Genomic DNA, 57,671 nt, shown 5'->3' with positions numbered 1-57,671 from the left:
AGTGCTTCTTGAGATCAGCCGTTCCTTGGAGACTCGCGCTAAAGAACTCGAAGTGATATCGGTTTCCCAGCTTTGATCTGATGATTTCTCCGATAGTTGTCTTTCCGGTTCCAGGTGGGCCGTAAAGTATCATTGAAAAGAGTTTGCCGCTCTCGACGGCACCTCGAATTATTCCCTTCTTTCCTGTAAGATGTTCCTGTCCTACTACATCGTCGAACTCTCGCGGTCGTAATCTCTCACTAAGAGGAGACCAGTTCATTTCTGAAATACTCAATTGTACTCTCAAGCCCCTTTTCAAGCTTCACTTCAGGCTCCCATCCTAGTAGGTATTTAGCCTTATTCACATCTAGAATCGATTTCTTCAGGTCGCCCGGTCGCGGTTCTTTGTGAATGGCTTCTCTTGCATAGCCAGTGATTCTCTTCATTTGTGTGAATAGCTCGTTGACTGAGGTTCCCTTTCCGGTTCCTATGTTCATTATGCAATCTTCACTTTTTTCGAGTGCCAGAAGATTCGCCTTTGCAACATCAGAGACGAAAACGTAGTCCCTTACACATTGTCCGTCACCGAAAATGACGACCTCCTGATTTCGGAGCATTCTCTCGGAGAAAATCGCGACGACTCCAGCTTCTCCGTATGGGTCCTGCCTGGGCCCATAAACATTCGCGTATCTCAGAACCACATACTTCATGCCAAGCTCATTGGAGAAGAACCTCAGATAGTTCTCGGTTGAGAACTTCGCAATGCCATATGGAGAAAGCGGTTTCGGAAGCTCTTCCTCATCTGTAGGTATCTTCTTGACCTCATCACCATAGATCGCTCCTCCCGTCGATGAGAAGACGACTTTCTTAACTCCGTATTTTGCAGCGATCTTCAGAAGTCGCAGGGTTCCTATTATGTTGATCATCGCGTCTTCTTCGGGTTCTCTTACCGATCTAGAAACGCTTATTTGGGCTGCAAGATGGAAGAGAGCGACAGGTCTGTGAAGCATGAAGACCTTTTCCATCATCTCTTGATCTCTGATGTCTTGCTCATAGAACAGTGCTCTTGGATCCAGGTTCTCAATCTTCCCACTCGAAAGATTGTCAACAACGATTGGAATCTTACCGGCGGCTATAAGCTCATCCACAACATGTGAACCTATGAATCCCGCTCCTCCTGTCACCAAATAGTTTTCGGCCATGCTTTCCTCCTATATGTCAATTTCCTCTCCAGCCAGTAGTTGATCGTACATCTTTCTGACTTTCTGGATATCCTCCCAAGTAAGACTCTTTGGTGAACCTGGGGCTCTTGATGCGTTTCTAAGCAGATAACTTGGATGGAACATGACGAATACTTTTATACCTCCAATCCAATCGAAGAGCTGCCCCCTCACCTTCGTTATCTGGAGTCCATCTCTTTCAACGAAATACGAAAGTGCAGTGGCACCCAGAGCAACAATCAGTTTAGGTTTTATTATAGCCAGTTGTGAGAGGAGATATGGGGAGCACGCTCTCTGTTCTTCTGCAGACGGAACTCTATTCTTTGGGGGTCTGCACTTAACGATATTTGTGATGAAGACGTCCTGCCTTGAAAGCCTCACTGAGTCCAGTATTTTAGTGAGAAGCTCTCCTGCCTTGCCCACGAATGGTCTACCCGAAGCATCTTCATCGGCACCTGGCCCTTCACCGACAAATACAACGGGTGTCTCGATTGAGCCTTCACCGGGTACTGTGTTTGTCCTCGAAGAGCTAAGCGGGCAAAGAGAGCAATCACTTATACTTGAATTGAGCTCCAGAAGCAATTCCTTTCTTTTGACGTAATCGGTCAACAATTCTCACCTCAGAATCTGAACCTGAAGTATGGAGCACCCTTGTGAAGTCCAATCACAAGATACCTATCCTTCAGTTCCTTTATATAGAATTTTAGTGCTATTGTCTCAAGGGCGTCCTGGAACGTGTTGATCTCGCTCCCGAAGCCCAACCTCAATACAAGCTCCAGAGCCATACAGTGGAGATCGAAGTACATCGGCGAAATCTTCGTTATCGATTCATCCCAGAGTGAGACATCTCCTGCATAGGTTCCAATCTCTACGAAGCTTCTCTTACCGCTTCCGTCTATTCCCAGAGAGAGCCTGTTGAGAACTCCTGGAGCATCAGAGAGCGCGCCCATAGGGAAGAAAAGCTCGTTGATGTGCATAGTGAAGTAGTAATCCTCTGCTTTACGGAGCTCCATCGAGAGTCCAAACTCCTCGAATTTGGCCGTTCCTCCCCCCAGGATAGTCTTGTTGTCGAGTTTGACATTGGAGACTCCAAACGAGTATGCTGAATACCCTGTTTCAGACGCTGTAGAGGTCGCGATAAAATACTCGCTGACCGAGAGAGTTGAAATAGTCAGCCTTGTTGACTGCCATATCAGGAATCTAGCCTGAGACTCTGATTTAGTGAAATACTTTTCGGGATACTTGTACTTTGAATCGAACTTCGTGAAATCCGTCGTGAAGTCCAGTGAAGCGGCCCTCCAGGAGACTTCTCCCACCGAGAGGTCATTCACCTCAAACTTCAATCTGTCGTACATCTTTCTTGAGCCTGAGAGATAAGGATATCTGAACTTCACTCCAAATGAGGCGAAATCTTTGATCTTGATAGAGGAACCAAAGACCAGATCCTTCAGCATTCTTTCATCTTCAGCAACATTGGGCGAGGCATCGAACGTCCAGTCGAGAGTGAATTCAAGTTTTGTTTCGGTAGCGATTTCGAGGGTCAATTTCTCCTTGTTGACGAAGTCGTCAAACATGTCTTCACTCTGCCAGAATACTTTGCTCTCGGTCTTATGTGAGAAGACCTTCGAATCGAAAGTGAAGGAGTAGGCAGTCTCTGAGGCTTTGGAAGTAACGGGCATGAAAATTGTTTCTGTCTTCTGACCGAACTTCAGACCCCAGAACTCAACTTCTCCTTCGGTCTTAAGAAGGCCCTTTCCCAGCCAATTCATTTCGGTAGGACTGGCCACCAGTTCTTCATAGTCCAATTCAAGAACATAATCGGCCTTGAGGACCTCCGTCTCAATTCCAGTCAGCAGCTTTCCCGGGTGGTCGAGGCGCCATTCCTCTTTCAGGAAGTCATAGGTTAGCACTGGATTGTACTGCACACTGACGTAGTACCAGTCAAATGGTCTATAGGTAAGCTCGTTCTTGAGCGTTACAGGTATCTCGTTCTTAGTGAGTTTCCATCCTTCATCTGAATCATAGTAGAATCCAACTTCATACGCAGGCTCCAGGACCACTCCAACCGAAAGCGGTCCCCATTCACCTTTGTACAGTTCAATGTCTTTGTAGACACGTAACTTCTTCCCTTCAAACTTGAAAGAGCCGTCGTATCGCGATTCAAAATAGAACTTCAGTTCAAGAGAGATGAAGCCATCATATACAATGTCAAAGGGATCTATCCAGAACAATCTATCCTTATTCTTTTCATGCATAGAATTGTAGTCCAAGGCGTATCTTCCGTTGATTTTCAATTTGCCGTCTTCTGATGCAAAGGTCAGATAGTTGCGGCCGATACCCTTGTTATCTGCGGGCATAGTAATGTTAAGCTCAGTAGTAGAAGCGTCGAAAGTGCTCTTCACATCGCCGCCGATCTTTAGATTCCCAGCAACGAAGAGATACTTATTTACCTCTAACACGAAATCTTCCATATTGGAGGGAATGAAAAGTTCTGTAAGGGTAGCGGCGTTTGATGCTAGTTTAAAATTCAGTGACTGAACGGACAAATCTGCGCCGAACAGCGCCCCCTCAGTCTTGACTGCGGAAGCGTTGGCTCTCAGAGAATACAGGATATTCTTGCTTATGTATCGCTGGCCGAAAAGACCGCTGATTCTAAACTCCGAGGTACTCAGCTTAACGAAACCAGCATCGATACTCTCATCCGAAGGAATCGTTAGATTCTGAAGGTTGACCATCCAGAGATTCTTATCGTCATATCTTGCGAAAGCTCCGATAACATCTAGCTTCAACTCCCAATCCTCGGGGGAGAGTATTTGAACATATGCGAGCTGCATTTCGGTCGCGCCCATCGTTTCTTTCACGGCGAAAGGATCAAGCTGAGTTACTTTGTTCTTGACAATGCTCTCTCCCAAGTTAATGCCTGTGAAGGGGGTCTGAAGTTCCTTTAACGGTGGCCCGCTAAGGTATAGAGCGCCTCCCTGCATTCTTATTTGATCAAAAGAAGGTTTTAGCAAGACATAAGCGCCGTAGCTTGTCTCTTTCTGCTGGCCGAATTGACCAAACAACTCTATGTCACCTAGAGGTGTATAGAGTACAGACTTTGCTGTGAAGGCGTCTTCGGTAGACATCCAATCTCTGTACCACGTTCCTTGAAGAAGAAGCCAGTCGACTTCCAGGTAACGAACGGTTATCCGTGTCTGGGCATCCGCAATTCCACTAAGATCGACATCGAAGGGACGTCTGTCCGGGTCGTCTAGCGGGAAGTAGTAGTACGGCAGATAGAATACCGGGATATTGCCGATGTACAGCAGCATGTTCTGCACCGACATCCCCTTTCCAGGCGTCACAACTGCCGATGAGACCCTGAATCTGTAATGGGGGTGAGATTTATCGCAAGTGGTTATGTAGCCGTCCGTTATGTTCAGGGTAGGTGATGCTTCCATGGTCGATTGAACATAATCGCCGTAAACATAGAACGGGACTTTCGAAGCTGTCTTGGATGTATCGCCTCTGGACGCAGGCACTTCAATCTCAGAGCGCGAGAACACCTGCATACTTTCGACTCTCTCGTTCGTTAGATCAAGAATCAATCTATCTGAGACTATAGTTGTCTCGTCACTTACCATCTTCACGTTACCCCAGAATGAAATCGATTCCGGTGTGGAGTCGATATTCAGTATAGAGGCATTCGACGCATCTATAGTTGCCGTCATAGTCTCACTGAAGTACTCTACTCTCACACCGTCTCCAATGAGTATCTCTCTGCCGTCTTTCGTTCCAGCGATCGTTCCCCCCACGATCCTCACATTTGATCCTTCGAGTAAGCCTGGAACAAGCAGGATAATAACAATGGCGGAACCCTTCAGGATTCTCGTGAAGAATTCCGAAAGCCGGTAACTGGCTTTCGTATCTATGAGCGAGTAGATTACGACGCCAAGGATAGAAAAGACGATATTCGGAATCCACGGGGCAAGAGAGGGGTTAATCAGATTCTCCTTCCCCATACCGCTAAGCCATGCACCCGATCCTTGATATATGACAACGAGCAAGAAGGTCAGAATAACCGACCAAGACTTCGATTGAAGATTGAACATAAGCGAAACCGGAACACCGAGCAAGACAATAACGAGAGGAGCGATCGACATCGAATACTTTTCCTGCAGAGCGACTTCGAGCGAAGAAGTATTTATGCCGGTGTTCTTGAACGCTTTTATGTCTTCTCTCAGCTCGGCACTAGTTTTCTCCTTCGGAGATTTGAAGCTCGCCAGGTATCGTTCAATGTCGTCATCAATTTCAAATTCTGCAGTACCGAAATGCATCTCAACTCCCAGAAAGCCTGACGCATCTGTCTGGTAAATCTTGGCATCGCTCAATATCCACTTATTTGGAACAATGACGGCACTCTCAGCAGTCGTCAACGTAACCTGACCTCTGTAGACCTCATAAATTGAGACATTCTTAAGCTCTTTTGTTTTCTGATCTATTCTTCTTACGTATATCATTCTCCCCTGACCGTCCTGCATGAAAACATTTTCTCTCAGCGTGACTTCAGGTTGTCTGTAAACAAATCTTGCCATTGCCTCACTTGCCTTTGTAGAAGCCGTGGGGACAAGATAGTCGTTAAGCAGATAAGCAAAGCCGCTGAAAAGAACCCCAATAAGCAGGAAGGGAATTACGAGCCGTTTGAGAGATATTCCGTGCGTCTGCAGGGCAATCAGTTCGTTGTCCGATCTCATTCTCGAGAGTACCCAGAAGATAGCCAGGAGTATTCCCACCGGTATTCCAAGAACAATGAACTCGGGAAGATTGTAATAAATGAGCAAGAAGAGCTTGTCCATGCCCACCTTGTATCTTATTATCATGTCAGACAAGTAGTAGAGTAACTCTAAGCTCACGAAAATTATGAACCCTACCAGACCAATAAAAATCGAACCAAATGCTTGAGCTCCTATGTACTTTATAAGAGTCTTCAAGAAGAATCACCCCTTGTTGTTCTGGGCATTGAAATCAATGGGTTGGAAACTGTCATTAACACATCTATAGTATTTGCCGGTTTCAATATACACTGCTGCTTCCATAAGTTCAGTCGAAAGATCGGCTATCTCTTCCAGAGCTCCGAAAACCATCATTAAGTCTAGTGCTCTGCTGATTATTGATGGCGATTCTTCACAGCCGCGAACGAGGTCGGTCTTCACCTCTTCCTGAATTCGATCGACGAAATCGTCATTCTTACACAATCTTACAGCTTCAGAAAGAGAGGGGTCAACCAAATTGTCTATTGCGCCTTTTGTCATTATGGAGACCGATTCGAACATCGTCTTCAGTTTTTCATGATAGCCTATCGGCGGACGCTTTGAAAGTGACAATCCCCTCTCACATATAAACACACACTTGTCGCCTATCCTTTCAAGAGCGTTGACGATATTCATCGAGAGAGTCAAGAGTCTTAATTCTTTTCCTGTTGGCGTCAGTATTCCGGTTAGGCCGATTATCATTGCTTGTAGTTCCACCTGATGATAATCTATCACAGAGTCGGAATAAATCACATCTCTTGCCTGGTGTTCATTTCTCTCTAGAACTGCAACAGATGTCTTGTTAAATATGCTCTGGACATATCGCGCCATTCTGAGAATCTCAATTCTCAAGTTTCCTATTCTTTCGAGACCAACTTTAGATATCATCTTTCAGTCGACCTCCAAAGGCCAGCTTCTTCTTGAGAAGAGCAACAAAATCGAAGCTTCCTTCTCTGAGGAGAGACACTATCTTTTCTGAAAGACCGACGTTGATCTTGTCTCCCGTCCTGATATTCGAAACAAATGTTCCGTCAACGTAGACCTCAATAGGATAGCCCTTGTCTTGCCTCACTTCCATTAGAACTCTTCTCGAAGCGGCGAGAACGACCGATCCGACGAAGGGGTTATGAGGACATATGGGAGTAACCTGAAAGCAACCGGCATCTGGATCTACCAGAGCACCCCCTGCGGCCATCGAGTATGCAGTTGAACCAGTGTTTGTCGCGAAGACAATACCGTCACCAACAACGGGATAACTGCTCTGCCCACACACATTCACACTGAAAGAAACGGTCCTGCTTGGTGAAGAACGTTCTACAACGCAGTCGTTAAGAGCATATCTGATAGAGTCTCCGATTTCTATCTCCATTACATGTCTTGTGACGCTCTCAAGTTTTCCGAGGAGAAGTAGATCAAGCGCAGTGTGGAGCATACTGAGTTCAAAGGCTGCGAGAAAGCCTACACTACCAACTCTGAAGCACATTATCGGCAGATCGTTCATTACTGCCAGCGGTACTGCCTTGAGAACAGTCCCGTCGCCACCGAAGGTAAGAATTACTTCTGTTCTTGCCGGTAAGCACGAAGTACCATCCTCACAAAACGAAGTAGCGATTCCGTGAGATTCAATTTCTTTTGAAAGCCAGTTCAGTGTTTCAGAGGAGATTCTCGTTCTGTTATAGAACACCGCTGCCTTCACAACTCTCACCCCACAACAAAGAAAAACGACTAACAGATTCGTAAAACGACTACAAAGAATACATTGAATTGGAAAACTGTGATCAGCCCGAAGAGAAATCTAAATCTGCACAACAGATTTAGCGATCAAGCCCGAATGTCATATTAGTCTTCATCCTCTTCTTTCTGATCAATGTAGTTCCAAAGAGGTGAATTACGTGATTCAAATGGGAGTCCCAAATGGCGATAAGCCTTTTCCGTAACCATTCTTCCTCGGTTTGTCCTTACCAGGAAGCCGTTCTGCAGCAAGAACGGCTCGTAGACTTCGCTGATTGTCTCCGGTTCTATCCCGATTGATGCCGCGATTGCCTTGACGCCCGCAGGCCCACCATTATAACTCTCAATCAAGACAGATAAGAGGCGCTTGTCCATCGAATCTAGTCCCTCCTCGTCAATAGAAAGGAGCGTCATCGCCGACTGAACAGTATCAACTGTAATCTCCTTTCCCCCTTCAACTGTGGAGATATCCCTGACTCTTCTCAGGAGCCTGTTTGCAATTCTAGGCGTTCCACGCGACCTTCGGGCAAGAAGGATTGCCGCGTCTTCTCTTATCGATGTTCCGAGAAGCGCTGCCGATCTAATAATGATCTGTTTCAAATCCTTATCGGGATAGAACTCCATCTCTAGAATCATTCCAAATCTGTTTCTCAAAGGCGCACCTATGAAACCACTGCGCGTCGTAGCTCCGACAAGGGTGAACGGGTTCAGATCAAGACGAATCGATCGGGCACTGGGACCCTTGCCGATCATAATATCTAGCTGGAAATCCTCCATAGCAGAGTAAAGAATCTCTTCAACGGTTCTATTCAGCCGGTGAATCTCGTCTATGAAAAGAACATCGTCCCGCTCCAGCCCGGTCAAGATAGCGGCCAAATCGCCCTGTTTCTCAATAACCGGTCCAGATGTGACATAGATCTCCGAGCCCAGCTCGTTCGCAATGATATGTGCGAGGGTGGTCTTGCCCAAACCCGGAGGGCCTGCAAGCAGAACATGGTCAAGGGCCTCTTGACGTACCTTGGCTGCTTCAATTGCTATGCTAAGTCTTCGCCTGATTTTCGATTGGCCAATATACTCCCCAAGATTTTTCGGCCTGAGGCTCTTTATTGAACTATCCTCTTGGACCTTGCCTGGAGTAAGAAAACGTTCTTCTTCCATAGCGCCTCCTACGGATGAATTCTGTAAAGGGTTCTGGCGAAGGGTATCGCTTCTCTGATGTGCTCAAGTCCTGCTATCCAGGCAACGATACGCTCTATACCCATCCCAAAACCGCTGTGAGGGACCGTTCCATAATCGCGCAAATCAAGATACCAGTCATAAGAAGAAACGTCTAGACCATACTCGTTAATCCTCTCAATAAGCAAGTCTCGGTCATATATTCTCTCAGAGGCCCCAATTATCTCTCCATAGCCCTCAGGAGCGAGCATGTCATCGCAGAGTACCACTTCAGGTCTCTCCGGATCAGGCTGCATATAGAATGCTTTCATCATGCGGGGATAACGCTCAACGACTACAGGCCTGTCGAACTCATTGGCAATGGCAGTCTCTTCATCACCCCCAATATCGTCGCCCCACTTTACTTCGAATCCTCGTTTTTCAAGAAGCTTTATAGCCTCATCGTAGGTTATTCTAGGAAAAGGGGTTTCAATCTTCTCAAGCCTCGAAGTATCTCTTCCGATTGATTTAAGATCTTCTCCGGCGCGTTCCAGAGTGCTCTTCACTACATAAGTTACTAGCTCTTCCTGCAGCTTAATATTGTCATCGTGACCATAATAGGCGACTTCAGCTTCGTTCATCCAGAACTCGATGAGATGCCTGCGTGTCTTGGATTTCTCTGCTCTGAATGTCGGTCCAAGATTGTAAACTTTTCCTAGAGCCATGGCTGCTGCTTCAAGATAAAGTTGCCCCGTCTGAGCGAGGTAAGCCTTCCCGTAATCGAAGTAGTCTATCTCGAATGTATTGCCTGCGCTCTCGCCAATCGAGCCGGTGAAGATAGGTGTGTCGATGAGGATGAAGCCGCGGTCATTGTAAAACTCTCTGACTGCTCTAATAATCTCGTGGCGGATCCTCAGGACATGAGTCTGCCGCTGCGTTCTTAGCCAAAGATGCCTGTTGTCCATCAGAAAATCGATTGAATGATCCGGTTTGTTTATCGGGAAGTCTTTCTCGGGGATCTGAACAATCTGGAGATCCTCCACGAAAAGTTCGACTCCGCCTGGAGCTCTTTCTTCTGCCTTCACAAGTCCCGAAACAATCACGCTTGACTCCATCTTAAGTGAAGCCGCTACCTGGAATACGCTTTCTGGGACGCTTGACTTCTCGACGATGCCCTGAATGAAGCCTGAGCCGTCCCTCAAGAAAAGGAACTGAATCTTCCCGCTCGATCTCCTTCTTCTAAGCCAGCCCCTTATCTGTACGTGTTCGTTTATATGTTTACTAAGTGAAGAAATCTCTGCGACTTTCATCAAGCACCTCCAGCAACAACTCGTCAGCTTCAATTATAGCAAAAACCCGGGGCTAAACCCCGGGTCAATCATTACGATAGCTCTTCTGCTATATTGTGCCTGAGTCAATAAGAACCCAGATGGATATTCCAAGAGCTGCCAGAGAACTCACAGTAGAAAGAATCAACCAGGGAGAAGTCTTCTTCTGAAGAGCCTCTACATCCTGCTTTGTGGCTGCATCAATCGTTGCGCTGTTGATTTCGGCTACTCTCTCAGAGAGGTTTACGATTACTGGCTGAGTCTCCAGATCGCTTATTTTCACATATCTCTCGAGGTTCACCACGGTTGTATTCAGTCTTGATTCCAATGAGTCTGTTCTGGTCTTGAGAGCCTTGATTTCGCTCTCATTCTTTCCAAGCTGAGTATTGATAGTATCCATGCTGAGAGAAATCTTTGACAGGTTTGCATCTACCGAGACGTTCAGCATATCCATTGCTTCATTCATCCTTGCCTCTAGTTCAGCAACACTCGCCTGACTTGCAGCGAAGTTCTTGGACTGTTGATCGGTAAGGGCGTTGAACTTCGTATTCAGTGCATTCAAGTCGCTTCTCAGAGAGGATACTGTGCTGATAGAAGACTTCAGTCCAGCCAGTTCATTCTCGTGAATAGTGACGATTTCATTTATCGCGTTTATGCTTCTCTGAAGATTGCCGATATCGCCTTTGATGATTCCGGTTTCCGAAGTGAAGTCCTTCCTCAAAGTCTCGATATCCTTGGTAAGCAATTCGTTCGAATTCTTTACCTTGGCAAGCTCGTCAACACCTGCGTAGAGATTCAAATTCGCCTTTAGGTCGGTCCTCGTCACATAGTTCTGCAAATCACCGATCTTCGCGTAGTCAGAGGAAATCGCATTGATTCTCGCAGAAAGCTCATCGAGTTTGCTTACAGCATCGGCGGGAAGCCTCACATTTGCGATCTGATTCTCCAGTGAAGAAATCTTGTTCTGAAGATCTCTAACAGTCGCCACATTTGCAGTCACTGTCGCCATTGATTCTTTTAGAGATGCGATCTCAATAGCGTTTGCAGAAGCTCTGTTTGTAATCGTACTGAGCTTCGCATCGTAGTCGCTTAGTGAAGACGAGAGAGATCGAACAGCAGAGTCTAGAGTGGATATAGATCTTTCGTTTGAAGAAAGCGAACTCTGGATTGTGCTGATGTTTCCGCTAAGAGTATCAACTCTTCTCACAGCATCGTTGACTCTCGATTCCATGACGGCAAGATTTGACATGGAGTTCTGAACGTTTTGAACGTCAACGGCCAGAGTATCGAGCTTCTTCGTAGTCAGAGAAAGGTCCTCGACGAACTTCATGATCTGCTGCCTCAAGGATTCAACAGTGCTCTGAGATACGCTCCCGTTGGTGGAAATTCCAAGAGAACTGATTCTGTTCTCCAAAGCAGTGATCCGTAACTGAAGATCCATGGTATCGATTAGCCTTCCGCTAGAATCGGTAAGGGCAAGCTCGAGAGCTTCAAGACGGGACATGATAGTTCCATCGACAGTACCTGACTGCTGAACAGTGCCATGCTTTGCGAAATTCAGCTCAACATAATCGAGTGTCTTCTTCAGCATTACCGCTGTCTGATATCTTGTGAGTGGATCGTTTCCATTGAAGTAAGTCCTGCCATCGGCTTGAACAATACCTGTCAGAATGCCTAGGTCAGAAAGTCTCATCACCGCATCGTATGCCCAGTGATTTGAACTAACGTCTACATAATTGACGGCAGCGAAAGCTGAAGTAAATGCCAGACCGAAAATAAGCAGTGAGGCAAGTAAGAGTTTCATTTTCAATTTCTACACCTCCCCGAAGGAAATATTCTAAATGATTCTACCACAAATCGAGATTCCATCCTAGAAAGTGGCATGGTAATATTAACTCTGTGGGAGGTGTTGGTGTTGAAGAAAAGGACGCACACCTGTGGCGAATTGACGGCATCCGACACGGGAAAAGCAGTAACACTCAACGGCTGGGTCGATCGTATCAGGGACCTTGGGGGTATCAAGTTCGTTCAAGTTAGGGACAGGTATGGCTTGACGCAAGTTGTTTTCAGTCCTCAGAATGTTAACCTCTATAGCCAGGCCTTAAAGCTGGGAAACGAGTTCTGCATTTCGGTAACTGGATCTGTGAGAAAGAGGCCTGAGGATGCTGTAAATAAGAAGCTCCCCACAGGAGAAATCGAAATCCTTGCCTCCGAATTGGAACTCCTTTCAGATGCAGAAGTACCGCCTATTTATATAAACATAGACGAAGAGTCCTCAGAAGAGATGCATCTCAAGTATAGATATCTCGATCTAAGACGCCCGAAGATGCAGCGCAATGTATTGACCAGGCATCGTTTTGTGCAGGCGGCAAGGGAGTATCTAAACAGCAATGGATTTGTGGATGTGGAGACTCCTATTCTCGGGAAATCTACCCCTGAGGGGGCCAGGGACTTTCTCGTACCCTCGCGGTTGAAACCCGGGAAGTTCTACGCTTTGCCCCAGTCTCCTCAAATCTTCAAGCAGTTGCTGATGGTTTCTGGTTTCGACAGGTACTACCAGATCGCAAAGTGCTTCAGAGACGAAGACTTTCGGGCCGACAGGCAACCTGAGTTCACGCAGATAGACGTTGAGATGTCTTTTGCAGATGAAGAGGATGTCTTCTCTATTGCCGAGGGTTTGATGAAGCATGCATTTGCAGAGGCTGTCTCGGCAGATATTCCGACTCCATTCCGGAGATTCACCTATCAAGAGGTTGTCGACCTTTATGGCAGCGATAAGCCTGACACCAGATATGGGATGGAGATAAGAGACATCACGGAGGTTTTTGCTGGAACTGAGTTCAGAGTCATAAATGAAGCGATAAATAGAGACGAATGTGTAAAGGGATTGCTTGTCAAAGGTAAGGCGGACCATTTCTCGAGGAAGAAACTGGACGAGTATACCGCCTTGGCAAGAGATAGTTCCCTGGGGGGTCTGATGTGGGCAAAGGTAGAGGGTGACGGTTTGAAATCCTCTATTCTGAAGCATTGTCCCGATGAACTCGAGAAAATGATTTCCTTCTTCAAAGCGGAAAGAGGAGATCTAGTGCTCTTCTCAATTGGCGAGAGTGTTGCACTTTCCAAAGCTCTTGGACAGATAAGAGGAAAGGTAATTACGGAAGAGGAGTTTTCGGTAGAGGGGTTTGACTTCCTCTGGGTTACTGATTTTCCGATGTTCTCCTACAACTCGGAGGAAGGACGGATTGAGGCCGAACACCACCCCTTCACTATGCCTGATTTAGAAGACCTCGAAAAGTACGCCGAAACCGATCCGCTAAGAGTTAGATCCAAGGCTTATGATCTGGTTCTCAACGGATATGAAGTTGCAAGCGGATCGGTCAGAATACACAGGAGAGATATACAGAGCAGAGTATTCGATCTTATTGGGCTTTCGCGTGAAGAGGCGGAGGAGAAGTTCGGCTACTTGCTAGATGCCTTCAAGTACGGTCCGCCTCCGCATGCGGGAATCGCACCTGGACTAGACAGAATAGTTGCTATAATCGTCGGAGCTCAATCTATAAGAGAGGTTATTGCCTTTCCGAAGGTAGCTAGCGGTGCCGATTTAATGACATCTGCTCCATCCGAGGTTTCCCGCAAGCAACTGGATCTTCTGAAGCTCCAGGTAAGGGACGCGGGGGACTAGATTTGAGGATTGCGATCGACGGTCCCGCCGGATCAGGAAAATCGACTGTAGCTAGACTTGTAGCATCAAGACTGAATTTCACTTACATAGACACCGGTGCGATGTACAGAGCGCTTGCCCTCAAGGCAAGAGAGGCCGGTGTATGTTTCTCCGATCTCGCATCGATGACGGAGTTGATGAGTCATACATATTTTTCGCTCTCTGATTCGGGCATAACGTTAGACGGCACTCCGGTCGGCGATGAAATAAGAACGAGAGAGGTATCTCTTCTATCTTCGGACATTGCCAGGTACTCGTATGTCAGGGACTTCCTTACGGAGCAACAAAGAAGTCTTTCAAGACAAGGCAACGTAGTCATGGAAGGCCGTGACATAGGAACAGTGGTTATTCCCGAAGCGGAGTTGAAGATTTTTCTTACTGCCTCGGTGATCGAGAGGGCAAGAAGAAGGCTAGAACAACTCAGATCGAGTGGAATTGCCGCTGATTTAGAGGAGATACTAGCCGAAATCGAAAGTAGAGACCACAACGACTCAACTAGATCAGTTGCACCGCTAAAGCCTGCTGCGGATGCCGTTACGTTAGATACGACGAAGATGGGTATCGAGGAAGTGGTTTCTACCATAGTGACCCTTGCGGAGAAGAGGCAGAAAGTGCACCTTGCGAAATCTGTAGGGTTTTGTTACGGAGTCGACAGGGCAGTCAGAGAAACGATTAAGCTTCTAAAATCAGGAAAAAAAGTTTTCGCGACGGGAGAGATCGTTCACAATGAGAAGGTGATGAACGATCTCAGGGAGCTGGGTCTTGAAGTAATCGAAGACAGACTGTTGAATGAAAAACATGATGGTGTTGCAGTAATAAGGGCTCATGGAGTAGATCCGGCTTCGGAGGAGAAATTACGACACGTTTTCGATGAAGTAATAGACCTTACTTGTCCTATAGTGTACAATGTATTTAGCCTGGCGGTCGATCTCGAGCAGCAAGGCAACTTTGTTGTGGTATATGGCAAGAAGAACCACCCGGAAGTTACGGCTCTTTCGGGTAGGCTCGACAAGTATCTCATTGTGGAACCGGGAGATGACTATAACGAAGTATTGAAAGAGTTTGAAGGTCTTGAACGTGTTGCGATCGTTTCGCAGACTACGATGAGCAACAGCGATTTCAAGGAGTTCGCGGAGTTTATTAAGGAAAAGCTTCGGGGTCGTGTAACCGTTCATAACACTATTTGCAAGGTCACAATCCAGAGAGAATCGGAGGCAGAACGACTTGCAGGCGTAGTTGATACGGTTATTGTGATAGGTGGGAAGAACAGTTCAAATACAAAGAAGCTTGTAAGAATAGTAGAGAGACTCGGTAAAAAGGCGCTTCATGCAACAGATCTATCGGATCTTCCTCAAGGTGATATGGGGAAGGTTGCCCTGATTAGCGGTACATCAACTCCGTACGAACAAATCCAGAAGATACTGGATTACATAGACAAAATGAGGGAGGTAACCAACAATGGAAGAGAAAATGAAACAGCAAGATGAAAACCTGAGCATGGAGGAAATATTTGAACGGATGGATGTTTCCTCGGCAAGGAAAGGAAATAGAAAGGATGCAGAGGTTTTCTCCGTCCAGCCTGATGGACTGATGGTGATTATGGACGGGAAGCTCGATGGGTTCGTTCCTGCGGATCAATTAGTGAATGATCTAGAAGAGTACAACGTTGGAGATAAGATAGAAGTCATGGTCATCAAGACCAACGAAGAGGAAGGAAGAAGCACTGTTTCTGAAAAGAGAGTCCATGCCAGGCAAGCAGTCAGCAAAGTTGAGAAGGCTTACAGAGAAGGCAAAGCCATTGACGGGAAGATAGTTTCGGAGACGAACGCCGGGTACAATGTGCGGCTTTTGAAGACGGTACCCGCATTTCTTCCAGGCTCAGAGTCGGGAATCCGAAAGGGAGATCCGGCTCCAGAAGGAACAATGAAGTTCAAGGTCATAAGATTTAAGAGACAACGAAATGGAATAAACGTAGTAGTTTCGCTAAAAGCATTTCAGGAAGAAGCAATCAATGCCTACTTCAAGACAATCGAAGTCGGCCAGGAACTGGAAGGCAAAGTCGAGTCAATAAAGAATTTCGGCGCCTTCGTGAAGCTAAACGACAATGTAACTGCGCTTATTCCGGCATCTGAAATGAGCTGGGATCCTAGTGTGAGGATAAGCGATCTGCTGAAGCCCGGTGAGACGGTCAGGACAAAGGTAATTGGAATCGATGAAAAAGGGAAGAAGATATCTCTCTCGCTTAAGCAGATGACGGAAGATCCTTGGTCGACCTTGAAGGAAAAATACGAAGTCGATTCTACGGTCGTTGGAACGGTAAAAAACATCACCCCGTTCGGTTTCTTCGTATCGCTTGAGCCCGGAGTGGAAGGATTAGTACACATTTCAGAAGTATTCTGGGGCAACATCAAGAAGGATCTCAAGAGTGTTGTAGAAGTTGGAGACGAGGTGAAAGTGAACATCAAGGAGATAAACGAAGAAAAGCGGACCCTTTCACTCTCTTACAGGGAAGCCCTGGGCGACCCGTGGGAAAACATCGGCGACAAGTACAAAGAGGGAGACGTTCTAAAGGCTAAGACTGCAAAGGTATTGCCTACCGGTGTAATTCTTGAGCTTGAAGAGTACGTATCTGGATTTGTTCCGGTATCTGAGGTCTCGTGGAACTTCGTCGATAGAATCGAGGATGTTGTTAAAGAAGGAGAAGAAATAGAGGTAAAGATACTTTCTATAGATACGGTTAACAGGAGAATGAGGCTGAGCATAAAACAGGCAACTCCCGATCCCTGGGAAAAGGTTTCCGAAGAGCTTTCTGTAGGAGATCAAGTTAGTGGGACCGTGACAAGACTCACGAAGTCTGGAGCAATAATCATGGTCGACTCATACGGTGTTGAGGCCTTCTTGCCCGTTTCGCAGGTATCTCTTGAGCGGACAGAGAATATCGAGGACTCGGTTGAAGTCGGTAAGCATGATCAATTCAAGATAATCCGTTTGGTTTACGACCCGGATAACGACACTCGAAACATGGTTGTGTCGATAAGGCAGCTCATAAAAGATAAAGAAGCGGCCGAGACCGAGAAAGTTCTCAAGGATTTCAACGATAATGGAACCGTCAGTTCCAACAGCCTTGGAGAAATGATTAAGAATCAGCTTGAGGAAGAAGGAGAAAGCCTCTAGTGGCCACCGTCCTGATAATCGGACGACCAAATGTTGGAAAGTCGACTCTATTCAATAGACTTGTTGGTGGTAGGAGAGCTATAGTTGATGACATTCCGGGGGTTACCCGCGACTTCACGGTAGGGAGAGTTAACTGGCAACAGAGAACCTTTCAGCTTGTAGACACATGTGGACTATTTGAGAATCCAGAAAACATTGTTGAAGAAAAGATGAAAGAGGTCACCCTTGAGCTTCTGAATGAGGGCGACCTCATTCTTTTTGTTGTCGATGGAAGAAGCGGGCTTACAAGTGCCGATATCGAACTCGCAGATTACTTGAGAAAGCAGAGACTTGAAGTGATCTTCGTTGCCAACAAGGTTGAGAACCCCGATAACTTTTATTCAAGTATGGGAAACGAGATCTTTTCACTTGGTTTTGGAGATCCCATAAAGGTATCCTCGGCCCACGGTCTTAACATCGATTTGCTTTTCGACGAGATCTTCGATCGATTGACGTCGCTGGGACACTCGATAGAAGTGGAAAGTGGCGAAGAAAGCGATCTGAAAATAGCAATTGTCGGTAAGCCAAACGCGGGAAAGTCCTCTATCTTCAACTGGATAGTCGGCAGTCCAAGAAGCCTTGTGACTGAAGTCTCTGGGACAACCCGAGATACAGTCGACGAGACTGTTGTTGTAGACGGTATACCAATGACCTTCATTGACACTGCAGGAATCAGGAAGAAGTCTAAGGTGAAGGTAATGAATGTTGAATACTACAGCGTAATGAGAGCAATTGACGCTCTGGAGAGATCAGATATCATAATTATGGTAATTGACTCGACGGACGGAGTTGGCAATCAAGACCAGCGTATCGCTGGACTTGCTGAAAAGAACGGTAAGGCGACCATTGCTGTCTTCAGCAAATCGGACCTCGCTGATGAAAGACGCAGGAAGGCATTGCTGCGAACCTTCAAACAGGACCTGTACTTCATAGACTATAGTCCCGTTCTCTTCACCTCAACTGAGACCGGCGAAGGTATGGACGATCTTATCGACAACATTAGGCTTGTAAGTAAGAAGATAGACCTAAGAATTCCGACCGGCCTTCTTAACACTCTCATTCAGAGATACTCGGAGGGAACGCCGGCACCCGGCAAGGGGAAGAAGCGAGGCAAGATATATTACGGTTCTCAGATCTCCACCAGGCCGCCGATAATAATGCTGAATGTAAACGACCCTACGCTCTTTACCGAGCCTTATCTTAGAGGGATTCGAAACACGATTCGGCTTAATTTCGATCCATACGAAGGAACTCCAATCTTCTTGAAACTCAGGAGGAAGAGATGAGGTACGTACTATTTGCTCTTGTTGGATATATTATGGGTTCCATCCCCTTCAGTTTCATAGTACCGCTTGTTAAGGGCGTGAATATTACCAGGGTGGGCAGTGGAAACGTAGGTGGAACAAACGTTCTTAGAAGCATGGGGGGCTATGCCGGTGCCATTGCCATGATTCTGGATGGGGTGAAGGCCTTCATTCCCGTGATAATCGCTAGAGCTGTCTTTGGAGTCTCATTGCCCGAGGGTATGATGATCGGTTTCTTTGCAGCAGTGGGCCACAGCTATTCGGTTTTCCTAAGATTCAGAGGTGGCAAAGCCGTCGCCTGCACAGTGGGGACGCTTTCAGGGACATTACCGTGGTATGTTGCGGTCTTCTTTGGGATATGGATACCGATCGTTCTGCTCACTAAATACGTTTCCCTTGGTTCAGTTCTTGCTCTGGCAATTTTATCTAGCATCCTCTTCCTGACTGAAGGCTACGCCGTAGGTCTTTGGATGCTCGCCTTCTTCGGGCTGTCTCTGTTCAGACACCGGAAGAATGTCGCCGCTCTTCTCAGAGGCGAAGAGAGAAAAACGGATTTGATAGAAGCATTCAAGAGAAAACGCAATTAAATGAAAAATCGCTAAGTAGTTACCGTGGCGAGTCTGGGATGAGCATCCCATAGTCGCCAGTCGCACTAAGTGCGGCAAGCCTTTGCGAAGCAAAGGCTTGCCGGCCTAAGCAGACTAGCTTCTTCAGAGCAACTCGCAACTTGGAACTTGCAACTGATGCTCTTCTCGGAGGACGTCTCTTCAAGCGGAGCAGCTATCGCCCAGACCCCACTTTGATTCTAAGCATATGTCTTTGCAGTTTGGCCTCGTTTCTAGCCCTTTCGCGCCTGGATTTACTTACTTCCAGCAATTCCTCTGCTCTCTTTAGCCGCTGCTTTGCTCTTTCTACGCTAATCTCCTCAGGAGTTTCGGCGGCATCGGTCACAATAGTCAAGCTGTCTCTCTCCTGGAGAACGTATCCTCCGTGAACGGCAAACCGCAAAGTCTTAGAACCTGACGTTATCTCCATTACGTCAACGGTCAGCTTCATAAGAGCTGGAGCTCTTTCAGGCAGGAAGCCTATCTCCCCTTCGGTCGAGCGGAAGGAGATGTAATCTGCTTCTCCCTCCCACTCGATCTCATAAGGCGTGATAATCGTGGTCTTCAATGCCAAGTCATTCACCCTTCGTAAGCTTCTTGCCCTTCTCAACGGCTTCATCAATCGAGCCAACCATCATGAAGGACTGTTCAGGAAGAGAGTCGTGTTTACCCTCGAGTATCTCTTTGAACCCACGTATCGTTTCGGAAATGGGGACGTATTTCCCATCCATGTTACTGAATTTCTCAGCGACAAAGAACGGCTGCGTCAGGAACCTTTGGATCTTTCTCGCTCTCTGAACGGCTAGCTGATCCTCTTCAGACAGTTCTTCCATACCCAGAATCGCAATGATGTCCTGAAGGTCCTTGTATCTCTGAAGAACTTCCTGGACGCTTCTTGCAACCTGGTAGTGTTCCTGGCCCACAACTACTGGATCAAGATTTTTCGACGTCGAATCTAACGGATCAACGGCCGGGTACAGCCCCTGCTCGGCTATTGAACGCGAAAGGTTAACGGTCGCATCGAGATGGCTGAAGGTAGTAGCAGGCGCCGGATCCGTGAAATCGTCCGCAGGAACGTATATTGCCTGGACGGAAGTAATAGAACCAGATCTCGTCGAGGTGATCCTCTCCTGCAGGTTTCCCATTTCAGTCGCCAATGTCGGTTGGTAACCAACCGCTGAAGGCATTCTTCCGAGGAGAGCCGAAACCTCTGAACCGGCCTGAACGAATCTGAAGATGTTGTCAATGAATACGAGAACGTCCTTCTTCTGAACATCTCTGAAGTATTCAGCCATGGTTATAGCAGAAAGACCGATTCTGAATCTTGCTCCAGGAGGTTCGTTCATCTGCCCAAAAACGAGAGCGGTATTTTCAATGACACCGGCCTCCTGCATATCGAGCCAAAGATCATTTCCCTCTCTAGTTCTCTCACCGACTCCGGCAAAAACAGAAAGCCCCTTCTGCTCGATTGCGAAGTTTCTTATGAGTTCCATAACGAGAACCGTCTTTCCGACTCCAGCACCTCCGGAGAAGCCAATCTTTCCGCCCTTACTGAATGGCGCAAGAAGATCGATGACCTTTATTCCCGTTTCAAGTATCTCGACTTCGGTCTGCTGATCGGTGACTGAAGGAGACGCTCTGTGTATCTCCCAGTGATCGGCAAACTTTACCTCTCCAAGTTCGTCGATCGGTTCGCCGAGAAGATTGAACATTCTTCCGAGAATCTCTTCTCCGACAGGTACGGTGATCTGCTTTTCAGTATCAAGTACTTCCTGGCCCCTCACGAGTCCGTCTGTACTGTCCAAGGCAATCGCCCTGACGCTGTTATCACCAATCAGCTGGGCAACTTCGAGTACTATCTCTTTATCTAAGAATTCGTTCTTTACTTTCAGGGCATTCAGAATGTCGGGAAGCCTCGCTCCTTCGAATGATACGTCTACGACCGGACCAGTTATCGCGATTATTTTCCCAATATTTTGTTCCTTTTTGTCGGGCACACTCACACCTCCAAAATCAATTAACCGTTAAGCGCCTCAGCGCCGTTTACGACTTCGATTATCTCCTGTGTGATATTCGACTGGCGCAGTTTATTCCTAACCAGAGTCAGTTGTTCTATCATGTTCTTTGCATTCTCGGTTGCGTTCTTCATTGCAGCTTGCCTGGAGAAGAGTTCCCCGACCTTCGTTTCATATAAGCCCTGAAGAACTTTGGCTACAAGCCACGAATTGAGCACTTCTTCGTACAGAACCTCGATTTCAGGTTCGAAATCAAATAAGTCGTTGTCTGGCTTCTCAAAATCTTCAACGGGAAGAAGCTTGACAGTCTTCGGTATCTGAGCGAGCGGATTCTTGAAACTGCTGAAAACCATTTTCAAGCCGGACGCGTTCTTGCTATCCATGATTTCTTCAATATCGTCAACGATAATTGCCGCCTCGTCAAGATCGGGAGTATCGAAGAAATGACTGAAAGGAGTAATAGGTACTCCGCTCTTCTTGAAATGACTTTCGGCCTTGATTCCCACCGTAACGATGTGTATGACGTTTGACTTTGCAACTTCGCGCTCGGCTGCCTTCATTATCTCTGCATTAAAGGCTCCCGCAAGTCCCATATCTGAGCTGACTACGAGAAGAATCTCTCCTTCACCCCCGGAGTCGGGATGGTTCGAATCTCCAAAATAAGCTCTGATGAGAGCCCGCTCCATAGCTCTTTCGTATAGCCTGACGAACTTCAGTCCCTTTTGAACTTTGTTGATTTTGGCCCGCGCGACCATCTCCATGGCGCGGGTAATCTGCATCGTCGAGTTCGTTGACTCGATGCGTTTCTTAATCGTACGCAGTTTACCCTTGCTCACCGTCAATCAACCTCGCTCTTCAAGCTGCTTCTTGGTGTCTTCTATAGCTTGCTTAAGACGGGTCTCTATACCTTCTTCTATGACCTTCTTCTCTCTTATTGAAGTTAGTACATCACTGTAAGAGCTGCGAAGCGTCTTGAGTAGAGAGGCTTCGAATTTCGAAATCTTCGAAGTTTCCATTTCGTCAAGATAACCCTTTGTTCCAGTGTAAAGAACAGCGACCTGTTCTTCAACCGGCATTGGGACGTACTGATCCTGCTTGAGAAGTTCCGTTAGCTTCTCTCCCCTTGTCAGTTGGTCGCGCGTGGCCTTGTCGAGTTCAGTCGCAAACTGAGCAAAAGAGAGCAAATCTCTGTACTGAGCAAGCTCGATTCTCAGACTTCCTGCAATCTTCTTCATAGCCTTAATCTGCGCAGCCCCTCCAACCCTCGAAACCGAGAGGCCGACATTGATTGCAGGTCGATTTCCCGCATAGAAGAGGTTGGGATCCAAATAAATCTGTCCGTCTGTTATGGATATTACGTTAGTCGGTATGAATGCCGATACATCGTTTGCCTGCGTCTCGATGATCGGTAAGGCGGTGAGAGAGCCTCCACCGAAACTCTCGTTGAGCCTTGCAGCCCGCTCTAGCAATCTGGAATGCAGATAGAAGACATCTCCGGGATAAGCCTCCCTTCCAGGCGGCCTTCTCAGCAACAATGAAAGCTCTCTGTAAGCGGATGCATGCTTGGAAAGATCATCGTAGATGACAAGAGAGTCCTGGCCCTCAAACATGAAGTGCTCGCCCATTGCAGCTCCCGCATACGGAGCGAGATAGGAGAGAGATGCCGTATCTGAAGCCGAAGCAAAGACAATCGTCGTATACTCCATTGCCCCGAACTGATTCAGTTTATCGATGATCCTGGCAAGGGCGGCCGTCTTCTGACCAATTGCGACGTAGATGCACTTCACGCCCTGTCCTTTCTGGTTTATTATCGCATCGATTGCTAAGGCCGTCTTCCCGGTCTGCCTGTCCCCAATTATCAACTCTCTCTGTCCTCTTCCAATGGGGATCGTCGCATCTATTGCCTTTATTCCCGTCTGTAGAGGAGTGTCGACCGGTTTTCTCATTACAACTCCAGTCGCCTTCACTTCAACTGGCCTGAATTTCTTTGTTTGAACAGGCCCCTTTCCATCTAGTGGAATTCCCAGAGGATTTACGACTCTTCCCAGGAGCTCAGGTCCTGTGGGGACCTCCATGATCCTGCCGGTCCTTCTGACGAGGTCGCCTTCTTTTATCTCTTTGTATTCTCCTAGAATAACTATACCTACATTATCCTCTTCAAGGTTCAGTGCAAGACCATAGACGTTATTCTCGAATTTCACGAGCTCATTTGCCATTACACCTTTGAGGCCGTATGCCCTCGCAATGCCGTCACCTATTTGTATTACCTTTCCCGCTTCGAAATAATCAAACTCTATGTCAGTCTTCTCTAGCTGATTCTGTATGACTTTCGTAATCTCAGATGGACTGATTTTCACTCAATCACCTCCCGAGGGCCCGAGCCCAGCTCCTGGCTCACTCTCTTTAAACGACCGCTGAGACTTGTGTCTATTACTTCGTCTCTGAACTTAATTACATATCCTGCAATGAGAGATGGATTAACATTGACCTTCATAACCCCCTCCATTCCAGTCTTTTCTCTCACTTTCTTGAGAATGGCAACTCTCTCTTCAGAACTGAGAGCTACTGCCGAATCGACTTCAACATCAATCCTGTTGCTTTCAAGCAAAAGCCTTGCACCAAAGGAGATCACGATATCTTCCAGCAATTCAAGCCTCTTCATAGAGACCAGAAGCGAAATCAACCTTTCAATCTGTTCCAGAGGTTTTTCAACGAAGCTAAGGAAGATCCTTACCTTTCTCTCTGCATCGAGAGTTGGGTCGAATAGGAATTTCGAAAGGTCGATGTTAGAAACACTTTTAGAAAGTTCATGGAGCTGTTTCAGCCCTTGCTCTCTAGCCTCTTCGGGAAGGCTTAAGAAGAGAGCGTTGGCGTATTTTGCCGAAAGTGAAAGAATTCTCTTCACTCCTTATCACCCATGCTCTCCAAAATCCTCTTTGCATATTGCTTCCTTGCGTTTTCATCCATTTCCTTTTGAAGAAACCTTCCTACTATGGCTACTGCGGCAGTTACTATCGCTCCTTTTACCTCATCGGCAGCTTCTTCCCGCTCACGCTGAATCTGAAGTTCGGCGGACTTATACATTCTCTGTATCTCGTCCTGTGCATCTTCTCTTGCCTGTCTTACGATCTCTTCCGCTAGCTTTTCAGCCTGTGCTACGATTTCGTCTGAAGCAGAACGCGCCTCTTCCATTTTTGCCTGGTATTCTCTTCTGAGTTCGTTAGCTTCAGTCCGCATTTTCTCGGCCTCAGCTATCTCATTGCTGATCTTTTCTTTTCGCTGTCTTAGGATGTCGAAGAATTTGCCAAATAGCACCTTCTTCAGAACAAAGAAGAGCAGCAAAAAGTTCAGTATCGACAATATGGCCGTCAGATTAAGTTCAATCAAGTTATCACCCCTCCTCTATTCAGGGGAAGATATTTAGACTACGAGAAGAATCATGAACGCTATAACAAGCGAATAGATTCCAGTTGTTTCAGCGATAGCGTCGGCAAGAATCATCCTCGTGGTCAAAGTACCGATCATTTCTGGTTGTCTTGCCATTGCCTCCATAGCACTTGCACCGATTCTACCTTCACCGATACCGGCACCGATAGCACCTATTCCCATTGCCAGTCCGGCACCAATGAACTTTCCCATCAGCATTAAGCCTTCTCCAATATCCACTGTGAAAACCTCCTTACTCTATTAATGAGCTAATATATGCAATTGCGAGTATTGTGAAGATAAGCGCCTGGATCGCCCCGAAGAAGAGTCCGAAAATACCCCACAGAGCTGCAGGCAAAACAAAGTACTTCACAAGATAGCCAAGAATCAGTATCAGTATCGATCCGCCCATGATGTTTCCGAAAAGCCTCAAAGCATGTGATAATGGTTTTGCGATTTCTCCGATGATGTTAATGGGAAACATCCACCATATTGGTTCAAAGAAACTCTTTCCCCAACTCTTCCACCCTTTCACTTTTATCGCGTAGACGTGACTCATGACAAAAACGAAGAAGGCGAGCATAAGATTCATGTTCAGATCCGAGGTAGGAGCGTACCAGCTGTCTGAAAGAATTGTGAACTTCACTCCTCCACTTTCGAGAGGAATGGCGTTTATTCCAGGGAAGCTTCCGATGAAGTTTGAGACGATTACGAACAGAAACAGAGAGGCTGCAATATCAAATATCGGCCTCACAAACTCCTTTCTCGAAACTGAATCCTTCACGAGATCGTAGATATAGTCGAGCAACGCCTCCAGAAGACTTTGCTTTTTGCCGGGAACGAGCTTGAAAACCTTCACCCTGGTTGCCATGAAGATCACTATCCCCATTACCACCCACGTCATGATTATCGTTAGTGGATTGATCCTGCTGAGCGGCCCTTCTCCAAACGGCAGTTGATAGATCCATCGCTGCCCAACGCCTTCAAGCTGGAACTTGTAGCCCGTGGCAACTATATAGATAATCACTGCAACATATCCGCCAAAGACAACCCCGAGGAAGATCTTGTCAGACTTAGTGAGATTAAGTTTCACAGAGCCACCCCCCAAAAGCAATTGCGGCGATTTTCAGATTCATCACTCCGAGAAAGCTTCCAAGAAAAAACTCGAGGGAGATGGTGGCTGCAGTTGCAAAACAGATACCGTACAGCACGTATCTTGCAATAAAGCCAGCGGGAACCCTCTTCTTTTCCCTGATTAGAGTGTGTGCATCATAGTTTAGCAGGAGCAAACCGATCATGGCAAACAATGTTCCGTAGAAGACACCCAGTTCTGACTCGCCCAGAGGTGTTAATGCAAGGACGGCGCTTTCAACCATTGCCAGGACTGCCAGTATTATCGATGTCTTGATCATCATTGTCCTTGTTTCTGTCATATCTCTCTGCCTCTTTCATCAAATATCTAATCCCATTATATATGCCTGAAAAAGCTCCGAAAAGCATGAAAAACGAAATCCAGAGTCTATCCATTCCGACGAATCTATGAACTAGGTAACCAATACCTCCCGAGACCATTATATTAGCAATTACAATAACTGCAAACTGATAGAGCGATGAGAGAGCCGTCCAGTCGATCTTACTTCTCTTATCCTTCAACTGTATTTGCTCTCCTTATCAACACCAGTAGTCACCTACAGAGATTTCGATATCCAGAGGAACACTCAAAGTTACAACTTTTGACATTCCCTCCTTCAGAATCTCTTTGAGTCTATCAAGCTCACTTTCGGGAGCTTCATAAACCATCTCATCGTGGACCTGAAGAATGGCAAAGCTCTCCATGCTGTTTTCGTTGAGAAGCTTATAGATCTTTATCATAGCCATCTTCATTATATCTGCAGCTGTTCCTTGAATAGGAGTGTTAATGGCAATTCTCTCGCCTTCCTGAATGACGTTTCGATTCCTAGTCTTAAACTGCGGTATCTCTCGCCTTCTTCCAAACATAGTTCTGACAAAGCCCTTCTCTTTGGCCTCAGAGATGGTATTGGAAATGAAGGACCTTACCTGTGGATAGGCTTTGAAGTAATTGGAAATCATTTCCTCGGCGACATTGGAAGGGATCTTCAGCCTATTTGCAAGTCCGTAAGAAGAGATGCCGTAAATTATCGAGAAGTTCACCATTTTTCCTATTCTCCTCTGCTCTTCTGTTACATCGCTTCCCTTGACTCCATAAAGATTTGAAGCAGTGAGGCTGTGAACATCTCTCTCGTTCTTGAAGGCATCTAGCAATTGCTCATCCTGGCTAAGATGTGCGAGAATTCTGAGCTCAATCTGAGAATAGTCTGCGCTGACTATTTTCCAGCCTTTCTTCTGGGGAACAACGCACTTTCTTATTTCCTTTCCCTCTTCATCTCTTATTGGAAGATTCTGCATATTTGGATTACTGCTTGAAAGCCTTCCCGTTCCCGTTCCCGTCTGATGGTAACTTGTGTGTATTCTTCCCGTCACGCTGTTCACAAGAGCAGGAAGCGAATCGAGATACGTTCCCTTCAGCTTCTGGTACTTCCTGTAGTCAAGAAGCTTCTGAACCGCCGGGTGTTCCCCTGCGAGCTCTTCAAGAGCGTCCGCGCTTGTTGAATAAGAGCCGCTCTTGGTCTTCTTCGAAGGAGCGAGTCCCAGTCTGTCGAAAAGGACACGACCCACTTGAGAAGGAGAGTTAGGATTGAACTGCTCCCCGGTCAAAGTGAAGAGATCTTCAAGAATCTTGTCAAGAATCTTTCCGTACTTCTTTGACAGGCCGTTGAGCGAGGGAATGTCGAAGTACACTCCATTCAATTCTAGATCGGCAAGCACAGGAATCAAAGCCAACTCTATGTCTCTGAGAATCTCCTCGAGCTCCTGTTCGTATATCTTCTTTCTCAAAACACCAGAAAGCCTCAGAGAGATGTCTGCATCTTCAACAGAATAACGTGCAGCCTCTTCCAGCGGCACTTTTGAAAAATCAGTGCCCAACTGGTTCCTCTTCATAAGGTCTTCGAATTTGATCGTCTTGTATCCAAGAAACTTCAGCGCCAGTTCGTCAAGATTAAAGCGTTTTGTATCCGGAGAGAGCAGATAAGCTGCAATCATAGTATCAAACTCAGGGGCGACCGGATGAATGCCGTTTACCGACAGTACCGAATAGTCGAACTTCAGATTTTGACCGATCACTTTCGTCGCTTCGTCTTCGAGCAGCTCTTTTAGTCTCTCGAGAACCTTATCTTTGTCAGCCTGCCATTCATTTGACTTGTGAGCGATTGGTATATAGTACCCGGTCCCTTCCTCAAAAGAGACAGAAATGCCTACTATCTCGGCTGAATGAGGATCCAGCGAGGAAGTCTCGAGGTCAATCGCGAACAGAGGATTTTCGCGCATCCTGGCAAACAGCTTTTCGAGCTCCTTTTCGCTCTTCAAGAGTCTGTATCCGTCTATATCCAAAAGCGAGTCATCTGCTTCATCGATCAGACTATACTCATTGATCATCGAGGAGAACTCCAACTTGAGCAGAACTTTCCGAAGATCACTCTTTCTGTAGCCTTGGTATTTTATATCATCCAGAGTGATCTTCAAGTCTTCATCATCTAAGAGTCTGACAAGTTCCATCGACAATTCCAGCGAGTTTAGCCCGTCAATTAGCTTCTTCCTAAGTCCCGGACTCAACTGTCTTATGTTCTCGTAAATGCCGTCGATATCGCCATACTCCTTCAGAAGCTTCTGAGCAGTCTTTATTCCGATTCCCGGAATCCCGGGGATGTTGTCGGATGAATCCCCTGCAAGAGATAGAAGGGCGTGAAGCCTCTCTGGCTCGAGTTCGAACTTCGACAGCACTCTCTTCTTGTCATAAAGCTCGAGATCGGTAAGGCCTGTAACGAAACGCAAAATGCGTATCTTATCATCTACAAGCTGAAGAAGATCCTTGTCTCCCGTAATGACCAGCACTTCGTCGACGCCATTTCTATAACGTTTCGCCGCTGTTGCAACTATATCATCGGCCTCAAGCCCGGCAATCGAAAGGAACTTGATTCCGAACGCTTCGACGAGCTCGGGAATATCCCTCAACTGTGCAACAAGAGCATCAGGCATCGCTTCTCTTGTAGCTTTGTAGGCCTCGTATGCCTTGTGACGCTTCGTCTCTTCTTTTCTGTCAAAGGCGAAGATTGCGTAGTCGCCTTCCTTCATTCTCTCTTTCGTGAACTTCGAAAGCATCCTGGCCGTTCCGAAGAGAGCATTGGTCGGCTCTCCCTTCGAATTAGTGAGGGTGACATCAATTCCATAATAACCGCGGTAGAAAATCGCGGTTCCATCGAATAAGAACAGTCTTCCGGGCATTACTCTGCCTCCAGTTCGTCTAGCAGCTCAACTGCCCTGCGAAAATGTGGTATGACGATTGAGCCTCCGACTACTAGTGCGACATTGAGCGCCTCCATAATCTCTTCACGACTTGAACCGGTAGCTTTACACTGGATTATATGATACGCAATGCAGTCATCGCACCTGAGTACTGCAGAAGCGACCAATCCCATAAGCTCTTTCGTTTTCGAATCGAGAGCCCCGTCTTTGTAAACGGCTCCATCGAGCGAGAAAAAACGCTTCGTCTCAATATTACCAGTTTCTAGAATTCTGTTATTCATTTTCTCTCGGAAACGCCTGAACTCTTCGAGTCTTCCCATAGTACCTCCCTATGATTTTAGTGAGAAAAGCTCGAGAGCGTTCTCGAAAAGCTTTACGGAACAGTCTACAGCCGGAATATTCTTCTGAGCGGCTATCTCTTCGATAACATACCCCACGTAGTATGGCTCATTCCGCTTTCCTCTTAAGGGAACCGGTGGAAGATACGGACAGTCTGTCTCGCAGAGAAGCCTCTCAAGGGGAATCTCTCTCGCAACTCTTCTTAGTTCATCGTTCTTCTTATACGTCACCGGTCCACCTATTCCCAAGAACAGGCCTAGATCGACAAACTTCCTGGCAAACTCGAGATCACCGGAAAAGGCATGAATTACTCCGTTGAAGTATCCTGTTGACTTTATTATCTCGTAGGCTTCGTTGTATGCATCGCGCACGTGAATAATTGCGGGCTTTCCCAGTTTCGATGCAAGCTCTAGCTGTATTTCGAAGGCGTTGATCTGCGCATCGACTGGAGACAGGTTTCTGAAGTAGTCGAGGCCCATTTCTCCTAGAGCGACGGCCTTAGGATGAGAGAGGAGTTTTTCAAGTGTAAGCACCCCCTGTTCATCGAGTTCGCTGCTGTCGTGGGGATGGACTCCGGCGGAGAAAAAAGCGTTCTTTAAACCGCACACGGTGTCGGACGCCCTTCGAGAGTCCTCGACATTGGTTCCAACCTCTATAAGAAGAGAGATGGTGTCCTCTTCTATCTGGTCGATTATCCTTCCTCTGTCATGGTCGAACTGAGAAAAGGAAATGTGAGCGTGAGTATCTACAAGCTTCAGAGAGGTGAAATCAGGCATTGGCCAGGACATGGAAGATGTCACCATCCTTGACTATCTCCTCTTTTCCAACAACCTTAACCATGCCCCTGGACTTCGCTTCCTGCATACTCCTCACTGTCATGAATTCCTCGTATGGTATCACTTCCGCCCTTATGAAGCTTCTTTCGAGATCTGTGTGTATCTTTCCAGCCGCGGCTTTTGCAGGGGTGTTCTTCTTTATGGTCCAGGCTCTTACCTCGTCTTCGCCGACGGTCAAGAAGGAAATAAGTCCCATGTGTCGATACACGACTCTCGAAAGCCTTTCTATGCCACTTTCGGAGATTCCGAGTTCCTCCATGAACATCTCCCTGTCCTCATCTGAAAGTTCCACAAGTTCTGCTTCAATCTTTCCAGAGAGTTCTATGTGCGCGAATCCACTCTTGTCTATTCTCGAGAGCAGCAAATCTCTCTCTGGATATTCACCCGAGGAGAACTGATTTTCATCGAGATTTATTGCAACGATGATAGGCTTGGCTGTGAAGAGGGCGAGCGAACCGAGCAACTTCAGGTCTTCCTCTGCAAAATCGATTTGGGAGGCAAAGCTGTTGCCTTCAAAGCCCTTTTCGATCAGGTGAAGAAGTTCTATCTCTCTTTCCTCTTCTGTTGAAAGTTTTCGTTTCTTTTTTGCTTCTTCAAGCCTTGCGAGCCGGTTTTCAACTACCTCCATATCACGAACCAGAAGCTCTGTCACTATGGTCTCCAGCTGCTTGACAGGTGTGTAGGCTTCGGTTGGCCAGGGAACTGAGGCGTCCTTGAACGCCCTTACTACTGCAAGAACCGCTTCAGAGTTCTGTATGAACTGGAGAACTCGATTCTTTTCCTTCTGGTTGGAGGAAAGGTCGTATCCAGGAATGTCCGTAAATGAAACGGTTGCATATACAGTCTTCTTCGGATTGAAGATCTTCGAAAGCTCGTCTACTCTCCTATCGTGGACTTTAGCAACAGCTGTATGGGCCTCGTTTTTGTGACTTGAATGGGGTTCAACACCGGTTAGGAGGGTGAACAGTGTAGTCTTTCCACTCAATGGCAGACCAAAAATCCCTATTTCCATAACACCGCCTCCTCTTGACACATCAATACTATCAGAATGAAATCATGTTAGAAACATCGATCGACCTTAAGGAAACTCCAGGCCCAGAACGCTACGAGTTAGATCTGCGATCCTAAAAACGCGGAAAGAGTATAACTGATACTGCTTCAACCGCTTGGCAAATCGAACAGCTCCTCAAACAGCGCCCGTGATTCTCTTCAGAGCTTCTCTATCCAATATCTTGATCAGTTTGCCTTCCGGTCTGATTATATTCTCTCCGACAAAACTGGCGAATACTCTCGAAAGAGATGGACGGGCAACTCCCAGAGCATCGGCAAGCTCTTCTTTAGTGCTCTTCAGCTCAAACTCGTTACCCAGGTCTTCGCTTTGTCTCAGAAGGAAATTCGCGAGCCGTTGGTTAAGCGTGTTGAGAGACAGCATCCAGATTTTCTCAGCCAGTGTGGTGAGTCTGTCCCCCATGTCTCTCAGCAGGTTTCTCAGAAAAACCTCATACTCTCTACAGAGCCAGATTATTCCATCCCTTTCAATGTACAGAACAGCGCTCTTGTCGGTTGAGACTATGTCGACCGGTATTACGTTCTTTGTGGCGAAGAGAAAGCCAGATGCAAGAATTGAGGGTGCTTCCATCGTTTCTATGGTTATTGCTTTCCCTGAGAAATCTTGCATTTGAGCTTTGGTACTACCCTGAAGAAGTATCAACATTTCATCGCAGAGAGCATTCTGTTCTTCGATCAACTCCCCTTGAAGGAAGAAGGTTACTCTGTGTCTCACACAACCAAATATCCTCTCAAACTGTCCCACCGTGATCCCATCAAAGAGACCGCATCGACCGAGGTTGTAGATTAAAGGGTTCAAGAAACACCTCCATGAAATGTTGATTCATCTTGATTATAACCAAAGCCCTTTGCTTTTTGCGCCCTTCTCCAGTCGCCATCGACACAAAAACTTGATTTCTCGTCCCTCAAAATAGTATTATATTAAAGTACACTTTGGTATCTTCTTTTTTAGGGTTGTTACGAATGGGAGTTATAGCCATTTTGTGCCGTTAATATTCATTCGTTGTACTCTTGTAAAGACATTCCGGGAGGTCGTCTTGAAGCTTTTTGTTTTCGATGTGGGAGGAGTAATAGCCGATAATACCAGCGTAGTTCCAGCTATTAGAAACTTCTTGGGGATTTCTGAACACGATTTCGTCGAAATTGCCGAGACGGAAAACCTTACTGCCTTGCAGACCGGAAGGATAACTGTTGGGGAGTTTGTTTTTTCCCTCTCCAGAAAGCTGGGCAGACCGGTTCCGGCGAATATCTGGGAGATGTTCTTCAAGCCCACCCCAATTGAAGAGACCATAGAAATAATTAAGCAGTTGCGTAAGAGATATAGAGTGATTGCCGGAACAAACACAATTGAACCACATTACGAGGTACATAGGTCAAGAGGCGATTACAACATCTTTGACAGGGTCTACGCCTCGCACATTATTGGGTTTGCGAAACCCGATAGACGATTCTACAGTCATATTCTTCATGAAGAGGATTGCGGGCCTGAGGAGGCTTTCTTCACAGATGATACGGCAAGAAATGTGAAAGCGGCGGCAGATATGGGAATTATCGCTTTTCAATTCACAGATCCATCGAGTCTACGAGAAAGACTCAAGGAGTACCTTTGAGTTAACTTCACATCGAAAGGGGTGTTTTTATGAAAAGGCTTAGCGTTATTCTTCTTGTATTGTTGATGCTCGCTGTTCCAATTTCTGCGCTCGGGAAGATCACAATCACCTGGTGGATCAACCCGTGGAGAATTGCACCTCCAGGCTTCCCGGCCGATAAGGCTCCGACGGAAGAGGACTTCCCGAAGTGGGCTGCCGAGGAGTTCATGAGACTTCATCCAGACGTTGAGGTCAAGTACGTAGTTGTCGGAAACACGGAGTATTCACAGAAGATGGCTGCGGCCATCGCGACCGGAACTCAGCCCGACATCTTCAAAGGCCCCGTTTGGGACAACAGATGGGTAGGAGCGGGACTGCTCGAGCCGATCGATGATTACATCTCTCCCGAAGACCTTGAAGACTTCTACGATCTTGCTCTCGAGACAGGTTATGTCGACGGTAAGCACTACATCTGGCCATGGAATCTCGGGACGAATGGCATGGGAACCAGCATGCTCCTCTACACTCCCGATTTCGAGAAGGCCGGCGTCGACTGGCGAAAGATAGTAGAAGAGGGCTGGACAATGGAAGAGTTTGTCGAAATCGCCAAGAAGCTTACATGGGATTCCGACGGCGACGGCAAGATTGACCATTATGCAATCAGCTTCGGAGCGCAGGACACGCACAACCTTATGAATTTCATCTATGCACATGGAGCGAAACTGACTAATGAAGATGAGACGGAGGTTACTTTCAATACTCCTGAGGCAGTTGCAGGCCTTCAGTTCCTTCTCGATCTAGTTGAAGTACACAAGGTCGCTCCCAGTGCCGTTGAAGCGATGGGAGTATATGATGTTATAGGTAACTTCCATTCTCACAGAACGAGCATCGGATTTGGCGGTCCTTACGAGATCGGTAGAATCACACGATACGTAAAATCCGGTCAGCTCACAGAGTCATTCTATCCGGTAATTGCCCCATTCCCTCACGTTGAAGGAAAGAAGGGTGCGTCATACGCTACTGCCAGCGGCTTTGTTGTCTTCAAGCAGAACGACAAAGCAAAGAGGGACGCCGTAATGGAGTTTGCAAAATTCCTGACAAACAAGGAGAACACGGCGCTGCTGGAGAGCTTGACTTATCTTACGGCGAGAAAGTCAGTTAATGCGATACTCTTCCAGAACGACAACTATCTCAACGAACAGGCTCAGACTTTTGCAAGAATAATGGATGAGACAGGTATGGACTTCTTTGGTTCTCAGAGCTTCCCTTGGTCGGAGATATCCAAGTTCTTCACCAGTTCTATGCAGGGAGCCTTTGGTAAGACAAAGACCGCTCAGGAGGCCCTCGATAGTTTTGTGACCGAGGCGAACCGGGCACTCTCTTACTATTTTTGAGCAGATGAGTTGAAGGGAACAGCCCCCCGCCCCTGAGGGCACGGGGCTGTTCCCGTTTAATGGGGTGATCGATTTGGAGCAGATTCCAGTTAAACCAATAAGACGGAAAACTACCTTGAACGACGTGTGGAGGGGTAGATCGGGATATCTCTTCATTCTTCCGCATTTTGCCCTGTTTGCAGTATTCTTTCTTGTACCGGTTGGCTGGGGCATGTACCTCAGTATGTTCAAGTACAACGTCTTCTCACAGACATTTATCTGGTTCGACAACTATAAACGCATTCTGAGCGATTGGCTCTTTCTGAAGTCTCTTAGAAACACTTTTGTCTACACTTTTGGTGTAGTTCCGCTATGGCTTGGAAAGGCTTTGCTTGTTACAGTGCTCATCTACCCGTTCAGAAAAGGCATAAGAACTTTTTTCAAAGCGGCCTTCTATCTGCCGCATGTTACTTCTGCCGTCATCATTTCAATGATCTGGCTATGGGTTTTCAATCCGAACTTCGGACTTCTGAACTATTTTATGACCGTTCTCGGGCTGGAACCGGTAGTATGGCTTGGAAGGTCCTTGACGGCAATGCCATCGCTGATAATTATGCAGGTAATAATGGGGGGAGGTTCGACTATAGTTCTTCTTTCGGCAGCGATGGCATCGATCCCCGAATACTACTTTGAGGCTGCCACACTGGAAGGCGCAGGCTCATGGACGGTCTTCAGAAAGATCACGGTGCCATTGTTGAAGCCAACTATCCTCTATGCTCTCGTTATGGGAACGATCGCGAACTTTCAGACCTTTTCGAATATCTACATCATGACAAGCGGTGGTCCAGAGTTCTCAACAACGACAATTGCCTATTTGATTTATGAAACTGCCTTCAAGAACTATAACCTTGGGCTTGCTTCTGCAATGTCAATGGTTATGTTCGCAATCCTGGTTGTACTTGGAATAATCCAGTTCAAGTGGCTGGGATCCAATGTGGAGTATTGAGGTGATCGGTTATGAAAGCAAAGACCAAGACTAATATAAAAAAGGCGATCTCTTTGGTGATTCTCGGAGTACTCGCTTCCCTCGCCTTCATTCCTCTATACTGGATGGTGGCCACTGCCTTTACTCAGCCATCTTTGACCATGAAGTTCCCTCCGGATATCATACCAAAGAATCCTACTCTCCAGAACTTCAAGGACCTTTTCGAAAGGAAGATAATATTCAGATGGACTCTGAACAGCTTCATAGTTGCGGGTACGGTCACACTTGCTCAGATCTTTGTTTGTGCCATGGCCGGTTACGCCCTTGCAAAGAAGAAATTCCCAGGAAGCAAAGTGATCTTCTCTATATACATTGCATCGATGATGATACCTACGCAGGTAACACTTGTGCCTCTATACATCCTGATCTCGAAAATGGGTATGGTAGACACATATCAGGCGCTGATCTTGCCTGCGATTGCTGCTCCCTTCGGAGTATTTCTGATGAGACAGTTTATGGTCTCTGTTCCAACCGAGATCATCGAGGCGGCGAGAATCGATGGTGCAAGCGAATTCAGGACATTCACGAAGATAATCGTGCCTATTTCAAAGCCTGCAATGGCGGTGCTGGGGATTTTCACTTTCATGGGGCAGTGGAACAGTTTCCTCTGGCCGCTGATTGTTACTAACACTTCGGAGATGAGAACTCTTCAGGCAGGACTCTCTCTCTTGCAGGAACAGGTTCCAATGCAGTATTCGTATCTAATGGCCAGTGCTACTTACTCGGCAATTCCTATGATCATTGTCTTCCTTGCCTTCCAGAGGTACTTCCTGCAAGGAATTACAGTGGGAGCAATCAAATAGGCAGCGGGAAGGGGTGTTTTCAAAGATGAAGAAGGCTTCTGAGCGGTACATGGTCTTTCCGGAGAACGTTTCAAAAGAGATGCAGCAATCGAACTTCTGGTGCGAGAAGATGACCGATCCAGATGAAGAGTGGCTGAGTGAGGATGAGATTCATGCTTTCAACGGATCGGTTATCTCACGCGCTGAAGCTTCTGGTCGCGCTGCATTTGCCTGTAAGCTCGAAAACTTTCCTTTGAGACTTGTGTTTGATGAAGTAAGAGCAATGATCAACGGTTCAATTCCCGAGCACTTCATGCAAACTCCTCTTTTGAGCAATGAAGGAGAGATTGTCCCTTCGGGAATTCGCGGAGACATCGTTGACAATGCTACCGCTATCCTTGATCAAGATATTGCCGAGAAGTTTGGCATCGTGACTCGGAGGACTCATCTGAGAGCGCTGCCCACAGATTTCATTTCCTGCGACGAGTATATCGACAATGACCGCCTCCAGTTGACTTCTGTAAGCCTTGGGACACCATTTGTGGTTCTAGCGCGCAGCAGGGACACTTCGTGGCTTTTCGTTCAAACCCCAGGTTACAGAGGCTGGCTGAAGGCAAATGATTCTGCCGCTACGGAAAGCAGGCTCTCTGTACAGAACTTCTACCGGTCGAGTAACTTCCTCCTTGCAACTGGCAGCAGAGTAGAGATCGAGCCTGACCCCTTTGAACTAAATTCTTCGGGTTTGTTTCTGCAAATGGGAGACAAACTCCCTCTTGAGGATCCCGAAGAAAGCGAGAATCTCCATGCGCAAGGACCATTTGGTTGTTTCACAGTCAAGATTCCTGCAAGAGAGAGATTGGGCTCGCTGAGTTTTCGAAAAGGCCTTGTGAGAATGAGCGAAGATGTAAGAATCGGGAACTTGAAGCTCACCGGCAGGGAGATATTAAATCAAGCCTTCAAGATGCTCGGCGAGCGTTACGGCTGGGGAGGCCTCTACAACAGGAGGGACTGTTCGAGATTCGTTCAGGATATCTTCGCCTCTTTTGGCCTCGTACTTCCCAGAGATGCTTGGGCTCAGGAAATGCTGGGATCCAAGAACAAAATTCTCTTCGAGGGAAATTCAGAAGAAAGGAAGGTTCAGTTGCGGTCCCTAAGACCCGGAAATCCACTGTATATGCCGGGCCATACGCTGATCTATCTCGGCCAGGACAACGGGAGATTCTTCGCTATTCATGATGGAGCTGGCTACAAAGATTCAAATAGAAAGAAGATTTCAGTGCATGGAGTTTTCGTCGTGGATCTGTCCCTCCGTACAATGAACAGCGATAAGAGCTATCTGGAACTGCTTACTTCTGCACTTCAAATAGATAAGGGCTAGGGCTCTAGTAGATCAGTTTCAGGAGCATCTCAAATTTTTTCATCTGTTTTTTGCTAATCAGTGGCAAACTCATAGGAAAGATGTTTTCAATGTCGTGAACAACCACTGCGAGAGATCTAGCTGTGTAATATGGTTCTTCGGTGACTTCTCTAAACCCTTCTTGCGGTTGCATCCAGTATTCCCATGGATCGGGAAGTCTCACAAATGGACTGGACGTTTCAACTTCAAAAACATACCCTATCTGGGGAAGAAGATACCAGTCAATTACACCCTCAACTTGCATGCGAGCAAAAATATGCCTCGATTTAATAACTGCCCTGGATGTCTTGAGTTGTTCAGCTATCTCGGTGATCTTGGCAGGATCGAGATACTTTTCTTCCTCTTCCCTAATGAGACCGCTCCCAGATTTCACGGTCTCAAGTAGAGAAATCTCAGATTCATCAACTCCGAGTCTTATTCTCCGCCTATCGGGATGGTCTAGATACCACTGAATAATCAACTGGTGTCTTTCTGCCTCTTCGATAATTTCTACTGGCAAATCTTTTCCAAAGAGGAACTTTCTCTCGATTTCAAGCACTGCCTTCACACTCCAGATACAGTGTATAAGATTATTCATCGGTCATCAAGTTGCGTCTTCAACGTTACTATGTTACTATGAACCGAATCGCGAAATAATGGAGGTTTATGATGGAAGAAAGAGAAGAACTTGAAATGCATGACTGCGACGAATGTACAGATCCTGACTGTGATCATGATCATGGAGAGGATGCTGAGTTTGACAGATTTACGGTCACAGATGAAGAAGGAGTAGAACATCATTTCGACGTAATTGCCGAGCTTGAGAGCGATGGAAAGCTTTACTGGGTCGTCGAGGAGTTCTATGAAGAAGGACAGGATGTCTCACTGGCCGGAGAAGAAGATGGGTACATTGTTTTTAGAGTTGAATACGATGACGATGAGAATCCCTACCTATATTCCGTTGAAGATGAGGAGTTCGAAGAGGTGAACAAATCCTGGGCTGAACTCGTGAAAGAGATATCGGCCGAGGACGACGAAGAAGAATAGGGGACCGGAGGTCCCCTATTTGTTATAATCCTCTATGGAGGTGTTGACATGATTCTTGCTCTCGGCGTCTTTCTTCCAGAAGTGAGACCTGTGATGGACAGTATGCTTGTCCTCGAATCGGGCGAGATTCTTGGAAGGCACTACTGCAGAGGAGTAATAGGCAATAACGAAGTCGTGGCCTGTGGAGGGTTTGTGGGCAAAGTCGAGGCCTCAATGATTACACAAAAGATGATAGATCGATTCAGCCCAAGACTTGCGGTCCTTACTTCGGGTGCGGCTGGGATAGATGAGTCCGTGGAAATTGGTGACGTTGTAGTCGGCACTGAATTCGAGGAGTACGACACAGTCTTTCCTCTCAGCGAAGGTAAGATGGTTATGAAGGCATCGGACAGTCTTCTTATGAGGTTCCTCAGAGTATATTTCAAGGCAGGAAAGTTTGGAAAGATTCTATCCGGCGATGCAGTAGTTGCAAACTCATCTATAAGAGATGAAGTGCACTCCTCATATGGAGGACTTGCACTTGACATGGATTCGGCACCATTCGCAAAAGTCGCTTACGAGAACGGTTGCGGATTTATCGTCCTGAAGACTATTCTCGACAGAGCTGACGAACAGTCCAATAGAGACTTCGACAGGAACTTCGCGAATCTTTCGGGAAGGTCCGCGGATCTACTTGTAGAGATAATGAAGAATCACTATATTGATAGGGAGTGAGATCATTGGACTGCATCTTCTGCAAAATCGCCAACGGAGAAATCAAGAGCAGTTACATTGCAGAGAACGAAACTTTCGTGGCATTTGACGACATCAATCCTTCGGCTCCGGCCCATATTCTAATCGTTCCAAGAAGGCATATCGCGAAACTCGAAGAGCTGGCAGAATGTGATGGAGTAGCCGTCAAGAGTCTGTTCTCACTGGTGAATGAGATCGTCGAGTCAAAAGGAATAAAAAGCAGCGGATACAGGCTCATAGTCAATCAAGGCAGCGATTCCGGTCAGGAAGTCGAGCATCTCCACTTCCATATACTCGGAGGAAGAAAGCTGGGCAGACTTGGATGAGAGAAGACTTTCGGCACTATTATACGGACCAGACAGAAGCTCCGGAAAGAGTTAAAACCGCCACGTTCAGGCTGAAGAACGGTCATTCGTATTCCTTTAAGAGTCCGGATGGCGTCTTTGCCTTCGGAAAAGCCGATAGGGCCTCTCTTATACTGATCGAAAACTGTGTTTTGGACGGCCAAGAGAATCTTCTGGATTTGGGCTGTGGCTACGGGCCAATAGGAATAACCCTCAAACTTGAAAACCCCGACCTAAAGCTTTTCATGAGTGACACTAATACCAGGGCGGTGACTTTTTCGAAGATCAATGCGAGGGACTTCAATCTGCTAGCTGACATCCGCAAAGGCGACCTCTACGATCCATGGGAGGGTTTTCGATTCGATTCGATTCTCTCTAATCCACCCATGGCTGCGGGTAAAGCGGTTTGGGAAAAGCTGATTTGTGAAGCGCCGAAATTCTTAACTGAAAATGGAAGACTTCAGATAGTCGCCTATCATAATAAAGGCGGGTCGAGACTTGAAGGGATAATGAAAACGACTTTCGGAAATGTTATTACTACGACGAAATCAGGCGGTATAAGAGTCTATGTCTCGAGAAAGCTGTGATATTCTTCTGTCTCTTGAAGCTGTAACCGTGCATGCCGATGGAAGAAAGATCCTGGAAAGCTTTTCTCTCGATGTTTCAAAGGCAGAAAGCGTAGCGCTTCTTGGACGAAATGGTTCGGGGAAGACAACTCTTCTTAGAACGATTGCCGGCCTGAAAAGATTCAGTTCTGGGAAGATTACTCTAGATGGCGGAATCGGAATGGTCTTTCAGAATCCCGAGTCTGCACTTTTTGGCGCGACCGTGGAAGAGAATCTTGCCTTTCCGCTTCAATCTCTGCAACTGGACAGGAACAGAATTTTCGAAAGAATCCAGCAATGTGCCAGGAAATTCGGTTTAACGGAGATTTTGGATCGAGACATCCTTACGCTTTCGGGTGGGCAGCGTCAGCTCGTATCCATTGCTGCCGCCTTGATTTCGGAACCATCTATTCTGCTGCTTGATGAACCTCTTTCTATGATGGATAGGCAAGATAGAGAGAGTATACTGCAAACGGTTTCAGAAATTGTCGGTTCAGAGACTTCTGTACTATTCGCAACTAATAGGTTCTCTGAAGTCGTGGGCTTTGATCGCTTCGTGATAATCGGAAACAGGAGAAAGCTCTTCGACGGGGGTATTGAAGAACTCAAGAGGACTCCTTCGCTATTCTATGAAGCCGGGATGTCGGTTCCTTTTGAGATAGTCCAGTCATGCTGAAGGTTCGTAAAGCATCATTCGCCTATAGGGGACCGGGCAAGGACTCGAGGATTCCGGCTCTTGAGAAGATTTCGTTTGATTTGAAGCGGGGAGACTTCGTGATACTTACTGGAAGGACCGGTGCCGGTAAGACTACACTTCTCCAGCTTCTCTGCGGTCTCATCGAACCCGATGAAGGAGCAATTGATTGCGAATCCCGCGACCTCTCTTCGATCTCCTCGATGATCTTCCAGTATCCCGAGGATTGTTTTTTCAACGCCACGGTGAAAGAGGAGATAGAGTTCGGTATCAGGAGATCGGGAAGAAATGCTTCCAGAGGTCTGGAAGAAATAGTCGAATCGATAGGCTTTGATCTTGCCGAGTTCGGAACGAGGAGACCTCTATCTCTTTCCGGCGGCGAACAGAGACTTGTCGCAATCGCCTCGATAATCGCGCTCGATAGAGAGATCATCTTGTTGGATGAACCGACATCCGGCCTAGATGAAAAGGCGGTCGCAACCGTACGGAAGATTTTGAACGTAGAAAAGAGTGAAAACAAGACGGTCGTAGTGGCGACCCACTGGCCGGCAGAGTTTATGGACTTAGCGACACATGTTATGAATCTCAAAGATGGAAGAATTGACTTTTTTGTTACTGTTGCTGACTATGTTGACCTTAATCTTCATCGGGAGCGACTTGAAGAGAAGGAGCGGTATCTGCTAAACTACTACAAACTTTTCCGCCGCTTCCCTCAAAGCGAAGAAGAGTTGATTCTATTTATTAGGAGAGATAAGAGATGTTGAATATTTCTGTCATTGTCAATACCGTCGCTGTAATCATTGGATCATTGCTAGGACTCTTCGGTGGAAAACTTCTGAAGGAGCGCTATAGAAAGGTCTTCTTTCAAGTAATAGGACTCCTGACAATGGGTCTGGGAATTAGCATGTTTCTCGATACCAACAGCGTCCTCGTCGTGCTCGGTAGTCTTATTGTCGGAGGGGCTATAGGAGAATTCTTTGATATTGAGGAGAAGATAGGGAGACTTGTGGGCAAGAGAAGCGAAGATGCAAACTTCGTCAAGGGATTCATAACTGCTTCGGTTCTCTTCGTTGCAGGCCCGGTGACGGTTATCGGATCGCTACGTGCAGGTCTCTCGGGAGAGAATGAGCTCATTTACATCAAATCCCTTATGGACGGAATATCATCTGTAATGCTTGCCGCGACTCTCGGGAAGGGTGTGCTCCTCTCTGCAGCAGCAGTATACCTTGTACAGGGAGGGCTAGTATCTCTTGCAGGTGTTCTTTCCTTTCTACAGACCCCTCAATACATGGGAGATTTCTCCGGTGTTGGGGGACTAATGCTTCTCGGGCTGGGAATCAGACTGCTTGAAATAAAAGAAATCAAGGTCGGAAACTTTCTTCCGGCCCTGATTCTGTCACCGATATTTACTTGGATCTCTATGCTCTTTACCTGAAGGCTTCCATCTCAGCAGAAATATCAATCTGCCTTCTCTCATTTGCCAGAACGATCTTCTTTTTGAGAACAGGATGGAGTTCGTGATACGTCTCCTTTTCGTTCAAGTACAAAACTCCCATAGGAATCTTCTCGCCCCATTCTAGGGCCTTCTTTAAGGCGTTTGGCTTATCGGTCGGATCGTAGTTGCCGTTCTCTTCACTCACGTCGTAAAGCCTTTCCTTGTAAAACTTGAGCGTATTCACTTTGTTGAAAGTCACACAGGGCTGCATTATATCGACCACGGAAAAACCTTTGTGATTGAACGCAGCAGAAACGACCTTGAAGAAGTGTTCCTTGTCACCAGTGAAAGTTCTGCCTACGAAGGCGGCGTCCATCGTTATCGCCAGTGCGAGAGGATTCAACGGCTCGTTTATAACACCCTGCAGCTGAGAACTTGTCTTCTGGCCTTTACCGGTAGTCGGAGATCCCTGTCCCTTTGTGAGGCCATAAATCTGGTTGTCATGAATCAGAACAGTAACGTCGAAATTCCTTCGAATTCCATGAATGAAATGATTTCCACCCTCACCGTACATGTCTCCGTCTCCAGACTCGGCAATAACTGTGAGTTCCGGATTCACTGCCTTTATTGCAAAGGCAACTGGAAGGCTTCTTCCATGCAGTCCGTTGAAGAAACTGATATCCAAATAGTGAGGCATCTTGGCGGCTTGCCCTATTCCGGTTACCATCACAAAATGAGACTTATCTACCCCCATCTCCTCGAGAGTGCTCGCAAGATTCATTCTGAGGGGGAAGTTCCCGCATCCGGGACACCATGCCGGGTCAACTTCTCTCAAAAAACTCATATAATCCCCTCCTCTTTGAGCGTCTTCTCTATCCAGTTTGCGCTGATCGGACGGCCGTCGTATCTACCTATGTGCTCAATAGGAAGACCGGTCTTCGACCTCAGTAAACTGGCAAACTGCCCCGTGAAGTTCCCTTCGACGGTAACAAGTCTCTTCCCTTCCAGTTCTTCCTTAATCTCGGGATCGATTGGAAAGACTTCGGTGTAGTGGACGTAACCAATATCCTTTCTGCCAACAGTAAACTCGTCGATAGCTCCCCAGCTGTCGCCCCAACTTATTAGAATCAAGGGGGCATCGAGATTGAACTTGGCGGGAGCGGCAAGTTCACCGAGCAGAGCATCAATCTTTCTCATTCTCTTCTCGACCATCTTCTTCCTTATATTGAGGTCCTCGGTTATGAACCCATATTCATCATGTTCATCGGAGTCTACCCTAACCAAAGCCTTACCTCCGGGGACTGCTCTTGGAGAGATGCCGTCATCGGTAATCTCAAATCTTCGGTATCCTTCGTCTCCTTCAACAATGAACCTCTCGAGCAACTCGTCTTTGTGTATAGGTGCTTCTACGGTTGCCGAGGAGTCTACGAGCGATTCGGTTAGTAGAATGATCGCAGGAATCTGATATTTGTCGGCAATGAAGAACGCCTTTTCAGTTAACTCGAAGGCGTCTTTGGGGGTTCTTGGTGCGACAACGTACTTCGGAAATTCTCCATGTCCGGCGTTTACGACAAAGAGGAGGTCTTCTTGAGCCGTTCTCGTCGGCAGACCAGTTGCCGGAGCTGGACGCTGAGCATCGACTATAACCAGAGGAGTCTCAGTCATCGCGGCAAGTGAGACACCTTCTTGCATGAGCGCAAAACCGCCTCCTGAAGTCGTGACAAGAGAACGAGCCCCCGCGAATGCGCCACCGATAACCATATTCACTGCAGCAATCTCATCTTCGGCCTGTTCAACAACAATTCCGTGCTTCTCAGCGTTTGCGGCAAGGAATGTCATGACTCCCGTACCTGGTGTCATGGGATATGCAGCGAGGAATCTGCAGCCGGCAGCTATCGCTCCCAAACCTGTACCTTCAGTTCCGTTCATCAGAAAGTAGTCGTGCTCCTGGACGTCAAAATCGGGTACCTCTATCGACAGAGGAAGATCGTAACCTTTCTTCAACGCTTCGAGATTTGGTTTGATTACCTCTTCCTTTCCGGAGAAGACCTCTTCGATGAGTCGAGAAGGGATCTCCTTTTTTACTTTGAATAGGCTGAGGATAGCACCCAGTGCAACAACATTCTGAGCTCTTGGTTCCCCGGCCTCTTTGGCGATCGATTTGAAGGGAAAGTCTTTCACATTAAGCCTGAAATCGACATCCTCCTGTGTTACACGATCTGAGTCGGAATCGAACACAAGAGTTGTCCCATCGTGGAAGTACTCTAGCTGTGAAAGCGTAGTATTCTTGCTAAGAGAAACTATTAGATCGAACTCCTGTCGCATCGAGTGAAGAGGAGACTCCGAGATCCGAATTCTGTAGACGTACTCTCCGCCCCTTATTCTTGAGTGGTAACTCTTGTCTGTGAAGATGCAGTAGCCATTTCTGAAGAGACTTAGTGCAAGCATATCGCCAATTGTATTCAACCCCTGCCCGGCTTCGCCGGAAAGGGCTATCACATAATCTTTCACAATAACACCCCCGTTGAGGTAAAGAAAAGCGGGAGTGATTCTCCCGCCTCATCTCAGTCGACTGGTTCGAAGTCGTCTTTGCTAGCTCCGCAAAGCGGACAAACCCAATCCTCTGGAACATCCTCAAAAGTGGTCCCGGGATCTACGCCGTTATCGGGGTCTCCAATTTCGGGATCGTAAATATAACCGCAGATAGTGCATCTGTACTTCATCGTGCCAACCTCCTTAATCAGAAATCAACTCTCTTACTGCTCTCCCAGAGACCATGTATATTGCAGTAAGAGGTGGCGATTAGAGAACCTGACTTCTCAAGTTTCACATTAAAAACTGCCTTAGACTGTGTTGTTACAGGAGTGAACTCGATGTGACCCAGATGAATCAGAAACTGGCCATCATCATAGATTGCGTACAGATCGAACCATTTGATATGATGCTCGATAGTGTTTGGGTGAGAAATCTCTTTGCCCACCGTGATCTCTACATTGAATGCTTCACCCGGCTTAATAGCTTCAGGAATGTCAATAACCGGCACGTGTTTTTCGCTTTTCCAGTCGGCGCTTTTAACATACTCACCAATTTGCATTTTATCCCCTCCTCGCATGATAACCTATATAAGGAATCGACAGCAATCATTGCAGAACTGCTCTATACAACAACTACAGAAATCACAGCAATTATACCATATCACTAAGAACGGAAGTCTATTTTGAATGCTTACAAATTCCGTCGGAACAAGGAACCGAAGTATGAAAGTCTATCAGTGCATATTCGCTGAATATATATTGTCTCCTCTGATAGAATAGGTTTAATGTGAGGTGGAGGGGTGTGTTTGACTAGACACGAGGTTGTCAGAGAATACATCGGGGAAGCTTCCGTAGAAGCAGTCCTCTTGACAAGAAACTCGAATATTCAGTGGTTCTTCAAAGGCGAGGTCGATCCGAGAATAGACACTTCGGCTGACTTCGGAGCTTTCTGGCTTCTAGTCACGGAATCGATGGTAGTTGCACTTAGTCCAAGCTACGATGCTGAAAGAATCAAGGACGAGATTCTTCCGGCGGGGATTGAGATACTTGCTATCGATGAATATAAAAACTGCAGGGAGACAATAAGCAAAATATGTGAAAAGTTCAGAAAGACCGCAGTTGATTGTGAATGTTTTCACTCCTGCTCAAACTATGTGCCTTTGGAAAAGTCCTTCTATGAGAAAATGCAAATTCTCGACGATCGAGAGATATTGCGTCTGAGAGTAGTTGGAAAGCTTACTGAGAATATCTTGTGCGAGTTTGCACCTGAACTGCAACCCGGTATGACGGAGCTGGAAATCGAAAAAGTATTGAGGGCTATCTTTATCGAGTCAGGACTTGAAGCTCCAACTTTGTGCGTAGCTTCCGATGAGAGAATCACAAAGTCTCCTTATCCGGTTTCAACAGCAAAAAAGATAGACCGTTATTTGATGCTCAGGGCGACAATAAGGAAGCAAGGACTTTCCGTTTCTCTCAGCAGATACTTCCATTTTGGAGCGTTGCCTCAAGCAATTGAGGAGAAGCACGAGAGAGCCTCCGGCGTTGCCGCCAAGGCTGCTGTTGCGATAATGAGGGCAAAGAGCATGGGCGAAGTATACGAAGAGATTAGAAACGCATATATTGCTCTTAATGCGGTAGATGAGATAACACACTTCAGCCCTGGGGGAAGTATCGGTTACATTCAGAAAAGATTTTCATTTGCTCCGAACTCATTGATTGAGATAAGATCTCCTGCCAGCTATGTACTTTGTCCAAGGATAGGCGGTCTGTTCAGTGAAGACACCGTACTTCTTAATCCTGACGGTACTGCGGAGTTTGTAACACTCGGAGAAGACTTCCCGAAGGTTAAAGTCAGGTTCGAAAGCTTCCGGGTTCACAGACCATGGATAATGATCATATAACTAACTCATCGTAGGGGGCAACGTATCCCAAATTCCTTCTGTGTAAGATCGCTCGCCAAAGAGCCGTTTTGCGATTGAAGAACCGCTTTTCGCTTTGAAGAGCCGTCCTACGATAAGATCAACCGAGAAAGAGCATTGTCGAGATGTTCTCTGCGCCAGAAACTCCGCTGTACGCTTAAGAACGAAGACCCGCTGAGCGCTGGAAAGAACAACGCTTAAGAGCAGAAAACCCGTTGTACGCTGTGAAAAGCCAAGACCCTAGTCACGCCTTTACCGCTCTTTTCATTCTTGTCGGAGAACGGCGAACCGATAACGGATAACCGTTTCTTATTCAACTCGCAACTTGTCTCTTGCAACTGTTTCAAAGATCGAGATCCTGGCCGGAAGCATGCCAGACACAAAGCTAGAAAAGACCGTCATCCCGATGTGCAACTGATCGGGATCTCGAGTCTTGAAATCGATATACGCTTGAAATCAAAGACCCGATGTAGGCTTTGAGGAGACGTCCTCCGTTAACCTTCCAAGAGCAGGGATCCGTTCGCCGAAAAGAGCAACCGAGAAAGAGCATTGTCGAGATCTTCGCTGCGCTCACGAGAAGGCGAGAGAAAAGCATCCCTTTACTATCTGTGTACAGGAAATGAAACGAAAGAGTTTGGGATAGTGCCACATACGCAGTGCTTTCAATGATAAACTCTCAAGTGAATCAGCTGATTTTGATCTGGCGGGAGAGGCAATGGACGACTACTTGGGCTACAACAAACCTGAATACAAGAGAACGAGAAAACTTGCGATCTTCGAGGGCTCGTTCTTCAACATGGCCTTTCTGGTTACTCAAGGCTTCATAGTAACCGGTCTAGCTCTTGAATACGGCGCTTCTGAGATGCTAATCGCCATAATTGGAGTTCTCCCTACGCTTGCTCAACTAGTTCAGCTGCTTGCGCCATTCGTGATGAAGTTTTTCAAGGACAGGAAAAAGGCGATGCTTTTCAGCGCACTTATCGGGAGGATACCACTTGCCTTTATTCCCGTTACACTTGCCCTGGGGATTAAATCGCAATCGCTGCTGCTGATTCTCCTTTCTTCAGTTGCGTTTGGTAACTCTCTTGTGGGCACTTTCTGGGCTTCGATAATGGGAGACGTGATCGATCCCGAAAAGACAGGTAAATATTTTGGTAGACGTAATCTGATTCTATCTCTGAGCACAATGCTTATAACTCCTTTGTACTCGTTCATACTGGACCGTTATACGGGTTCTTTGGGATTTGTTATTGTAACTTCTATGGCAAGCGTATTTGCAGTAATAACGATTGTTCTTCTCAAGAGCCACTATGCTCCTCCAGTGAAGACGTTTGGCCAGGGAAGAGTGTTCAAGGAAGTGTTTGGTAATCTCAGATTCAGGCAGTACCTGAAGTTCGCTGTAGTATGGAATTTCGCTATTACTATCTCCGGACCTTTCTACGCCTACCACCAGCTTGTGAATCTCGAGATCAGCTACTCGTATCTGAGTGTTATGAGTATAGTCGCCTCACTTGCCTCCATGATGATGTACGTTGTTTGGGGCAAGATATCCGACCAGATAGGACACCAGTCGGTTGCGGAATTTGGAGTACTTGGAGCAACGATTCTCGCCCTTATGTGGATTTTTGTCACCCCTCAGACGGCGGCTATTCTACTGCCCGTAGATGCGGTAGTAACTGGGATTGTATGGAGCGCAATCAACCTGTGTATCTTCACAATGATGATGGGCATGATACGCGGCCAGTCAGTTGAGTCCTACGTCGCAGTGCAGGCCTTTTTGAATGGGATTGGCGCTTTGGGAGGTTCACTTCTCGGAGGACTAGTTGCTTCCTATCTGAAGGGAAAAAGCATTACAATCTTCGGCATCGACTTCTACGGAATCCAGGTGATCTTCCTTCTGGGCTCCTTCTTCAGGTTTACTGCGTTTCTTCTTCTCAAGAGAGTGCAGACGACAAAGATCAAGACTGTGCCTCAGGTCTTCTTCAACGTCATGTCTACTGTGGGAAGAAGAATGGCTACGAGACCGTATGAATTCCCCATGCTTCAACTCAGGCCTAAAAAGAGAAGACCTGAGGACGAGCCTTTGAAGCTCGACCTGCCTGCCTCTCTGGAGGATACAAGCGACATCGAAGAGAACACTTCCGAAGAACTCAAAGACGGCGCTGACCAGGAAAAGAGATCAGACTCCTAAGCGATATCTCCAAGCTCGTACTGCAGTCTGTGGAGATCCGAGTATATTCCTCCCTTTGAGAGAAGCTCATCGTGAGTTCCCGACTCTACAAGCATACCTTTATGAATCACCATTATTCTGTCTGCATTTCTTATGGTGGAAAGCCTGTGAGCGATCGTGATCATTGTCTTCTCTTTTGAAATTCTCTCCATAGCTTTCTGAATTAGAGCCTCTGTCTCTGTGTCGACATTCGCAGTCGCCTCGTCGAGAACAAGAATATCCGTATTGAAGGCAACGGCCCTGGCAAGCGCAATCAGCTGTCGCTCTCCGGCAGACAATGTGCCCCCTCTTTCAAGGATTACTGAATCGTATTTATCTGGAAGGCGATCAATGAAGTGATGAGCATAGACGTACTTTGCAGCCTCTATGGCCTTCTCCCTCGAAATCGTCTCGTCGAAGAGACGAATATTATCGAGAATACTTCCTGAGAAGAGGAAGACATCCTGTAGTACAACTCCAACCTTCTTGCGTAAACTCTGGAGATTGTAGTCGTAGATGTTCTTGCCATCTATCCTTATCTGGCCGCCCTGAATCTTGTACAGTCCGGTGAGAATGCTGATGATCGAGGTCTTGCCGGCTCCGGTTTCGCCGACGAAGGCGATCTTTTCCTTCGGCCTAACTCCAAAGCTGATGTCCTTCAACACTTTGTGCTCACCGTCATACGCGAAGGTCACGTTTTCAAACTCAACGCTTCCTTCGAGTGCTTTCGTGGCAGCCTCGTCTGGATTGTATGTCTCTTCGGTCTCGTCCATCAGCTTGAAGATCTTCTCGGCCGAGGCAAGCGCATTCTGTACAATGTCGTACTTTTCTGCGATGTCATTCAGCGGTCGGAAGAACATATCGATGTACGAAACGAAGGCAACAAGCACTCCGAAGGCCAGCGTGTTTCCCAGAATGCTTTTTACGCCAAACCAGATAACGATAGCTATGGTCACATAATAAAGAAGATCCAACAGCGGTCTGAAAATGGCAAATACCCAGAGCTGTTCCAAAAGGCTCTTTAGGTGGCTCTTGTTAACCGAATCGAACTCGCTCTTCTTCCTGACTTCCTGATTGAAGACCTGGGTGACAGACATGCCGGAGATATGCTCGGCAAGGAAGGCGTTGATTATCGCAAGGCGCGTTCTCACCTTTCTATAGGCTATCCTGTCGAAGTAACGGAAAACAAAGATCGCTCCAGCAATGATCGGAAGAATGGCCACTGTGATCAATCCCAGGTAGGTAGATAGGTTAAGCATTATTATGATGATTCCTCCCAGCAGGAGGACGTCTTTCACCATCGACGTAATGACACTTGTAAAGAACTCGGCAAGATTCTGCGTGTCGTTAGCAACCCTAGTCGCCAATCTTCCGCTGGGATTCGTGTCGAAAAACCTCATCGGCACTCTCAGAAGATGCCGGAAGAGGTCCACCCTGATACCATGAGTTATCTTCTGTCCCATGTAGGATGTTGCATAGACCTGCCCGTAATTGACGAAGAAAAGCGAGACGAGGATCAGGATCATGAAGATTGCTATCTGACCTATCCCGTTAAGGTCTTGCACCCTCAAGTCTCTGAGTTGTTCTTCGGTTATCGGATAACTTGTCGTACCGTCGGTCACACTGTAGAGACCCGACTCATCCTGTTGGAGATAGAAGGCTCCTTCATCGGATTCCGCGAAGCTAAAGGAACCGTTTTCTTCAACCACGACCAGCGAATACTGATTGTCCATGTAGTTGTCTATTGCTCTTCTCATCAGCAGCGGTGGAAGGAGATCAAGCGCCGAGGAGGCTCCGATCAAAATCAAACTGAGAATCAGAATAGCAACATAGGGCTTCGTGTACTTCCACAGCCTGAAGACGACTCGCCAGTCTTCAACCTTAAGTTTCTCTTCTACTTCGCTGTATACGTTTTCGGCCATGCTATTCCTCCTCGAGCTTTTCTTCTAACATCTGTCTGTCGTACATCCTCTGGTAAAGACCTCCGCCCTGAACTAGATCGGAGTGTACTCCCCTCTCGACTACCTTGCCTTCATGGAGCACATAAATCTCGTCGGAATCCACCACGGCCTTTAACCTGTGAGAGATGACGATTATCGATCTGGTGTCCTCGGAGTCCTTCAAGGATTTTAGAATCTCCGTTTCAGTCTCGGTATCGACGGCCGAAAGGCAATCATCGAGCACAACGAGTGGTGCCTCCTTTATGAGTGCCCTTGCTATAGAAATCCTCTGCTTCTGACCTCCCGAAAGGGTCACGCCTCTTTCACCCACAATGCTTTTGTACCCGTTGCTGAAGCCTTCGATATCCTCATGAATCGAGGCGATGCTCGCGTACTTTTTAACTTCTTCGTCGGATATTCCCATGTCTCCGAAACGAATGTTGTTTCCAACGGTCTCGGAGAAGAGAAACGTCTCCTGCGGAACGTAAGCAACATTTTCTCTTATCGCCTCAGGTTCCAGTTTATTTATATCCACTCCATCTATGAACAGCATCCCTTCGTCAACGGGGTAAAGCCTGGCGATCAATTTTGCAATCGTCGACTTTCCCGAGCCAGTGGTTCCGACGATGGCTATCTTAGAGCCGGGTTTGACTTCGAAATCAATGTTTTCAAGGGCAGGTCTGCTTCCGGTCGGGTAGGTGAAGGTGAGGTTCTTCATGACTATATGACCTTCAAATTCGTCGATTTTTACAGGGTCATCGGTAGTTATGTTGTTATCCTCTTCAAGGACTTCCATAAGCCTTCTGTAAGAGGCGCGTCCTCTCTGGATGATGTTGATCACCCAGCCAAAGGCCGTCATCGGCCAGACCAGCATTCCCAGGTACGAAGTGAACGTGATGTACTCTCCTAGAGTTATCTGACCCAGTATTACCATACGTCCTCCAAACAATGTTGCCAGCACAGTACCAAGCATAGAGAGAGTTTGAATCAGCGGGAAGAACATTCCCCAGACCCTTACCAGAGTCATGTTCTTCTCTACATACGTATCTGACTTATCGGAGAGAGTTCCATTTCTAAGGTCCTCGATTCCGTAACTCTTTATAAGCCGGACTCCCGAGATGGACTCTTCAATTGTATCTGTAAGATCGGAAAAGGATGCCTGGACCATTTTGAATCTCTTATGAATCATCTTTCCAAAGAAGGTTGAAACGATAGCCAGCGCCGGAAGCGGAGCGATTGAGATCCATGTCAGATTCCAGTTCGTGAAAAGCCCCATTGCAAAGATCGTTACAGTTACGAGAAAGACGGCATCTATGATCATGACAATCGCAGGACCCATAGCCATTCTCACGGCATTCACGTCGTTCGTGAATCTGGCCATAAGATCACCGACCCTCGTCCTGTCATAGAAGGTTGGTGGAAGCGTCAGAAGCTTCTCGAAGAGTGTCTTTCGAGCGTAGTACTCGAATTTTCTTGCCGCCCCCATTATGAAGACCCGCCAGAACAATCTCGTTATGAAAAGTCCGAAGGCAACCCCGATAACGGCAAATATAAGCAGTCTGACAAAACCTAGGTCCTGGGCACCACCTCTGATTTCATCTACTATCAATCCAATCACTCTTGGAGTAATCAACATTAGCAAATCGACAAGAATAAGAAAAATAGCGCCATAAACGTACCTTGGCCAGTTGTGTTTCAGGAAGTCTCTTATCAAAACAATCGCCTCACTAGTCCGGTAAACTAACTTAATATGATACACCATTTCGAGAGAGAACTCGTGATGGGTTCATTAAATATGGATTCTGAGTCTCTTCCTTTCCAATGTATAATAATATCATCAAATCCTTCATACAACTTTGGAGAAATCTGGGGGAAGAGAAATGAAGAGAGCGCTTCTAGTTTTCTCGGTAATTCTACTTGCGGTCACTGCTGCCTCGGTTGCAGTGGACTTTTCTGGCGGCGGAGGTAGAGGGGCCTATGAAATCGGTGTTTACGGCGCCTTGCTTGATCTCGGTTTGGAAATCGATGCCATTTACGGTTCCTCTGTAGGGGCAATCAACGCGGCCGGTCTTATCAGTGAGGGCTTTGAGGCTGCGAGAGATGCGTGGTGCAGCATAGATTACCTGGAGCTTATGAATGCCTCTCCTCATTTGTACGAACTGATCCAGGGAAATCTCCTGGGCCTGGATGCGATGGAGCTTGCCTCGGCAATGAGAACTCTCACCTCCGAAAATGGAATAGACATAGAACCCATGAGAACCAAGATGAAAGAAATGATCGTTGAGGAAAAGGTAATAGCGAGCGATGTAGAACTTGGAATCGTTCTCTACTCTCTCAGTGGCTTGCGACCTTACGCAATGTACAAAGACCTTATCCCAGAGGGAAAGCTGGTCGATTTTGTTCTGGCAAGCGCAAACTTTCCCGCCTTCACGCGTGAAAAGATAAACGGAGAGGTCTTCATAGACGGAGGCGTCTATTCTAACTTCCCTCTTTTCATGGCAAAGGAGAGAGGCCACGAAGAGGTTGTCGCAGTCGACCTTATTGGAATCTACTTTGGAGAAGCTCTCGCTTTTATAAACATCTTCACCGATGGAATGAAGGTCACGTTGATAGAACCTTCAGAGCAATTCGGGACAGTAATGACCTTTGATCCTGAGGTCTCGAAGAAGTATCTCATTTGTGGTTATCTCGATACAATGAAGAAGTTCGGTGTTTTACGGGGTGATAGCTATTTCATTCTAGGAGATGACGATCCCTTGAGAGCTCATTTTCTATCACTAGAAGAAGAGTCGAGAATTGAGGCGCTAAGACTTCTGGGGCTTGTAGGTGTCGAAGGCGAGACGGCAGAATACCACTACTACCGGGAATTCATTCCCTGGCTGGAAAGCATTGCGAAGCAACCCTACTCCAGGACCTGTCATCTCGTTACCGGAATGCTCGAAGAGATGGCTGCCTTCCTCCAGATCGAGAGGCTGGTTCCCTACTCGCCTTCATCTCTAATGTTTGAAGTCATTAAGGCGTTCAGCGCAGCTAAGTTCGAGAGCGAAAGGGATCTCAGATACATGACCAGATACAAAAAACTCTTTAATTTTCTCGAATTCATAGACGATCGGAAGCCCTGCACATCGGAACTTTCTACCGAGTTTAGATCCTTTGAAGAAGAGTTTCAGAAGTCTGTTGGACTTTTGGAACAAATTTGCTCGCAGCAATCCCGTATATCTCACTGAGTGAAAGCGGTCTCTTCAGCAGGCTCTTTCCGTAGACTATGTAATGTTTGTACTCCTGGCCTCCGGCACGCCGGGCATTTGCGATCATCGTGGCGTTCATTGAGCTGATCGATGATCCTTCGATTTCTTCGAAACCCATATTCTGGATATTTCTGTACGCTCTCAAGAACATGGCCGAAGGCACGCCCTTGTTTCTGAAATCGGGAACGACAAAGAGTATCGCCGCTCTTACGCGCGCAAGAGATTTTCTCTTACTCAGCAGCTTATACCAGCCAAAGGGGAGTAGCTTGCCGTCAATCTCGCGAATGAGCGGGCTGAAATCCGGCAGCGCAACAAAGTACCCTATTGGCCTTTCTCCTGATCTCGCGATGATTACCATTCTCTGATCGGCTACCGTCCTGAGTGTCTTGGCCATATCACACAGTTCTTCATATGTGGGAGGAAGAACGTCCTCTTCCCACTTCGGGATAGATTCTTCCATGATCTTCTGAAGATCCGCGGCGACATCCTTTAGCCGCTTGAAATTGGCCTCTTCAACGCGGAACCCGTAGCGATCCATTGCGATCTCGGTAAACTTTATCTCGCGCTCGGATATGACTTGCTCAAGATCGTATCTGAAGGCAAGATATTTCAAGTAAATATCGAAGTCTTCAAAAAAGTCAACATAGTAGGGGGGATTGTAAGGCATCATAACGGCAGGTTGATCTTCGAAGTTATCTATCAGTAGGCCTCTATAATCGTCGCCGTTAGTAGGGGAAACAGGTCCCTTCAGATACTTCATGCCTTTGCTCTTTGCCCAGCTTTCGGCAGTCCTAAGCAAGGCGTCGGCAACGGCCCTATCGTTTACCGACTCAAAGAGCGTGAAGTATGCATGCTCCACGGACTTCTCGCGGTTCATAACCTGTTCTATGCCCACGGCGAGCCTTCCCACTACACTACTTCCGTTCTTTGCCACAAAGAAATCGTGAGGACCGTTCGCAAGAAGCTGTGAGCTCTTGCTTTTCAAAACCGCTTTAATTTCATGGCTTAAAGGAGGTACCCAGAGGGGGTAATCGCGGTATAGTCCCCTTGGGAGCTCAATGAACTCTTTCCTCTCGTGACGGCTCTTGACTTTGACAATTTTCAAAATTAGCAACTCCTAGAAAAAACGTATGGACAATTCTAGCACGATTAAAGATAGCTCTCTAGTGGACAGTGGAGTTGCCTTCCAAAGACCTCACATCTGAGATGTAATTCTTGAGATTCGAGTCGGAGATACTTCCCCCGCTCCCGTCTACTGTCACGTAGTACTCAGATGTGATCAATAAATTCTTTCCCTTGAAACCGGGTCTGATCCGTGTATAGTCTCCCACAAAGACGTTACTCAGTTCAACGCCGCTGTGGATTTTGCAGTTGGATCCAATCATTACCGGCCCTTCTAGTTTTACGTTCTTTTCAACTATCGAACCCGCCCCAACATATACCGGGGTGATGATCTTAATGCTCTTCTCAAGGACCGAGCCCGTACCTCTCCAGAAACCCTCGGTCACTTCTCTTCCGGAAGGTTTGAAGCCCTTTATCCTTCCCTCGAGAGCCGCGCCGAGTATCTCGAGATAATCGGAGTTCCTTCCTATGTCATACCAGTCTATCTTCGTGTCGAGCGAGAAGACCCTTTCTCTCTTCTGAACAAGCAGGGGAAGAAGCTCACCGCCGATATCGAAGAACTGATTCTTTGGGATGTAGTTGAAGACTTCGGGTTCAAATATATAGATGCCCGTGTTAGCGAGATTCGATTTGGCCTTTTCAACCGCCGGCTTTTCTTGAAAAGATTCGACCCTTCCCGCCGAATCGCAGACGATAATTCCGTAGTTGGGAATCTTGTCTCTCTCGACTTTCTTTGAAATAATTGTCGCTACAGAGTCGCTTGCCCTGTGGAATTCATACGCCTTTGCTAGATCGAAATCTACTATCGCATCGCCGCAAAGTACAATAAATGTCTCATTGAAGAAGCCGGACTCTTCTTGAATCTTCTTCAATCCTCCAGCCGAACCAACGGGTTCAGGCACCAGCTGCCCCTTCTCAAAATGCCCTTCGAAGGAGTATCCGACTCTCAAACCATATCTGTACCCGCTCCTTACATAATTCTGAAGTACTCCTGCGAGGTGAGAGAGATTGATCATTATCTCATTCACATCATACTTGGCAAGCAGCTCAAGAATAAACTCTATAACCGGCTTCTCAATAATGGGAAGCATCGGTTTTGGCAGCCTGTTCGTCAGCGGTTTCAATCTTGTTCCGGCTCCGGCTGCTAAAATCATGGCTTTCATCCAGACTCCTCCTATCTCTTAACAGATCTCAGATTTTTGTAGACTACCAACCCTCCAACTGCAAGCAGCGAGATTCCTATGAAAATTCCAAGCACTTTCGGCGCCAGTGCTATGAGCAGAAAGAGTATGGAGATTGCCGATAAGAACGATGCCGCAACCAGAATGCCATTATCCTTTTCAACTCCGGCAAAATACGACTGAAAGAGGCCAACGGCAGGAGCGGCTATGAATAGCGCCCAGCCGCCTCCCATTATGAAGCCCGGGAAAATAACATTGAAAGTCAGGATTACAGCGACCGTTAGCAAAATGCCTGCAGGCACAAAGAGATTCTTGTCACGTCCAGTGAATGCTCTGTATTCCATGAAAATCCCAGGAATCCAGATAAGCAATAGCCAGAGATTGAGAGTGAACGATCTGACAAAAATGATCAGGATCCCAAGCAGAATCATTATGGCTCCAATTATAGTTCTCATAAGAGCGTTCCTGTTCATCAACCATCGCCTCCAGTTAGTTCATTCATCGGAATTATAACAAGAAGAGGTGCCTTTAGGTATTCAAATCAAATACCTGAACCTTTAGATAGGCTTCTGATGAATGGAAAGAACACCTAAGGTGGGCAAACCCGATCAATCCATTTTACTGAACAAGAAAAACCATAGAACCGTCCGCGAACTACTTTATCGATGATTTTCCTGTCAAGTGAAGGATATCGATACGGATAACACAGGTGGCCTTCAAGGCGTTTTTAATCTCCTCTACTCCATTCTCAAAGTAATCTGCCGAATACTTTGAAAGGAGCTTCATTAAGGCCTCTGTCTTCTCCCCATCGTCTTCCAGTATCGAGGCTTTTCCAAAGGCGATGGCGCTTCTAAAGATCGTTGAAAAAGACTCCGGAATCACTTTAGATGACTCAACAACACAGAAAGAAACATTAGCGTTTTGAGAAAGGTTGTCTAGCTTGTGACCGGTGATTGCGCAGTGCACGAAAATGCAATTGTTTTCGTACGTGTAATTCACAGGGATCCCGTAGGGCATCCCCCATCTATACCCACAGTAGATAATACCCCATAGGAACCGTTTTTCAGAATCTCAGTAGCTTCGTTCAGCGGCAGCTCCTTATCCCATCTCCTCATCTTCCTGAACTGCAAAACCTTCACCCCCCGGATGTCTCCTTTGTATTGTACCTTATAAAGCAAAGACAAAAGGCGATGTTGGTCGATCGTTGACGTTACATCGTTATCGTCATCGGGAAAGACCCCGCAGATCGCTGGAAGAATCGCTTTTCGCTGGTCGCTGAGCGCTTTGAAGAAACGTCCTCCGTCCTAGAGCATGGACCCGTCCTACGATAAGATCAATTGAGAAAGTGAGTTGTCGAGAC

The 57,671-nt window shown here is 46.9% G+C and carries 56 protein-coding genes (1 of these 56 running past the window's edge); 20 read left to right on the top strand and 36 right to left on the bottom strand.

Annotated features, from left to right (window positions below; translation table 11 throughout):
- The 9 genes from B3K91_RS09670 to B3K91_RS09630 all read right to left on the bottom strand — a co-directional run.
- Window positions 1-274, bottom strand: partial view of a replication-associated recombination protein A gene (locus B3K91_RS09670; protein WP_292589965.1) — the beginning only. It extends 1,040 nt beyond the left edge of the window; 274 of the gene's 1,314 nt are visible here — the first part of the coding sequence; its start codon is at window positions 272-274; its stop codon lies off the left edge, out of view.
- Window positions 240-1,181, bottom strand: coding sequence for an NAD-dependent epimerase/dehydratase family protein (locus B3K91_RS09665; RefSeq protein WP_292589967.1), 942 nt, complete (start codon window positions 1,179-1,181; stop codon window positions 240-242). The genes B3K91_RS09670 and B3K91_RS09665 overlap by 35 nt, the downstream gene beginning before the upstream one ends.
- A gap of 9 nt (window positions 1,182-1,190) precedes the next feature.
- Window positions 1,191-1,808 (bottom strand): uracil-DNA glycosylase, encoded by a 618-nt coding sequence (locus B3K91_RS09660; RefSeq protein WP_214060885.1) that lies wholly within the window; start codon window positions 1,806-1,808, stop codon window positions 1,191-1,193.
- A gap of 11 nt (window positions 1,809-1,819) precedes the next feature.
- The gene (locus B3K91_RS09655) at window positions 1,820-6,172 is read right to left on the bottom strand and encodes a YjgP/YjgQ family permease (RefSeq protein WP_292594935.1); all 4,353 of its coding nucleotides are present in this window, start codon (window positions 6,170-6,172) and stop codon (window positions 1,820-1,822) included.
- 6 nt (window positions 6,173-6,178) lie between these two features.
- Window positions 6,179-6,880 (bottom strand): phosphate signaling complex PhoU family protein, encoded by a 702-nt coding sequence (locus tag B3K91_RS09650; protein ID WP_292591744.1) that lies wholly within the window; start codon window positions 6,878-6,880, stop codon window positions 6,179-6,181.
- On the bottom strand, window positions 6,870-7,688 hold the full coding sequence (locus B3K91_RS09645) for an NAD(+)/NADH kinase (RefSeq protein WP_292594932.1): 819 nt from the start codon (window positions 7,686-7,688) through the stop codon (window positions 6,870-6,872). The genes B3K91_RS09650 and B3K91_RS09645 overlap by 11 nt, the downstream gene beginning before the upstream one ends.
- Window positions 7,689-7,831: 143 nt before the next feature.
- Window positions 7,832-8,881: a Holliday junction branch migration DNA helicase RuvB gene (gene ruvB, locus B3K91_RS09640; protein WP_214060362.1), complete on the bottom strand. Its 1,050-nt coding sequence runs from the start codon at window positions 8,879-8,881 to the stop codon at window positions 7,832-7,834.
- Between the two features lie 8 nt (window positions 8,882-8,889).
- Window positions 8,890-10,188 (bottom strand): asparagine--tRNA ligase, encoded by a 1,299-nt coding sequence (gene asnS / locus B3K91_RS09635; RefSeq protein WP_292594929.1) that lies wholly within the window; start codon window positions 10,186-10,188, stop codon window positions 8,890-8,892.
- An 88-nt stretch (window positions 10,189-10,276) separates the two neighbouring features.
- A complete protein-coding gene (locus B3K91_RS09630) occupies window positions 10,277-12,010 on the bottom strand; it encodes an S-layer homology domain-containing protein (RefSeq protein WP_292592094.1) in 1,734 nt (577 codons plus the stop codon).
- 78 nt (window positions 12,011-12,088) lie between these two features.
- On the opposite strand from B3K91_RS09630, the gene aspS reads away from it, so the two are divergent.
- From aspS to plsY, 5 genes are read left to right on the top strand one after another with little or no spacing between them, the layout of a single operon-like run.
- On the top strand, window positions 12,089-13,888 hold the full coding sequence (gene aspS / locus B3K91_RS09625; protein ID WP_349682110.1) for an aspartate--tRNA ligase: 1,800 nt from the start codon (window positions 12,089-12,091) through the stop codon (window positions 13,886-13,888).
- Between the two features lie 2 nt (window positions 13,889-13,890).
- The gene (gene cmk, locus B3K91_RS09620; protein WP_292594925.1) at window positions 13,891-15,414 is read left to right on the top strand and encodes a (d)CMP kinase; all 1,524 of its coding nucleotides are present in this window, start codon (window positions 13,891-13,893) and stop codon (window positions 15,412-15,414) included.
- Window positions 15,386-17,101, top strand: a complete 1,716-nt coding sequence (locus B3K91_RS09615; RefSeq protein WP_292592088.1) for a S1 RNA-binding domain-containing protein — start codon at window positions 15,386-15,388, stop codon at window positions 17,099-17,101. Before cmk ends, B3K91_RS09615 begins: the two co-directional genes overlap by 29 nt.
- The gene (gene der / locus B3K91_RS09610) at window positions 17,101-18,426 is read left to right on the top strand and encodes a ribosome biogenesis GTPase Der (protein WP_292592090.1); all 1,326 of its coding nucleotides are present in this window, start codon (window positions 17,101-17,103) and stop codon (window positions 18,424-18,426) included. Before B3K91_RS09615 ends, der begins: the two co-directional genes overlap by 1 nt.
- Window positions 18,423-19,031, top strand: coding sequence for a glycerol-3-phosphate 1-O-acyltransferase PlsY (gene plsY, locus B3K91_RS09605; RefSeq protein ID WP_292592092.1), 609 nt, complete (start codon window positions 18,423-18,425; stop codon window positions 19,029-19,031). The genes der and plsY overlap by 4 nt, the downstream gene beginning before the upstream one ends.
- 193 nt (window positions 19,032-19,224) lie before the next feature.
- Here the strand turns inward: plsY and B3K91_RS09600 are convergent, their stop codons facing one another.
- The 15 genes from B3K91_RS09600 to B3K91_RS09530 form a co-directional block, all read right to left on the bottom strand.
- Window positions 19,225-19,632 carry a F0F1 ATP synthase subunit epsilon gene (locus B3K91_RS09600; protein ID WP_292593532.1) on the bottom strand — a complete coding sequence of 136 codons (408 nt, stop codon included), beginning with the start codon at window positions 19,630-19,632 and terminating at the stop codon, window positions 19,225-19,227.
- Window positions 19,625-21,046 carry a F0F1 ATP synthase subunit beta gene (gene atpD / locus B3K91_RS09595; protein WP_214060566.1) on the bottom strand — a complete coding sequence of 474 codons (1,422 nt, stop codon included), beginning with the start codon at window positions 21,044-21,046 and terminating at the stop codon, window positions 19,625-19,627. Before atpD ends, B3K91_RS09600 begins: the two co-directional genes overlap by 8 nt.
- 20 nt (window positions 21,047-21,066) lie before the next feature.
- Window positions 21,067-21,900 carry an ATP synthase F1 subunit gamma gene (gene atpG / locus B3K91_RS09590; RefSeq protein WP_292594921.1) on the bottom strand — a complete coding sequence of 278 codons (834 nt, stop codon included), beginning with the start codon at window positions 21,898-21,900 and terminating at the stop codon, window positions 21,067-21,069.
- Window positions 21,901-21,906: 6 nt separating this feature from the next.
- Entirely contained in the window at window positions 21,907-23,421 is a 1,515-nt protein-coding gene (atpA, locus tag B3K91_RS09585; RefSeq protein ID WP_292593530.1) for a F0F1 ATP synthase subunit alpha, read from the bottom strand.
- The gene (atpH, locus tag B3K91_RS09580; protein ID WP_214060569.1) at window positions 23,418-23,969 is read right to left on the bottom strand and encodes an ATP synthase F1 subunit delta; all 552 of its coding nucleotides are present in this window, start codon (window positions 23,967-23,969) and stop codon (window positions 23,418-23,420) included. The genes atpA and atpH overlap by 4 nt, the downstream gene beginning before the upstream one ends.
- Entirely contained in the window at window positions 23,966-24,451 is a 486-nt protein-coding gene (atpF, locus tag B3K91_RS09575) for a F0F1 ATP synthase subunit B (RefSeq protein ID WP_292593529.1), read from the bottom strand. The genes atpH and atpF overlap by 4 nt, the downstream gene beginning before the upstream one ends.
- A gap of 33 nt (window positions 24,452-24,484) precedes the next feature.
- A complete protein-coding gene (locus B3K91_RS09570) occupies window positions 24,485-24,730 on the bottom strand; it encodes a F0F1 ATP synthase subunit C (RefSeq protein WP_099772236.1) in 246 nt (81 codons plus the stop codon).
- A 13-nt stretch (window positions 24,731-24,743) separates the two neighbouring features.
- Window positions 24,744-25,583: a F0F1 ATP synthase subunit A gene (gene atpB / locus B3K91_RS09565; protein ID WP_099830744.1), complete on the bottom strand. Its 840-nt coding sequence runs from the start codon at window positions 25,581-25,583 to the stop codon at window positions 24,744-24,746.
- Window positions 25,573-25,923, bottom strand: a complete 351-nt coding sequence (locus B3K91_RS09560; protein ID WP_099830745.1) for a hypothetical protein — start codon at window positions 25,921-25,923, stop codon at window positions 25,573-25,575. Before B3K91_RS09560 ends, atpB begins: the two co-directional genes overlap by 11 nt.
- Complete coding sequence (locus B3K91_RS09555; RefSeq protein WP_292589652.1) at window positions 25,859-26,143, bottom strand: AtpZ/AtpI family protein; 285 nt, start codon at window positions 26,141-26,143, stop codon at window positions 25,859-25,861. The genes B3K91_RS09560 and B3K91_RS09555 overlap by 65 nt, the downstream gene beginning before the upstream one ends.
- Window positions 26,144-26,161: 18 nt before the next feature.
- Entirely contained in the window at window positions 26,162-28,852 is a 2,691-nt protein-coding gene (gene polA, locus B3K91_RS09550; protein WP_292589654.1) for a DNA polymerase I, read from the bottom strand.
- The gene (locus tag B3K91_RS09545) at window positions 28,852-29,193 is read right to left on the bottom strand and encodes a carboxymuconolactone decarboxylase family protein (protein ID WP_099830747.1); all 342 of its coding nucleotides are present in this window, start codon (window positions 29,191-29,193) and stop codon (window positions 28,852-28,854) included. Before B3K91_RS09545 ends, polA begins: the two co-directional genes overlap by 1 nt.
- 9 nt (window positions 29,194-29,202) lie before the next feature.
- Complete coding sequence (locus B3K91_RS09540) at window positions 29,203-30,015, bottom strand: TatD family hydrolase (protein ID WP_292594919.1); 813 nt, start codon at window positions 30,013-30,015, stop codon at window positions 29,203-29,205.
- Entirely contained in the window at window positions 29,981-31,060 is a 1,080-nt protein-coding gene (locus B3K91_RS09535; protein WP_292594917.1) for a DUF933 domain-containing protein, read from the bottom strand. The genes B3K91_RS09540 and B3K91_RS09535 overlap by 35 nt, the downstream gene beginning before the upstream one ends.
- Window positions 31,061-31,234: 174 nt before the next feature.
- Complete coding sequence (locus B3K91_RS09530) at window positions 31,235-31,915, bottom strand: Crp/Fnr family transcriptional regulator (protein ID WP_292589659.1); 681 nt, start codon at window positions 31,913-31,915, stop codon at window positions 31,235-31,237.
- Between the two features lie 238 nt (window positions 31,916-32,153).
- Between B3K91_RS09530 and B3K91_RS09525 the strand changes: the two genes are divergently transcribed.
- The 5 genes from B3K91_RS09525 to B3K91_RS09505 all read left to right on the top strand — a co-directional run bounded on the left by B3K91_RS09525 (window position 32,154) and on the right by B3K91_RS09505 (window position 37,283).
- Window positions 32,154-32,726, top strand: coding sequence for an HAD family hydrolase (locus B3K91_RS09525; protein ID WP_214060191.1), 573 nt, complete (start codon window positions 32,154-32,156; stop codon window positions 32,724-32,726).
- Between the two features lie 29 nt (window positions 32,727-32,755).
- Window positions 32,756-34,099, top strand: coding sequence for an ABC transporter substrate-binding protein (locus B3K91_RS09520; RefSeq protein ID WP_214060190.1), 1,344 nt, complete (start codon window positions 32,756-32,758; stop codon window positions 34,097-34,099).
- Window positions 34,100-34,172: 73 nt separating this feature from the next.
- The gene (locus B3K91_RS09515) at window positions 34,173-35,084 is read left to right on the top strand and encodes a carbohydrate ABC transporter permease (protein WP_214060189.1); all 912 of its coding nucleotides are present in this window, start codon (window positions 34,173-34,175) and stop codon (window positions 35,082-35,084) included.
- 11 nt (window positions 35,085-35,095) lie between these two features.
- On the top strand, window positions 35,096-35,926 hold the full coding sequence (locus B3K91_RS09510; protein ID WP_099830753.1) for a carbohydrate ABC transporter permease: 831 nt from the start codon (window positions 35,096-35,098) through the stop codon (window positions 35,924-35,926).
- Between the two features lie 25 nt (window positions 35,927-35,951).
- Window positions 35,952-37,283 (top strand): SH3 domain-containing protein, encoded by a 1,332-nt coding sequence (locus B3K91_RS09505; protein ID WP_292589666.1) that lies wholly within the window; start codon window positions 35,952-35,954, stop codon window positions 37,281-37,283.
- 4 nt (window positions 37,284-37,287) lie between these two features.
- Here B3K91_RS09505 and B3K91_RS09500 read toward each other — a convergent pair whose 3' ends face one another.
- Window positions 37,288-37,860, bottom strand: coding sequence for a hypothetical protein (locus B3K91_RS09500; protein WP_214060187.1), 573 nt, complete (start codon window positions 37,858-37,860; stop codon window positions 37,288-37,290).
- A 107-nt stretch (window positions 37,861-37,967) separates the two neighbouring features.
- Between B3K91_RS09500 and B3K91_RS09495 the strand changes: the two genes are divergently transcribed.
- Genes B3K91_RS09495 through B3K91_RS09465 form a run of 7 tightly spaced genes read left to right on the top strand, consistent with a single transcriptional unit; the run spans window position 37,968 to window position 42,158 of the window.
- Complete coding sequence (locus B3K91_RS09495) at window positions 37,968-38,348, top strand: DUF1292 domain-containing protein (protein WP_258006189.1); 381 nt, start codon at window positions 37,968-37,970, stop codon at window positions 38,346-38,348.
- Between the two features lie 48 nt (window positions 38,349-38,396).
- Window positions 38,397-39,062, top strand: a complete 666-nt coding sequence (locus B3K91_RS09490) for a 5'-methylthioadenosine/S-adenosylhomocysteine nucleosidase (protein WP_214060186.1) — start codon at window positions 38,397-38,399, stop codon at window positions 39,060-39,062.
- Window positions 39,059-39,406: a histidine triad nucleotide-binding protein gene (locus tag B3K91_RS09485; protein ID WP_243392428.1), complete on the top strand. Its 348-nt coding sequence runs from the start codon at window positions 39,059-39,061 to the stop codon at window positions 39,404-39,406. Before B3K91_RS09490 ends, B3K91_RS09485 begins: the two co-directional genes overlap by 4 nt.
- Entirely contained in the window at window positions 39,403-40,011 is a 609-nt protein-coding gene (locus B3K91_RS09480) for a class I SAM-dependent methyltransferase (RefSeq protein ID WP_214060185.1), read from the top strand. The genes B3K91_RS09485 and B3K91_RS09480 overlap by 4 nt, the downstream gene beginning before the upstream one ends.
- Complete coding sequence (locus tag B3K91_RS09475) at window positions 39,992-40,705, top strand: energy-coupling factor ABC transporter ATP-binding protein (RefSeq protein ID WP_292593527.1); 714 nt, start codon at window positions 39,992-39,994, stop codon at window positions 40,703-40,705. The genes B3K91_RS09480 and B3K91_RS09475 overlap by 20 nt, the downstream gene beginning before the upstream one ends.
- On the top strand, window positions 40,699-41,487 hold the full coding sequence (locus B3K91_RS09470) for an energy-coupling factor ABC transporter ATP-binding protein (protein ID WP_214060183.1): 789 nt from the start codon (window positions 40,699-40,701) through the stop codon (window positions 41,485-41,487). Before B3K91_RS09475 ends, B3K91_RS09470 begins: the two co-directional genes overlap by 7 nt.
- On the top strand, window positions 41,481-42,158 hold the full coding sequence (locus B3K91_RS09465; RefSeq protein WP_214060182.1) for a DUF554 domain-containing protein: 678 nt from the start codon (window positions 41,481-41,483) through the stop codon (window positions 42,156-42,158). The genes B3K91_RS09470 and B3K91_RS09465 overlap by 7 nt, the downstream gene beginning before the upstream one ends.
- On the opposite strand, the gene B3K91_RS09460 is transcribed toward B3K91_RS09465, so the two are convergent.
- Genes B3K91_RS09460 through B3K91_RS09445 form a run of 4 tightly spaced genes read right to left on the bottom strand, consistent with a single transcriptional unit; the run spans window position 42,151 to window position 45,252 of the window.
- Entirely contained in the window at window positions 42,151-43,002 is an 852-nt protein-coding gene (locus tag B3K91_RS09460; protein ID WP_214060181.1) for a thiamine pyrophosphate-dependent enzyme, read from the bottom strand. The genes B3K91_RS09465 and B3K91_RS09460 overlap by 8 nt on opposite strands.
- Entirely contained in the window at window positions 42,999-44,669 is a 1,671-nt protein-coding gene (locus B3K91_RS09455; protein WP_214060180.1) for a 2-oxoacid:acceptor oxidoreductase subunit alpha, read from the bottom strand. The genes B3K91_RS09460 and B3K91_RS09455 overlap by 4 nt, the downstream gene beginning before the upstream one ends.
- 53 nt (window positions 44,670-44,722) lie before the next feature.
- Window positions 44,723-44,881, bottom strand: a complete 159-nt coding sequence (rd, locus tag B3K91_RS09450) for a rubredoxin (RefSeq protein ID WP_099830765.1) — start codon at window positions 44,879-44,881, stop codon at window positions 44,723-44,725.
- A gap of 17 nt (window positions 44,882-44,898) precedes the next feature.
- Window positions 44,899-45,252 carry a class II SORL domain-containing protein gene (locus tag B3K91_RS09445; RefSeq protein WP_214060179.1) on the bottom strand — a complete coding sequence of 118 codons (354 nt, stop codon included), beginning with the start codon at window positions 45,250-45,252 and terminating at the stop codon, window positions 44,899-44,901.
- A gap of 246 nt (window positions 45,253-45,498) precedes the next feature.
- Between B3K91_RS09445 and B3K91_RS09440 the strand changes: the two genes are divergently transcribed.
- Together B3K91_RS09440 and B3K91_RS09435 are read left to right on the top strand one after the other, a co-directional pair.
- Window positions 45,499-46,593: a M24 family metallopeptidase gene (locus B3K91_RS09440; protein ID WP_292593526.1), complete on the top strand. Its 1,095-nt coding sequence runs from the start codon at window positions 45,499-45,501 to the stop codon at window positions 46,591-46,593.
- Between the two features lie 733 nt (window positions 46,594-47,326).
- Window positions 47,327-48,802, top strand: a complete 1,476-nt coding sequence (locus tag B3K91_RS09435; protein ID WP_292589634.1) for an MFS transporter — start codon at window positions 47,327-47,329, stop codon at window positions 48,800-48,802.
- Here B3K91_RS09435 and B3K91_RS09430 read toward each other — a convergent pair.
- Both B3K91_RS09430 and B3K91_RS09425 read right to left on the bottom strand, forming a co-directional pair.
- Window positions 48,799-50,742 (bottom strand): ABC transporter ATP-binding protein, encoded by a 1,944-nt coding sequence (locus B3K91_RS09430; protein WP_214061526.1) that lies wholly within the window; start codon window positions 50,740-50,742, stop codon window positions 48,799-48,801. The two genes, B3K91_RS09435 and B3K91_RS09430, sit on opposite strands and share 4 nt — an antisense overlap.
- Window position 50,743: 1 nt before the next feature.
- Window positions 50,744-52,474 carry an ABC transporter ATP-binding protein gene (locus tag B3K91_RS09425; protein ID WP_292589632.1) on the bottom strand — a complete coding sequence of 577 codons (1,731 nt, stop codon included), beginning with the start codon at window positions 52,472-52,474 and terminating at the stop codon, window positions 50,744-50,746.
- 166 nt (window positions 52,475-52,640) lie between these two features.
- On the opposite strand from B3K91_RS09425, the gene B3K91_RS09420 reads away from it, so the two are divergent.
- On the top strand, window positions 52,641-53,987 hold the full coding sequence (locus B3K91_RS09420; protein WP_292594912.1) for a patatin-like phospholipase family protein: 1,347 nt from the start codon (window positions 52,641-52,643) through the stop codon (window positions 53,985-53,987).
- Here B3K91_RS09420 and B3K91_RS09415 read toward each other — a convergent pair.
- The 5 genes from B3K91_RS09415 to B3K91_RS09395 all read right to left on the bottom strand — a co-directional run bounded on the left by B3K91_RS09415 (window position 53,905) and on the right by B3K91_RS09395 (window position 57,441).
- Window positions 53,905-55,113 carry a hypothetical protein gene (locus tag B3K91_RS09415; protein ID WP_292589628.1) on the bottom strand — a complete coding sequence of 403 codons (1,209 nt, stop codon included), beginning with the start codon at window positions 55,111-55,113 and terminating at the stop codon, window positions 53,905-53,907. The two genes, B3K91_RS09420 and B3K91_RS09415, sit on opposite strands and share 83 nt — an antisense overlap.
- Before the next feature lie 58 nt (window positions 55,114-55,171).
- Window positions 55,172-56,293: a nucleotidyltransferase family protein gene (locus B3K91_RS09410; protein ID WP_214060675.1), complete on the bottom strand. Its 1,122-nt coding sequence runs from the start codon at window positions 56,291-56,293 to the stop codon at window positions 55,172-55,174.
- 11 nt (window positions 56,294-56,304) lie between these two features.
- A complete protein-coding gene (locus B3K91_RS09405; protein ID WP_292589625.1) occupies window positions 56,305-56,784 on the bottom strand; it encodes a hypothetical protein in 480 nt (159 codons plus the stop codon).
- A 181-nt stretch (window positions 56,785-56,965) separates the two neighbouring features.
- The gene (locus B3K91_RS09400; protein WP_214060677.1) at window positions 56,966-57,328 is read right to left on the bottom strand and encodes a pyridoxamine 5'-phosphate oxidase family protein; all 363 of its coding nucleotides are present in this window, start codon (window positions 57,326-57,328) and stop codon (window positions 56,966-56,968) included.
- Window positions 57,307-57,441 (bottom strand): hypothetical protein, encoded by a 135-nt coding sequence (locus tag B3K91_RS09395; protein ID WP_292589623.1) that lies wholly within the window; start codon window positions 57,439-57,441, stop codon window positions 57,307-57,309. Before B3K91_RS09395 ends, B3K91_RS09400 begins: the two co-directional genes overlap by 22 nt.
- Between the last annotated feature and the right edge of the window lie 230 nt (window positions 57,442-57,671).

The organism is Mesotoga sp. UBA5847, from assembly GCF_002432735.1.
Lineage (GTDB): Bacteria > Thermotogota > Thermotogae > Petrotogales > Kosmotogaceae > Mesotoga.
The sequence above is the reverse complement of the archived record's forward strand: the minus strand, read 5'-3'. Positions and strand labels throughout refer to the sequence as shown.

What these genes read in the sequence shown, in the direction of transcription:
- B3K91_RS09665 (WP_292589967.1), bottom strand. Translation starts at nt 1,181, where the DNA reads ATGGCCGAAAACTATTTGGTGACAGGAGGAGCGGGATTCATAGGTTCA.
- B3K91_RS09650 (WP_292591744.1), bottom strand. Translation starts at nt 6,880, where the DNA reads ATGATATCTAAAGTTGGTCTCGAAAGAATAGGAAACTTGAGAATTGAG.
- B3K91_RS09490 (WP_214060186.1), top strand. Translation starts at nt 38,397, where the DNA reads ATGATTCTTGCTCTCGGCGTCTTTCTTCCAGAAGTGAGACCTGTGATG.
- B3K91_RS09630 (WP_292592094.1), bottom strand. Translation starts at nt 12,010, where the DNA reads ATGAAACTCTTACTTGCCTCACTGCTTATTTTCGGTCTGGCATTTACT.
- B3K91_RS09435 (WP_292589634.1), top strand. Translation starts at nt 47,327, where the DNA reads ATGGACGACTACTTGGGCTACAACAAACCTGAATACAAGAGAACGAGA.
- B3K91_RS09505 (WP_292589666.1), top strand. Translation starts at nt 35,952, where the DNA reads ATGAAGAAGGCTTCTGAGCGGTACATGGTCTTTCCGGAGAACGTTTCA.
- B3K91_RS09470 (WP_214060183.1), top strand. Translation starts at nt 40,699, where the DNA reads ATGCTGAAGGTTCGTAAAGCATCATTCGCCTATAGGGGACCGGGCAAG.
- B3K91_RS09430 (WP_214061526.1), bottom strand. Translation starts at nt 50,742, where the DNA reads ATGGCCGAAAACGTATACAGCGAAGTAGAAGAGAAACTTAAGGTTGAA.
- B3K91_RS09545 (WP_099830747.1), bottom strand. Translation starts at nt 29,193, where the DNA reads ATGGGAAGACTCGAAGAGTTCAGGCGTTTCCGAGAGAAAATGAATAAC.
- ruvB (WP_214060362.1), bottom strand. Translation starts at nt 8,881, where the DNA reads ATGGAAGAAGAACGTTTTCTTACTCCAGGCAAGGTCCAAGAGGATAGT.
- plsY (WP_292592092.1), top strand. Translation starts at nt 18,423, where the DNA reads ATGAGGTACGTACTATTTGCTCTTGTTGGATATATTATGGGTTCCATC.
- B3K91_RS09475 (WP_292593527.1), top strand. Translation starts at nt 39,992, where the DNA reads ATGTCTCGAGAAAGCTGTGATATTCTTCTGTCTCTTGAAGCTGTAACC.
- B3K91_RS09480 (WP_214060185.1), top strand. Translation starts at nt 39,403, where the DNA reads ATGAGAGAAGACTTTCGGCACTATTATACGGACCAGACAGAAGCTCCG.
- B3K91_RS09420 (WP_292594912.1), top strand. Translation starts at nt 52,641, where the DNA reads ATGAAGAGAGCGCTTCTAGTTTTCTCGGTAATTCTACTTGCGGTCACT.
- asnS (WP_292594929.1), bottom strand. Translation starts at nt 10,188, where the DNA reads ATGAAAGTCGCAGAGATTTCTTCACTTAGTAAACATATAAACGAACAC.
- B3K91_RS09615 (WP_292592088.1), top strand. Translation starts at nt 15,386, where the DNA reads ATGGAAGAGAAAATGAAACAGCAAGATGAAAACCTGAGCATGGAGGAA.
- B3K91_RS09540 (WP_292594919.1), bottom strand. Translation starts at nt 30,015, where the DNA reads ATGGTGACATCTTCCATGTCCTGGCCAATGCCTGATTTCACCTCTCTG.
- B3K91_RS09410 (WP_214060675.1), bottom strand. Translation starts at nt 56,293, where the DNA reads ATGAAAGCCATGATTTTAGCAGCCGGAGCCGGAACAAGATTGAAACCG.
- B3K91_RS09405 (WP_292589625.1), bottom strand. Translation starts at nt 56,784, where the DNA reads ATGAACAGGAACGCTCTTATGAGAACTATAATTGGAGCCATAATGATT.
- B3K91_RS09465 (WP_214060182.1), top strand. Translation starts at nt 41,481, where the DNA reads ATGTTGAATATTTCTGTCATTGTCAATACCGTCGCTGTAATCATTGGA.
- aspS (WP_349682110.1), top strand. Translation starts at nt 12,089, where the DNA reads ATGGTAATATTAACTCTGTGGGAGGTGTTGGTGTTGAAGAAAAGGACG.
- B3K91_RS09510 (WP_099830753.1), top strand. Translation starts at nt 35,096, where the DNA reads ATGAAAGCAAAGACCAAGACTAATATAAAAAAGGCGATCTCTTTGGTG.
- B3K91_RS09560 (WP_099830745.1), bottom strand. Translation starts at nt 25,923, where the DNA reads ATGACAGAAACAAGGACAATGATGATCAAGACATCGATAATACTGGCA.
- B3K91_RS09535 (WP_292594917.1), bottom strand. Translation starts at nt 31,060, where the DNA reads ATGGAAATAGGGATTTTTGGTCTGCCATTGAGTGGAAAGACTACACTG.
- rd (WP_099830765.1), bottom strand. Translation starts at nt 44,881, where the DNA reads ATGAAGTACAGATGCACTATCTGCGGTTATATTTACGATCCCGAAATT.
- B3K91_RS09445 (WP_214060179.1), bottom strand. Translation starts at nt 45,252, where the DNA reads ATGCAAATTGGTGAGTATGTTAAAAGCGCCGACTGGAAAAGCGAAAAA.
- B3K91_RS09495 (WP_258006189.1), top strand. Translation starts at nt 37,968, where the DNA reads ATGATGGAAGAAAGAGAAGAACTTGAAATGCATGACTGCGACGAATGT.
- B3K91_RS09400 (WP_214060677.1), bottom strand. Translation starts at nt 57,328, where the DNA reads ATGCCCTACGGGATCCCTGTGAATTACACGTACGAAAACAATTGCATT.
- B3K91_RS09460 (WP_214060181.1), bottom strand. Translation starts at nt 43,002, where the DNA reads ATGAGTTTTTTGAGAGAAGTTGACCCGGCATGGTGTCCCGGATGCGGG.
- polA (WP_292589654.1), bottom strand. Translation starts at nt 28,852, where the DNA reads ATGCCCGGAAGACTGTTCTTATTCGATGGAACCGCGATTTTCTACCGC.
- B3K91_RS09520 (WP_214060190.1), top strand. Translation starts at nt 32,756, where the DNA reads ATGAAAAGGCTTAGCGTTATTCTTCTTGTATTGTTGATGCTCGCTGTT.